51 protein-coding genes (2 of these 51 only partly in view) are annotated in these 57,671 nt (G+C 40.5%); 31 read left to right on the top strand and 20 right to left on the bottom strand.

Going from position 1 to position 57,671, the window contains the following annotated elements; translation table 11 throughout:
• The 4 genes from R2Q78_RS05300 to R2Q78_RS05285 all read left to right on the top strand — a co-directional run.
• On the top strand, positions 1 to 130 hold the 3' portion of the coding sequence (locus tag R2Q78_RS05300; RefSeq protein WP_316789577.1) for a TonB-dependent receptor. It extends 3,038 nt beyond the left edge of the window; 130 of the gene's 3,168 nt are visible here — the last part of the coding sequence; its start codon lies off the left edge, out of view; it ends in the stop codon at positions 128 to 130.
• 17 nt (positions 131 to 147) lie between these two features.
• On the top strand, positions 148 to 2,010 hold the full coding sequence (locus R2Q78_RS05295; protein ID WP_316789575.1) for a RagB/SusD family nutrient uptake outer membrane protein: 1,863 nt from the start codon (positions 148 to 150) through the stop codon (positions 2,008 to 2,010).
• A 36-nt stretch (positions 2,011 to 2,046) separates the two neighbouring features.
• Entirely contained in the window at positions 2,047 to 3,423 is a 1,377-nt protein-coding gene (locus R2Q78_RS05290) for a sulfatase (RefSeq protein ID WP_316789572.1), read from the top strand.
• A 117-nt stretch (positions 3,424 to 3,540) separates the two neighbouring features.
• Complete coding sequence (locus R2Q78_RS05285) at positions 3,541 to 7,575, top strand: two-component regulator propeller domain-containing protein (protein WP_316789571.1); 4,035 nt, start codon at positions 3,541 to 3,543, stop codon at positions 7,573 to 7,575.
• Here R2Q78_RS05285 and R2Q78_RS05280 read toward each other — a convergent pair.
• Positions 7,572 to 8,294: an ATP-binding protein gene (locus R2Q78_RS05280; RefSeq protein WP_316789569.1), complete on the bottom strand. Its 723-nt coding sequence runs from the start codon at positions 8,292 to 8,294 to the stop codon at positions 7,572 to 7,574. The two genes, R2Q78_RS05285 and R2Q78_RS05280, sit on opposite strands and share 4 nt — an antisense overlap.
• 83 nt (positions 8,295 to 8,377) lie before the next feature.
• Here R2Q78_RS05280 and R2Q78_RS05275 point away from each other — a divergent pair, with 83 nt between their 5' ends.
• Positions 8,378 to 8,959: a PhnA domain-containing protein gene (locus R2Q78_RS05275; RefSeq protein WP_316789567.1), complete on the top strand. Its 582-nt coding sequence runs from the start codon at positions 8,378 to 8,380 to the stop codon at positions 8,957 to 8,959.
• 1 nt (position 8,960) lies between these two features.
• On the opposite strand, the gene R2Q78_RS05270 is transcribed toward R2Q78_RS05275, so the two are convergent.
• Genes R2Q78_RS05270 through sufB form a run of 8 tightly spaced genes read right to left on the bottom strand, consistent with a single transcriptional unit; the run spans position 8,961 to position 15,151 of the window.
• Positions 8,961 to 9,218 (bottom strand): hypothetical protein, encoded by a 258-nt coding sequence (locus R2Q78_RS05270; protein ID WP_316789566.1) that lies wholly within the window; start codon positions 9,216 to 9,218, stop codon positions 8,961 to 8,963.
• Positions 9,208 to 9,675 (bottom strand): Rrf2 family transcriptional regulator, encoded by a 468-nt coding sequence (locus R2Q78_RS05265; RefSeq protein WP_316789563.1) that lies wholly within the window; start codon positions 9,673 to 9,675, stop codon positions 9,208 to 9,210. Before R2Q78_RS05265 ends, R2Q78_RS05270 begins: the two co-directional genes overlap by 11 nt.
• Positions 9,676 to 9,693: 18 nt before the next feature.
• Complete coding sequence (locus R2Q78_RS05260) at positions 9,694 to 10,011, bottom strand: iron-sulfur cluster assembly protein (RefSeq protein ID WP_316789561.1); 318 nt, start codon at positions 10,009 to 10,011, stop codon at positions 9,694 to 9,696.
• 1 nt (position 10,012) lies between these two features.
• Positions 10,013 to 10,453 carry a SufE family protein gene (locus tag R2Q78_RS05255; protein WP_316789559.1) on the bottom strand — a complete coding sequence of 147 codons (441 nt, stop codon included), beginning with the start codon at positions 10,451 to 10,453 and terminating at the stop codon, positions 10,013 to 10,015.
• Entirely contained in the window at positions 10,453 to 11,712 is a 1,260-nt protein-coding gene (locus R2Q78_RS05250; RefSeq protein WP_316789557.1) for a cysteine desulfurase, read from the bottom strand. Before R2Q78_RS05250 ends, R2Q78_RS05255 begins: the two co-directional genes overlap by 1 nt.
• 5 nt (positions 11,713 to 11,717) lie before the next feature.
• Positions 11,718 to 12,905: a Fe-S cluster assembly protein SufD gene (sufD, locus tag R2Q78_RS05245; RefSeq protein ID WP_316789554.1), complete on the bottom strand. Its 1,188-nt coding sequence runs from the start codon at positions 12,903 to 12,905 to the stop codon at positions 11,718 to 11,720.
• 11 nt (positions 12,906 to 12,916) lie between these two features.
• Entirely contained in the window at positions 12,917 to 13,690 is a 774-nt protein-coding gene (sufC, locus tag R2Q78_RS05240; protein WP_316789553.1) for a Fe-S cluster assembly ATPase SufC, read from the bottom strand.
• Positions 13,691 to 13,705: 15 nt separating this feature from the next.
• Entirely contained in the window at positions 13,706 to 15,151 is a 1,446-nt protein-coding gene (sufB, locus tag R2Q78_RS05235; protein WP_316789552.1) for a Fe-S cluster assembly protein SufB, read from the bottom strand.
• A 107-nt stretch (positions 15,152 to 15,258) separates the two neighbouring features.
• Between sufB and R2Q78_RS05230 the strand changes: the two genes are divergently transcribed.
• Positions 15,259 to 15,447 (top strand): hypothetical protein, encoded by a 189-nt coding sequence (locus R2Q78_RS05230; RefSeq protein WP_316789550.1) that lies wholly within the window; start codon positions 15,259 to 15,261, stop codon positions 15,445 to 15,447.
• Positions 15,448 to 15,549: 102 nt separating this feature from the next.
• On the opposite strand, the gene R2Q78_RS05225 is transcribed toward R2Q78_RS05230, so the two are convergent.
• Positions 15,550 to 17,088, bottom strand: coding sequence for a choice-of-anchor I family protein (locus R2Q78_RS05225; RefSeq protein WP_316789548.1), 1,539 nt, complete (start codon positions 17,086 to 17,088; stop codon positions 15,550 to 15,552).
• A 122-nt stretch (positions 17,089 to 17,210) separates the two neighbouring features.
• Positions 17,211 to 18,035, bottom strand: a complete 825-nt coding sequence (locus R2Q78_RS05220; RefSeq protein ID WP_316789546.1) for a metallophosphoesterase family protein — start codon at positions 18,033 to 18,035, stop codon at positions 17,211 to 17,213.
• 161 nt (positions 18,036 to 18,196) lie between these two features.
• Here R2Q78_RS05220 and R2Q78_RS05215 point away from each other — a divergent pair, with 161 nt between their 5' ends.
• A complete protein-coding gene (locus tag R2Q78_RS05215) occupies positions 18,197 to 20,920 on the top strand; it encodes a TonB-dependent receptor (RefSeq protein WP_316789544.1) in 2,724 nt (907 codons plus the stop codon).
• Here the strand turns inward: R2Q78_RS05215 and R2Q78_RS05210 are convergent.
• Entirely contained in the window at positions 20,913 to 21,662 is a 750-nt protein-coding gene (locus tag R2Q78_RS05210) for a DeoR/GlpR family DNA-binding transcription regulator (protein WP_316789542.1), read from the bottom strand. The genes R2Q78_RS05215 and R2Q78_RS05210 overlap by 8 nt on opposite strands.
• 144 nt (positions 21,663 to 21,806) lie before the next feature.
• Here R2Q78_RS05210 and R2Q78_RS05205 point away from each other — a divergent pair, with 144 nt between their 5' ends.
• The 3 genes from R2Q78_RS05205 to uxaC all read left to right on the top strand — a co-directional run bounded on the left by R2Q78_RS05205 (position 21,807) and on the right by uxaC (position 25,084).
• Positions 21,807 to 22,346 (top strand): 5' nucleotidase, NT5C type, encoded by a 540-nt coding sequence (locus R2Q78_RS05205; protein WP_316789540.1) that lies wholly within the window; start codon positions 21,807 to 21,809, stop codon positions 22,344 to 22,346.
• 133 nt (positions 22,347 to 22,479) lie between these two features.
• A complete protein-coding gene (gene uxuA, locus R2Q78_RS05200) occupies positions 22,480 to 23,673 on the top strand; it encodes a mannonate dehydratase (protein ID WP_316789538.1) in 1,194 nt (397 codons plus the stop codon).
• 1 nt (position 23,674) lies between these two features.
• Positions 23,675 to 25,084 carry a glucuronate isomerase gene (gene uxaC, locus R2Q78_RS05195; protein WP_316789536.1) on the top strand — a complete coding sequence of 470 codons (1,410 nt, stop codon included), beginning with the start codon at positions 23,675 to 23,677 and terminating at the stop codon, positions 25,082 to 25,084.
• Between the two features lie 6 nt (positions 25,085 to 25,090).
• Here uxaC and R2Q78_RS05190 read toward each other — a convergent pair whose 3' ends face one another.
• From R2Q78_RS05190 to R2Q78_RS05180, 3 genes are read right to left on the bottom strand one after another with little or no spacing between them, the layout of a single operon-like run.
• On the bottom strand, positions 25,091 to 25,675 hold the full coding sequence (locus R2Q78_RS05190) for a lactate utilization protein C (RefSeq protein ID WP_316789534.1): 585 nt from the start codon (positions 25,673 to 25,675) through the stop codon (positions 25,091 to 25,093).
• Positions 25,668 to 27,047 carry a lactate utilization protein B gene (locus R2Q78_RS05185; RefSeq protein ID WP_316789531.1) on the bottom strand — a complete coding sequence of 460 codons (1,380 nt, stop codon included), beginning with the start codon at positions 27,045 to 27,047 and terminating at the stop codon, positions 25,668 to 25,670. The genes R2Q78_RS05190 and R2Q78_RS05185 overlap by 8 nt, the downstream gene beginning before the upstream one ends.
• A gap of 14 nt (positions 27,048 to 27,061) precedes the next feature.
• Positions 27,062 to 27,808 (bottom strand): (Fe-S)-binding protein, encoded by a 747-nt coding sequence (locus R2Q78_RS05180; RefSeq protein ID WP_316789529.1) that lies wholly within the window; start codon positions 27,806 to 27,808, stop codon positions 27,062 to 27,064.
• Positions 27,809 to 28,264: 456 nt separating this feature from the next.
• Between R2Q78_RS05180 and R2Q78_RS05175 the strand changes: the two genes are divergently transcribed.
• The 6 genes from R2Q78_RS05175 (at position 28,265) to R2Q78_RS05150 (ending at position 35,580) form a co-directional block, all read left to right on the top strand.
• Positions 28,265 to 29,293, top strand: coding sequence for a LacI family DNA-binding transcriptional regulator (locus R2Q78_RS05175; protein WP_316789527.1), 1,029 nt, complete (start codon positions 28,265 to 28,267; stop codon positions 29,291 to 29,293).
• 146 nt (positions 29,294 to 29,439) lie between these two features.
• Complete coding sequence (kduI, locus tag R2Q78_RS05170) at positions 29,440 to 30,282, top strand: 5-dehydro-4-deoxy-D-glucuronate isomerase (protein WP_316789524.1); 843 nt, start codon at positions 29,440 to 29,442, stop codon at positions 30,280 to 30,282.
• Positions 30,283 to 30,302: 20 nt separating this feature from the next.
• On the top strand, positions 30,303 to 31,442 hold the full coding sequence (locus tag R2Q78_RS05165; RefSeq protein WP_316789522.1) for a DUF4861 family protein: 1,140 nt from the start codon (positions 30,303 to 30,305) through the stop codon (positions 31,440 to 31,442).
• Between the two features lie 143 nt (positions 31,443 to 31,585).
• Positions 31,586 to 32,356: an SDR family oxidoreductase gene (locus R2Q78_RS05160; protein ID WP_316789520.1), complete on the top strand. Its 771-nt coding sequence runs from the start codon at positions 31,586 to 31,588 to the stop codon at positions 32,354 to 32,356.
• Between the two features lie 34 nt (positions 32,357 to 32,390).
• A complete protein-coding gene (locus R2Q78_RS05155; protein ID WP_316789518.1) occupies positions 32,391 to 34,007 on the top strand; it encodes a beta-N-acetylhexosaminidase in 1,617 nt (538 codons plus the stop codon).
• A 139-nt stretch (positions 34,008 to 34,146) separates the two neighbouring features.
• Complete coding sequence (locus R2Q78_RS05150; RefSeq protein WP_316789516.1) at positions 34,147 to 35,580, top strand: Gfo/Idh/MocA family protein; 1,434 nt, start codon at positions 34,147 to 34,149, stop codon at positions 35,578 to 35,580.
• A 56-nt stretch (positions 35,581 to 35,636) separates the two neighbouring features.
• Here the strand turns inward: R2Q78_RS05150 and R2Q78_RS05145 are convergent, their stop codons facing one another.
• The gene (locus R2Q78_RS05145; protein ID WP_316789514.1) at positions 35,637 to 37,487 is read right to left on the bottom strand and encodes an alpha-L-fucosidase; all 1,851 of its coding nucleotides are present in this window, start codon (positions 37,485 to 37,487) and stop codon (positions 35,637 to 35,639) included.
• Positions 37,488 to 37,493: 6 nt separating this feature from the next.
• Positions 37,494 to 38,363 carry an AraC family transcriptional regulator gene (locus tag R2Q78_RS05140; protein WP_316789512.1) on the bottom strand — a complete coding sequence of 290 codons (870 nt, stop codon included), beginning with the start codon at positions 38,361 to 38,363 and terminating at the stop codon, positions 37,494 to 37,496.
• Positions 38,364 to 38,643: 280 nt separating this feature from the next.
• Between R2Q78_RS05140 and R2Q78_RS05135 the strand changes: the two genes are divergently transcribed.
• The 10 genes from R2Q78_RS05135 to R2Q78_RS05090 all read left to right on the top strand — a co-directional run bounded on the left by R2Q78_RS05135 (position 38,644) and on the right by R2Q78_RS05090 (position 50,015).
• A complete protein-coding gene (locus R2Q78_RS05135) occupies positions 38,644 to 39,087 on the top strand; it encodes a response regulator (RefSeq protein ID WP_316789510.1) in 444 nt (147 codons plus the stop codon).
• Positions 39,088 to 39,116: 29 nt separating this feature from the next.
• On the top strand, positions 39,117 to 39,428 hold the full coding sequence (locus R2Q78_RS05130; protein WP_316789508.1) for a hypothetical protein: 312 nt from the start codon (positions 39,117 to 39,119) through the stop codon (positions 39,426 to 39,428).
• A 273-nt stretch (positions 39,429 to 39,701) separates the two neighbouring features.
• Positions 39,702 to 39,977: a hypothetical protein gene (locus R2Q78_RS05125; protein ID WP_316789505.1), complete on the top strand. Its 276-nt coding sequence runs from the start codon at positions 39,702 to 39,704 to the stop codon at positions 39,975 to 39,977.
• A gap of 435 nt (positions 39,978 to 40,412) precedes the next feature.
• Positions 40,413 to 41,996, top strand: coding sequence for a cysteine peptidase family C39 domain-containing protein (locus R2Q78_RS05120; RefSeq protein WP_316789503.1), 1,584 nt, complete (start codon positions 40,413 to 40,415; stop codon positions 41,994 to 41,996).
• 142 nt (positions 41,997 to 42,138) lie between these two features.
• Positions 42,139 to 42,414, top strand: a complete 276-nt coding sequence (locus tag R2Q78_RS05115; RefSeq protein ID WP_410478470.1) for a hypothetical protein — start codon at positions 42,139 to 42,141, stop codon at positions 42,412 to 42,414.
• 201 nt (positions 42,415 to 42,615) lie between these two features.
• A complete protein-coding gene (locus R2Q78_RS05110; RefSeq protein WP_316789500.1) occupies positions 42,616 to 43,773 on the top strand; it encodes a TlpA disulfide reductase family protein in 1,158 nt (385 codons plus the stop codon).
• Positions 43,774 to 43,840: 67 nt separating this feature from the next.
• Positions 43,841 to 45,565: a galactosyltransferase-related protein gene (locus tag R2Q78_RS05105; protein ID WP_316789498.1), complete on the top strand. Its 1,725-nt coding sequence runs from the start codon at positions 43,841 to 43,843 to the stop codon at positions 45,563 to 45,565.
• A gap of 1 nt (position 45,566) precedes the next feature.
• Positions 45,567 to 46,511, top strand: coding sequence for a hypothetical protein (locus R2Q78_RS05100; protein WP_316789497.1), 945 nt, complete (start codon positions 45,567 to 45,569; stop codon positions 46,509 to 46,511).
• Positions 46,496 to 48,706, top strand: coding sequence for a peptidase domain-containing ABC transporter (locus R2Q78_RS05095; RefSeq protein ID WP_316789495.1), 2,211 nt, complete (start codon positions 46,496 to 46,498; stop codon positions 48,704 to 48,706). Before R2Q78_RS05100 ends, R2Q78_RS05095 begins: the two co-directional genes overlap by 16 nt.
• A gap of 1 nt (position 48,707) precedes the next feature.
• Positions 48,708 to 50,015, top strand: coding sequence for an HlyD family secretion protein (locus R2Q78_RS05090; protein WP_316789494.1), 1,308 nt, complete (start codon positions 48,708 to 48,710; stop codon positions 50,013 to 50,015).
• Positions 50,016 to 50,059: 44 nt separating this feature from the next.
• On the opposite strand, the gene R2Q78_RS05085 is transcribed toward R2Q78_RS05090, so the two are convergent.
• Positions 50,060 to 50,302 (bottom strand): hypothetical protein, encoded by a 243-nt coding sequence (locus R2Q78_RS05085; protein WP_316789493.1) that lies wholly within the window; start codon positions 50,300 to 50,302, stop codon positions 50,060 to 50,062.
• 147 nt (positions 50,303 to 50,449) lie between these two features.
• Between R2Q78_RS05085 and R2Q78_RS05080 the strand changes: the two genes are divergently transcribed.
• From R2Q78_RS05080 to R2Q78_RS05060, 5 genes are all read left to right on the top strand, one after another.
• On the top strand, positions 50,450 to 52,477 hold the full coding sequence (locus R2Q78_RS05080; RefSeq protein WP_316789492.1) for a sulfatase-like hydrolase/transferase: 2,028 nt from the start codon (positions 50,450 to 50,452) through the stop codon (positions 52,475 to 52,477).
• 198 nt (positions 52,478 to 52,675) lie between these two features.
• Positions 52,676 to 53,239, top strand: coding sequence for a UbiX family flavin prenyltransferase (locus R2Q78_RS05075; protein ID WP_316789491.1), 564 nt, complete (start codon positions 52,676 to 52,678; stop codon positions 53,237 to 53,239).
• 33 nt (positions 53,240 to 53,272) lie between these two features.
• A complete protein-coding gene (gene mtaB, locus R2Q78_RS05070) occupies positions 53,273 to 54,592 on the top strand; it encodes a tRNA (N(6)-L-threonylcarbamoyladenosine(37)-C(2))-methylthiotransferase MtaB (RefSeq protein WP_316789488.1) in 1,320 nt (439 codons plus the stop codon).
• Between the two features lie 31 nt (positions 54,593 to 54,623).
• Positions 54,624 to 55,778 carry a prolipoprotein diacylglyceryl transferase gene (locus R2Q78_RS05065; RefSeq protein WP_316789486.1) on the top strand — a complete coding sequence of 385 codons (1,155 nt, stop codon included), beginning with the start codon at positions 54,624 to 54,626 and terminating at the stop codon, positions 55,776 to 55,778.
• A 12-nt stretch (positions 55,779 to 55,790) separates the two neighbouring features.
• On the top strand, positions 55,791 to 56,585 hold the full coding sequence (locus R2Q78_RS05060; protein WP_316789484.1) for an inositol monophosphatase family protein: 795 nt from the start codon (positions 55,791 to 55,793) through the stop codon (positions 56,583 to 56,585).
• Between the two features lie 270 nt (positions 56,586 to 56,855).
• Here R2Q78_RS05060 and R2Q78_RS05055 read toward each other — a convergent pair whose 3' ends face one another.
• Together R2Q78_RS05055 and purB are read right to left on the bottom strand one after the other, a co-directional pair.
• A complete protein-coding gene (locus R2Q78_RS05055; RefSeq protein ID WP_316789482.1) occupies positions 56,856 to 57,407 on the bottom strand; it encodes a NifU family protein in 552 nt (183 codons plus the stop codon).
• Positions 57,408 to 57,503: 96 nt separating this feature from the next.
• Positions 57,504 to 57,671, bottom strand: the 3' end of a protein-coding gene (gene purB, locus R2Q78_RS05050; protein ID WP_316789481.1) for an adenylosuccinate lyase. The gene runs 1,179 nt beyond the window's last position; the window shows 168 of its 1,347 coding nt (coding positions 1,180–1,347); its start codon lies beyond the right edge, outside the window — the gene reads right to left on this strand; it ends in the stop codon at positions 57,504 to 57,506.

The following is a 57,671-nucleotide window of genomic DNA, read 5'->3' as shown; positions in this document are numbered from 1 at the left end:
CACATTTACCAACTATTCCGGTTATGATCCGGAGGTCAGTGTAATCCGTACAGCATTAACGCCTGGCGTTGATTATAGCGCATACCCACGGGCCAGGTCTTTCGTGGCAGGAATTAACTTATCGCTTTAACCAAAATTGATTGAAAAATGAAAAACAAGATATTTTACCTAAAAGGATTTATGGCTGTCAGTCTGATAACCGGGCTCATGTTTATTAGTTCCTGTAAAAAGGTGTTAGATGCCGAACCATATTCCACATTTACATCTGCTAATTTTTTTAATGATACCAATGAAGCATACATGGCTACCTTAGGTGTCTACGAGGTCATGTCGTCATTAGATACCTACGGATGGTATATCCCGCAGGTTTTTGACAATGACACCGATATAGGACAAGTCTCGGGAGATACTTCCGACGAATGGAGAATGATTCCGCATTATAAAGGAGGGACAACTACCAGTATATTTTATGTTGTTTGGAGCGCCTTATACAGGGGTATTGACAGGGCCAATGTGGTGATAGAAAAAATACCTCAGATGAGTCAATTTAATAATGGTACCACGGCTGAGAAGGCCGATTTAAATAGAATGTTAGGCGAAGCCAAATTCTTGAGGGGGTTTTATTATGCTGAGCTGGTGCGACTATGGGGTGATGTTCCTTTTAAAACAAAAAGTTCTCAGACCGGAGATAACCTTAAGATTGGTCTTAGCGACAGGTATGAAATTTATGCGCAAGTAATCAAGGATATGACCGAAGCCGCTGAATTATTGCCAGAGACGTTACCTACCAATGAACGTATTAACAAATGGGCGGCTAAAGCCATGCTTGCGAGGGTTGCATTGTTTGCAGGAGGTTATTCTTTAAGGGCTGACGGGACAATGAAACGCCCGGACAACTACAAAGATTATTATATTTTAGCGCAAAAGCAGATCAATGATGTGATCGGAAGGGATCTATATAAATTAAATACCGATTATACCCAGGTATTTAAAAACCAATGCCAGCATAAATTTGAGCCGACAGAGAATTTGTTTGAGGTTGCTTTTTTCAATCCGGCAGGAAGTAAGGGAAATGCCTCTTTTATTGGCATATGGAATGGTGTGCAGACGGCAAATGGCGTTTACGGAAGCGTTGCTGCAAGGTGTCTGGCTACAAGAACATTTTACAATAGTTTTCAAACCGGCGATATCAGAAGGGATTTTTCTATAGCCACCTATAACTTAAATGCCGCAGGGGTAAGAACACCACTAACCGGAAATCAGGACCAGAACTGGACTGCCGCGAAGTGGAGCCGGGAATATCAAGTGAACACCACTACAACAGAACGGCAATATACAAACATCAATTACGTGGTTTTGCGTTATTCAGATGTATTACTCATGAGGGCGGAAGTAGAAAATGAGTTGAATAACGGACCAAACCTATTGGCTTATGAAGCCATAAATGCCGTTAGAAGAAGGGCATTTGGTAAGGATCTTTATAGCAATAGAGTAACGATAACACTCGGCGCTGCGGGCAGTGGATACACTACCGTGCCTACAGTTACCATTACAGGTGGCGGAGGTACAGGAGCGACGGCGACAGCAACCATCTCTTCCAATAGGGTAACTTCCATCGTAATGACCAATTTCGGAGCGAACTATACTACTGCACCTACAGTAACCATTACAGGCGGTGGCGGTACTGGCGCCACGGCAACTGCGGCTATTATAAATCCAGATCTTACACCAGCACTCAATAAAGACGCCTTTTTTACAGCGGTCTTTAATGAACGGGCTTTCGAGCTTGCTTTCGAAGGTATGCGCCGCGCGGATCTGATCAGGTGGAACAAACTGTCCACAGTAATCAAAGACACCAACGACAACCTGAAGGCTATAAGAAGTACTTATTTTTATGTGGCATTTGCTAATTTTATACCTGGCAGGCATGAACTTTATCCTTTGCCACAAAATGAACTCGATGTAAATAAAAGTATAACCAGGCAAAACCCAGGCTATGGCGCCAATTAATAGTACCATTGCAGGAGTGAAACAAATAAGCAGCTAATGAAGGTTTCCACAGTAAAAATATCCCTTTGCTTTTTCTTGTTCAGCTTGGCTATGAATGTCCGAGGGCAAGAGCAGAACAGGCCGAATATTCTCATTATCATGACAGATCAGCAAACTGCTGATGCAATGAGTAATGCGGGGAATAAGGACTTGCATACGCCGGCTATGGATAAACTGGCTGCTAATGGCGTGCGCTTCAGTAAGGCTTATTGTGCCCAGCCGCTTTGTACGCCATCGCGGACCGCAATTTTTAGCGGTAAGATGCCTTACGAAACAGGTTTCACAGGGAATGCCCCGGAAAAAGACGGGCAATGGCCGGACAGCCTGCTGATGATGGGTAAGATCTTTCAGGATGGAGGTTATAAGACCGGTTATGTAGGCAAATGGCATTTGCCCGTACCCACTACTAAGGTGAATCAGCATGGCTTCGGATTTATTCAAAACACTAATTTTTTAGATTACAATGATGCGGGTACACCTGCTTATTGTGCACGGTTCATTAAGGAGAATAAAGACAATCCTTTTTTGCTGGTAGCCTCATTTTTAAATCCACATGATATTTGCGAATGGGCCAGGGGAGAATCCCTTAAGATGGACGTATTGGAAGACGCGCCACCTCCGCATGAATGTCCTGCCCTGCCTGCCAACTGGCGGAAACCAGCGCACGAACCGGAAATAATAAGGGAACAGCAGAAAGTGAGCTTTCGTACCTATCCGACCGTAGACTGGACTGAAAATCAATGGCGTCAGTACCGCTGGGCATATAACCGTTTGGTAGAGAAAGTAGATAATTATATAGAAATGGTACTTGCATCACTAAAAAAATATGGTGTGGAAAAGAACACCATTATTATTTTTACTGCCGATCATGGAGATGGTTACGCCGCCCACAGTTGGAACCAGAAGCAAGTTCTTTACGAGGAATCTGTTAAAGTCCCTTTTATCATTTCGAGAATAGGGCAGTGGCAGCCGCGTGTCGATGATATGCTGGTATGTAACGGGACGGACATCTTACCTACCATTTGTGGATTTGCAGGAATAAAAAAGCCAGCTGCACTAAAGGGCGTGGATATTGGGATGAAGATCGTAAACCCCTCTAAAAACCTGCGTGACACCCTGGTGGTTGAAACCGATTTTGCAGATAATGATCAGCTACTGGGCATTAGCGGCAGGGCAGTGATCACCAAAGATTTCAAGTACATAGTTTACAGCAAGGGTATCGTGCGGGAACAGCTGTTCAATTTGAATACCGATCCCGGTGAAACAATCAACCTTGCTGTGAACACGCAATACAAGAAGAAACTAACAGATATACGCCGTTATCTGAAGAATTGGTGCAAGGCGAATGGTGACGGTTTTATTAGCGGCTTATAGGAAATGAGATCATGCATCATTATATCATAAAAAATGAGAGATTTGTAAATAGCTAGTCGTCACGAATTTAATTAACTGAGGTCAATGAAAATTTCTCCAAATATTAGTCATAAACTAATGTTTATAGCTCTACTGAGCTGGGGGATCTTATTATCCGGTAAACTGTGCGCGCAGAACAAAAACTTCAGGAACATTTCAGTCGAAGAAGGGCTTTCCCAAAGCACTGGTTTTACCATCATTCAGGACACTTTAGGTTTTATATGGATCGGTACTCAGGATGGTCTCAACCGTTATAGTGGCAGGGATTTTAAGGTTTATTCTCCCGTTAAAGACGACGCCAACAGTTTGCAGTCTTATTACATACGCAGCTTGTTCCTTGATGTGAAGGGTACATTATGGGTCGGAGGAAACCAGGGAGTTAGCAGGTATGATTATAAACGTGATGATTTTGTAAATTATAAGCTCCCAAAAAGCATAGGAGAATGGTACATCTCTTCCATTACGGAGGACGCGCAGCATAACATCTGGGCGGTATCTATTTCCGGTGATGTGTTTAAGTTGCCGGCAGGCGGAAAGCAATTCATTTCCATTAATTTTAATACGCTGGACAATGGCATCAAAAAGATCTCCTATGCAGGTGCATGGAAAAACAACATACTGTTGGGTACAGATGTGGGACTGTTTATGTTGCAGGGTAAAAACAATACCCTTTCCAAAATAGATATCGGTATAGCGAAGCCTTTCGTAAGCAGTGTTTATATAGATCAGCACTATTTATGGATTGCAACAGAAGGAAATGGCTTGCTTCGACGCGATCAGAAAACGGGGCAGCTTAGCTCGTTCACTCATGCTACAGTAAATAACAGTGTTTCTGATAATAACATCAGGTCAATCACTAAAGATGTGGATGGCAATATCTGGCTGGGTACATTCAATGGCTTGTCTATACTCAATACGGAAAACTCAACTTTTGAAAACTATTACCACCAGATTTCCCATCCCTATACCATCGCGCAAAACTCAGTACGGTATATCTATCGCGATAGACAAAATGGAATGTGGCTCGGTACTTTTTATGGCGGCCTGAGTTATTACCATAAAAACGATATAAAATTTAACTCCCTTGGTCAGAATTCCGGGAAACTGTCACTCAGCGATGAGGTAATCAGCGTGATCAGGCAAGATAAACCAGGTAACTTTTGGATAGGAACGAATGATAAGGGATTAAATTATTGGAACAGGACGACCAATACCATCAGCTATTATTCATTCAAAGAAAATAATCCTAATAGTCTAAGCTCTAATAACATTAAGGCAATAGCCTTTGATAATGAAGACAATTTGCTGATCGGAACGCATAACGGGGGTTTAAACATACTCAATCCCAAAACAGGTGGGGTAAAGCGCTTCAGACACGACCCCAATAATCCCAATAGTATTGCCGGAGATCTGGTGTACAGTATACTAAAGGACGCGCGGGGAAGAATCTGGGTGGGTACAAGATCAGGTTTAGACCAGTTCATTCCGGAAACCCAGAAGTTTGTCCATATTCACCTGGATAAGGCTGGAAAACGTCTTACCTCCGATGACATTACCTATCTTTTCGAAGACAGCCGGCATAGGATTTGGATTGGTACAACAAACGGAGTGTCACAGTTTTATCCCGATAATCTGCTATTTGGAAACATCGCAGACAATGCGCTGAAAGAAGATGTTGTAAATTGTATAGCTGAAGACAACAAGCAAAGGATTTGGATTGGTACAAGGGGGGGATTAGGACTGTATGATGAAACAAAGCGTTCTTTTGTGACCTTTAAAAACAGAAAGGATTTTATAAAAGGAACCATCTACGGGATTTTGCCGGATGATGAAGGCAACCTTTGGGTTTCTACCAACAGTGGACTGATGAAGTTCAATCCGGATACCAGGTACAGTCAGTCTTTTTACGAAACTGACGGACTGCAAAACAACCAGTTCAATGAGTATTCTTTTTGTAAAGCCAGAGATGGGATGATGCTTTTTGGCGGAATAAAAGGGATTTCCTATTTCTATCCCGAAGCCATTAAACAACAATCATTGCCATTGAAACTCAGTTTCACCGGTCTGGAAGTGTTTAATAAAAAAGTAACCGCAGGAGATGGAACGGATGTTTTGGACAATCACATTGATCAGGTCAATACGCTTAGGTTTGCGTCCGACTATAAACAGTTTAGTATTTTCATCAACTCCTTTAACCACATTGCCGCAAATCGTACGCGCTATTACTATAAACTGGTAGGGTTCGACAAAGAATGGCAACGTACCGAGGAGCTTAAAATAAGCTATAGTAATCTGCCTTCGGGAAAATATGTATTGATGGTGAAAGCGGAGGGACCCAATGGCGAGGTCAGCGCCGAAAGACAATTGAATATTTCGATCCTTCCTCCCTGGTATAATACGCTTTGGTTTTACTTACTGGTTATCATAAGTTTGGCCATTGCAGGTTATTTTGCCTATAAAATTATAAAGGAAAGAATAAGAACACTACATCAGCTAAAACTGGAACGTGTAGACAAAGAAAAGGTAAGTTATATAAATCAGGTAAAGACAGATTTCTTCACCAACGTATCTCATGAACTCAGAACGCCGCTAACACTAATTCTGGCACCTTTAGAAGAGCTGATTAAAAATGCAGACTTAGATAAAACTATCCGTAAAAAACATGAGTTGATGCTCAGTAATGCAAAGAGGTTATATAACCTGGTTGATCAGCTCTTTGAGTTTAGAAAAACAGAAATGGGTACGCGCCAGCTTAAGGTTAGTAAAGCTGATCTGATCAGTTTTGTACATGAAGTATATGCGTCATTCAGGCCTCTTGCGGAGAAAAACAACATTAAATATACTTACCACTCTACCGAAGCAAAACTTTCGTTCAATTTCGATAGTGATGCTATGGAAAAGATATTGTTCAATCTTTTATCTAACGCATTTAAGTATACCGGGAATGGACAGCACATCAGCGTTGAGCTTTTTGTGAAAAACGATCATGTGGTCATTAAGATTGCCGATACCGGAATAGGGATCAGCGAAGCTGACTTGCCTAAAGTATTCGACCGTTTTTACCAGGTGAGCGGTAAGGAAATGAACTTGGGATCGGGTGTTGGACTGGCTTTTACAAAAAGTCTGGTAGTGCTGCATCATGGTCATATCACTGTGGAAAGTGAACCTCAAAATGGAAGTATCTTTACCGTTGAGTTGCCCCTTGCAGATTCATATTATACCAACGACCAGCACGCTGATCGTAAGGTTTACGAGCTTTCTATTACGCCAGATCAAGACGAAGTGTTGCCTGTCGGCCATTCGGACTTAGAAACGGAAGCGCCCATGGCCATCGACACTGAAAACCTGAAACTACTCATTGTTGATGATAATGCTGAAATCCTAAGCTATCTGCAAGATTATTTTAGTAAAACCTATCAGGTCAATGTGGCCCAGGATGGTAAAATAGCACTTGAAATGTTGGAAGTAACGCCATTTGATCTTATCATCAGCGACGTTATGATGCCTGAGCTCGATGGTCTCCATTTTTGTAAGCGTGTAAAACAAAATATAAATACCTCGCACATCCCTTTTATATTACTAACCGCCAAAACAGAAACAAACCAGCAGATCAGGGGACTGGAAATGGGAGCAGATGATTACATTACCAAGCCTTTTTCGACAGACCTGCTTGCTGTAAAAGTAAACAACCTGCTGCGTTCCCGTAAGCGGTTAAAGGATTATTACCAGGCCAATAAAGAGATTGTCCCGGAAAATATTGCGTTCAATGCACTTGATGAGGAGTTTTTGAAAGAAGCCATCTCGATTATTGAACTGCACCTTTCGGATTCTGATTTTTCGGTAGATAAGTTTAGCCGGGAAATAGGGATGAGCAGATCTAATCTTTACCTGAAATTAAAAGCAATTACCGGAGAGTCAGCCACCGACTTCTTAAAGCGGATCAGGTTTAATAAAGCAGTGGAACTGATGAAGTCAAAACGCTACACAGTTGCCCAGATTGCCTATATGTGCGGTTTCAATTCTCCATCGTATTTCTCAACGGCGTTCAAACAATATTATGGATGTATGCCTACAGAATATTTAAACAGACTATCATCTCATCCAGACGCTTAGTTAGGAGTTAGACTAACTTGTTTTTCTAACTCATCTATCAATAATGATTTCACTATGGTATAGGCATAGTCTTTGGCTTCGGCAAAGGAAATGTCGTATTTACGTTCAATGTTTTGCATATGCTCCGGAAAATGGGCCAGTAATTTGTCGTAATACGAATCTAATACATCTGAAGTCGGCATTTCAAAACTAATCCTTAACTGGAATCTCCTTGTTAAGGCAACGTCGATAATATCCGGGTGGTTGGTTGCGCAGATCAGCAAAGCGTCTTTGGGGTAATAATCAATGAGCTGAATAATGGTATTGACCAGTCTCCTCATTTCTCCAACATCACCGTCCTCATTGTCCCTTTCTTTACCGATCTGGTCAAATTCGTCTAAGAATAGTATCGCTTTTTCTTTTCCCGCTTTATCAAAAACCATCTTCACATTCTGCGATGTTTCTCCTATCCTGGAGCATACTACATTGCTTAGGTTCAGGATGATGATCTTTTTGTCGAGCGCATTTGCAATCGCCTTTGCAGTAGTAGTTTTGCCACAGCCGGAATTGCCATACAACAGGATCTTATTGTTTACGGGCAGTCCATATTTATGGAGCTCATTCACATATTTATGTTCCTTAATAAGCTGTTCGATGCCATTCTGGTTGTCGCTACTCAGAAAAACATCTGCCAAGGTCACAACTTCCTTGTCGTTGATGATTAGATCGTATATATTCATTTTGAAACAAAGCTCTTTTGATCCATCAAAGATAGTAAGTAAATTAACTACCTTTGACGCCATTATCAATTAAGAACACCAACATGTCAGAACAGCAATTACTAGAGAGAAGCGGAAATAAATGTGAATTATGTGAGGCGTCGGTAGCGATATCTCTTTACGAAGTGCAGCCTCAGACTAGTAATACTGACGACAATTGTTTCATGATTTGTGACAAATGTCGTGCGCAGGTAGAAAAGACGGAAGAGCTGGATAATAAACACCTGGGCTGTCTACGCACCAGCATCTGGAGTGCTGTTCCAGGAGTACAGGTTGTAACCTGGCGTTTGTTGAACCGTCTGAAAAGTGAAAGCTGGGCTGTAGATAGCTTAGATTCCATGTACCTTGACGAGGAAACCCTTGCATGGGCACAAGCAGGTGCAGATGAGAACAGTGACACTGTGGAAGATATTCATAAAGATTGTAACGGAGCACCTTTGCAGGCTGGAGATACTGTAGTCTTGATCAAATCGCTGGATGTAAAAGGGTCCCAGCTGAATGCCAAAATGGGAACTGTGGTGAAGAATATCCGCCTGGTACATAACAATACCGATCAGATTGAAGGAAAGATTGAAGGACAAACCATTGTGATCTTAACCAAATACGTAAGAAAACAAGGCGCATAAGTTAATCTTCTTCCAGATAGATTTCATGAACCAAGAACCGCGCATGTTTCATAGGCTCCAGAAGCTCAGTAATGTCTTCAGAGTCTATGTGGTAGATGGTTTCACCTGCATCGGGGATTTCGGAATCCGGTACCAGTTCAAAGAACTTGATGTCCAGATCTGATTCTAGTTCTACGAGTTTAATATATTTTACGCCGTTATCCTTCCAGTCTTTGTGGATTTGCGCATTGAATAAAACGTAAGGATTATCATTTGCCATACAGCAAAGCTAAGGTATTTTGGATATTGAGGTTAGATTCTTTTTCATTGCCGATCAGGTCCTGCAGACTGATCTTATCCAATAGCTGATCCACGGAAAACTGGATCATCTGCCATAGCGAGCGTACAGAACAGTCTATGCTGTTGGTGCACAGTCTGCTAATCCCGGAGTAATCCTCACAGAATTCCTTGCTGTATAAAGATCCGCCCAAAGCCTTCATCACCTGGTTGATGTTGATCTCCGAAGCGGGTTTCGACAATACATAGCCGCCTTTGTAGCCCGGAGTACTGTTGATATAACCAGCCATGCGTAATGTGCGGGTTAATTTTCCGGCATATGCAGCAGATAAACCTTCTGTCTCACTGATCATCGGAATGCTGACACCTCCTTCATTACCAAACCGGGCAATGCGCAGCAGTATTCTCAATCCATATTCTTCCTGTGCGGTAATCTTCATCTCTTTGTTTTTAAACCATTACATCATGCCCAGTTCCAGCCTGGCAGCTTCGCTCATCATATCTCTGTTCCAGCTTGGTTCCCAAACTATTTCTACGGATACCTCATTTACACCACCCAAAGCTTTCAGTTTGCTTTCCACTTCTGATGGCAGTGATTGTGCTGCCGGACAATTCGGCGCAGTCAGTGTCATAATGATCTCCACATTATTCAGTGGCGGGAATATGTTTACTTCAAAAATCAACCCCAGTTCATAAATACTCACCGGGATCTCCGGATCGTAAATGGTTTGCAGGGTATCTATTACCCGCTGTCTCAATACTTCTTTGTCCATCATACTAATCCTTTCTTGCGCCTATAGCCTGATAGGCCAGTGCATAATTTTTCATCTGTTTGATCATAGACAACAAACCATTAGAGCGTGTCTGCGCGAGGTGTGTCATCATCCCGATTTCTCCTATGAAATCCATTTTTGCAGCCAGTATTTCTTCTGGGGTATGATGAGAAAGCACTTTGATCAGCATACTGATCAGGCCTTTTACAATCACCGCATCACTGTCTGCTTTAAAAATTACCAATCCATTCTCGTAAGCAGCATTCAGCCATACTGTAGACTGGCAACCCTTGATCTTGTTCTCATCTATCTTATACTGCTCTTCCAAAGGAGCCAGTTTCTTTCCCAGATCAATGATGTACTCATACTTATCCTCCCAGCTGTCAAACAGCGCAAAGTCTTCAATAATTTCTTTTTCTATTTCCAGTATCGGCTTATTAATCATTAGGCTAACATTTTTATAGTTTTATGAAGTGCTGCAATCAGCACATCAATCTCCGTTTTCTCATTATACAATGCAAACGAGGCCCTTACCGTCCCCGGAATCCCAAATCGCTTCATCAGCGGTTGTGTACAATGATGACCAGTACGCACCGCAATGCCCATATTGTCCAGCAGCACACCAATATCCTGTGGATGAATTCCTTCAATCACAAAAGAAACCAAACTCACTTTATCTGCGGCTTCGCCGATGATCTGTAAACCCGGAATCGCTTTCAATTCAGCAGTAGCATAAGCAAGCAGCTCATCCTCATGCGCTCTGATCCGCGCCTTCCCAATACCGCTAATAAAATCCAAAGCCGCCTTTAAAGCGATCGTATCCGCAATATTTGGTGTGCCTGCCTCGTATTTATAAGGAAGGTCCGCATAAGTCGTACCCTCAAAACTCACCTCTTTGATCATCTCGCCGCCGCCCTGAAATACTGGCATACTTTCCAATAATTCTTTTTTGCCATACAATGCGCCAACGCCCGTCGGGCCATATACCTTATGTCCCGAAAATGCAAAAAAATCACAGTCAATATCCTGAACATCAATATCCAGATGTACGGCCGACTGTGCGCCATCTACTAATACTCTCGCACCAACACGATGCGCAGCATCAACAATCTCCTTCACAGGATTTACTGTGCCCAATGCATTCGAAACATGTACTATAGACACTAGTTTTGTGCGAAAATTTAATAGTTCATGAAAGGAAGTCATTGATAAAGACCCATCATCTTCTACAGGAATCACCTTCAATACTGCGCCTTTCTCTGCACATAAAATCTGCCAGGGCACAATATTTGAATGATGCTCCATGCCAGAAATCAGGATTTCATCGCCCTCCGCGATATGTTGTCTGCCCCAGGTATAGGCCACCAAATTAATAGCTTCAGTAGTTCCGCGAGTGAATATAATCTCCTCACGCTCAGCAGCACACACAAAATCCCGTACCGCATCGCGTGTAGCTTCGTAAGCCATAGTAGCCTCCTCAGCAAGCGTATGTATGCCCCTGTGGATGTTGGCGTTATAATGAGCATAATAATGACTAAGCGCATCTATTACCACCTGCGGTTTCTGTGAAGTAGCCGCATTGTCGAAATAAACCAATGGCTTGCCTTTTACTTCCCTCGACAGTATCGGGAACTGCTGCCTGATCGCCGACCAGTCGCTCAATGTCCCCGATTTATTCAACGATAACGAATCTGCTCCTTCCATAATAATTATCCTATTGATAAATGTTCTAAAATCAACCGCTCGGCATAAGCACGGATAGTCATCGGTTTAATCTGTGCTATTATATCTGCAGCATATGCCTGCAACAGCAATACTTCTGCTTTTTCCTTAGGAATGCCCCTTGCACGCAAATAAAACAATGCTTCTTCATCAAGCTGACCAACAGTACAGCCATGCGAACACTTTACGTCATCGGCAAAAATCTCCAGCTGAGGTTTAGCGTTTATAGTCGCATTGTAGGACAACAATATATTCTTGTTAGACTGATACGCATTGGTTTTCTGTGCATCCGGCTGAACCATGATGCGCCCATTGAAAACCCCTGTCGAGGAGTCGTCTGCAATGCCCTTGTACAGTTGGTTACTGAAACAGCCAGGCTGTTTATTATCTATCAGCGTGTGATTATCCACATGCGTTTTGCCCTTCAACAGGTACAAACCATACATATGTGCTTCGTTATTTGCTGCGTCCAATACCAGGTTCATGTTGTTGCGTACAATACCACCGCCCAGACTAATAACAACCGTATGAACATAACTGCGGCCGATCTGGCTGATGTGCGTCGTATTCACCTGACTTGCATGCGCCACGTCATTCTGCAGTTTATAGTACTCCACGTAGGCATCCTGCGCCACTACGATCTCCAGCACCTCATTGCAGAAGCTGTCCGAAGTACCTAAAGTCGCATAAGTTTCCGTCAACTGCAAACGGCTACCCTCAGCTACATAAACCAAGTTTCGCGGCTGAGCCATTACCGGGGCTTGTCTGCCATCCAATACATGGTACACATAAATCGGATGTTGAGGCGTTACACCTTTATGTACATGGATAAACATGCCTTCTTCCATGTCCGAAGTATTCAGCGCATGTACTCCGTCTTTTATATAATCAGCACTCTTGTTCAGGTGACTGCTTACCAATTCTCGAAAAGAACCATTCATTGCCTCTTTTAAAGGCAGGATCACCAATTCCGTTTCCGGAGAAAATACCTGAGAGAGGGCAGGAGTATACCTTCCGTTTACAAACACGAGTTCGTTTGCCTTATGATGTCCCGGCATGCGAAGTGGGGCAATATCCTCAGCACTAACCTCCGAAGGCGCCGTTACATAAGCCTTTTCCAGCACGCTGCTGATGTTGGTGTACTTCCACTCTTCCTTAAAATTCGTCAAGTCCATACTCATCTCGCTTATTGTAAACCACTTAGTGCAGCCAGATCTATCTGTTCGGTGATGAAGTCGTAACCTTTTTCTTCCAGTTCCAGTGCAAGCTCCTTGGTGCCCGATTTTACGATCCTGCCTTTGTACAACACATGCACAAAATCGGGCTGTATATAATCCAGCAAACGCTGATAGTGAGTGATCACTAAAAATGCCCGGTTTGGCCTTCTCAGCTCATTGATGCCGTTTGCTACGATGCGCAATGCATCAATGTCAAGTCCAGAATCCGTCTCGTCCAGTATCGCCAGTTTAGGCTCAAGCATCGCCATCTGAAACACCTCGTTGCGTTTCTTTTCGCCACCGGAGAATCCCTCATTGATGGAACGGCTCAGTAGCGACTGGTCTATCTCGACCATCGCCATCTTTTCTTTCATCAGCTTTAAAAAAGAAACCGCGTCTAATGGCTCCTCGCCATTATATTTACGCTTTTCATTTACTGCTGCCTTGATGAAATTGGTGGTGCTCACACCGGGTATTTCTACCGGATATTGAAAGGCCAAAAACAAACCCTCACGAGCGCGGTCTTCAGGTGCCAGATCCAGCAGATCCTTACCCAAAAACGCTACTGAACCTTCAGTTACTTCATATTCTTCGCGGCCTGCAAGTACAGATGAAAGCGTACTTTTGCCCGAACCATTTGGACCCATAATGGCATGTACCTCACCGGCTTTTATTTCCAGGTTGATGCCCCTAAGGATTTCTTTGTCTTCTACTTTTGCGTGTATATTTTTTATTGATAACATGTGCTTATAAATTATTTATCCTACACTACCTTCCATGCTGATGGCCAGTAGTTTCTGTGCTTCTATGGCGAATTCCATAGGTAATTGGTTCATTACTTCTTTTGCAAATCCGTTGACAATCAGTGCTACTGCAGCCTCAGGATCTATTCCGCGCTGTCTGCAATAAAACAACTGGTCTTCACCAATTTTAGAGGTGGTAGCCTCATGCTCTATGATCGCGGTTTTGTTCTTTACCTCTATATATGGGAAAGTATGCGCTCCGCATTTATCGCCCAGCAATAAAGAATCACATTGCGAATAATTACGTGCATTTACAGCTTGTTTACTCGCCCTCACGAGTCCGCGGTAGCTATTCTGACTATGTCCGGCCGATATCCCTTTGGCTACAATCCTGCTCCTCGTGTTTTTCCCCAGGTGGATCATTTTCGTACCCGTATCGGCCTGCTGATAGTTGTTTGTAAAAGCAACAGAATAAAACTCTCCAATCGAATAATCGCCTTTCAGGATCACACTAGGGTATTTCCAGGTGATGGCCGAACCGGTTTCTACCTGTGTCCAGGATATTTTTGAATGGTTGCCCTTACAAATACCCCGCTTGGTTACGAAGTTATAAATGCCACCTTTTCCATCTTTATCGCCCGGGTACCAGTTTTGTACAGTAGAATATTTGATCTCCGACTTTTCCATCGCTACCAGCTCTACTACGGCCGCGTGCAACTGGTTCTCATCGCGCATAGGCGCAGTACAGCCCTCCAGATAACTCACATAACTTTCATCCTCAGCTACGATTAGTGTACGCTCAAATTGTCCTGTATTTTCTGTGTTGATGCGGAAATAAGTCGACAATTCCATCGGGCACCTCACTCCTTTAGGAATATAACAAAAAGACCCGTCGGTAAACACCGCAGAATTTAGTGCAGAAAAGTAATTGTCGGTCATAGGCACTACCGATCCCATGTATTTTTTCACCAGTTCAGGATGCAGCTGTATCGCTTCGCTGATGGAGCAAAAGATCACGCCGATTTCAGAAAGCTGCTCTTTAAAGGAAGTGGCAACTGAAACGCTGTCCATCACCACATCCACGGCCACGCCGGTGAGGCGTTTTTGCTCTGCGAGCGATATGCCCAGTTTTTCAAAAGTGCTGAGTAATTCAGGGTCTACTTCATCCAGGCTGTTCAACTGTTTTTTAGGCTTTGGAGCTGCGTAGTATATGATGTCCTGGTAGTTAATTTTCGGGTAATGGAGGTTGGCCCATTCCGGTTCTTCCAGTTTCAGCCAGTATTGGTAGGCTTTCAGCCTCCATTCCAGCATCCATTCCGGTTCGTTTTTTTTGCTGGAAATCAAGCGGATCACGTCCTCACTCAATCCTTTAGGAATAGCATCTGTATCTATATCTGTGACGAAACCGTACTTGTATTCAGAAGGTGTGGTTAGGTCCAGCGTATCTTGGTTTTCTTTCATGATGTGTTGATTTTTGAAAGATTAGAATCTTACACAAAGATACTTTGTTGAGTTTGTTTATACAAAAAAGTATAAACAGACAAATGTCAAGATTAAGGGGGTTTTAATTGGTTTGCTGGGATAAGAATGCAGCCAATTATGCAGGAGGGCGTAGGGAGGGAACTAAGGAAGGTATTCAGCAGGGTCTTGAGCAGGCCAGAATAGAGGTGGCCTTAGAAATGAAACAAAAGGGCGTCAATATTGAAAGCATCATGATGTTCACTAAACTCTCAAGGGAACAAGTTGATGCGCTATAATAGGATGGGAGAGCGGGATTTTCAATTAGTTTTATCAAAAAAAGTCCGGCGCTTGGGCCGGACTTTGGGTAGTTTTTAGTTTTAGTTCTGACAAAGTGTAGCTTATATACTCTTAGGTGTAAATACCTTAATTACACCGTCATTCTCACTGCTCACGACAAGTAAACTTTTCTTGGTTGGGCTATCTTTAGCAGGAATGAACAGCACACCTTCAGGCGCGTCACCACATTTGAACAGCTGAAGGAAGACAGGAGAGGTCGGCGTGGTTACATCATATACCGCCACGGCATCTACACGTTCCATGCCTACAAAAGCGACTTTCTTGTGTCCTACATTACCAATAGTAATGCCTTCAGGCTCAACGCTTTTATCATCGCTTCTGCCATCATCGTATGCACTGGCTTCGTTGACTTTTATGTCAAGCTCGTTTTTGCTATCGAACACCTGCACGCCTGTGTTACCGTTCCATACACTAAAAGAACGTGAACCAAGAGAATATAAGGCGTCAAATATACCGTCACCATTGGCATCACCTAAGGTTGTAGTGATGTTTAAGCGGCCCAGTTGACCGTCCTTTTTGAGGTCCGTAGCGTTAGGGAATACAGCAGGATCGAGCGTGATGGTTTTGTCTTTCACTCGCTTCATTTCTACAAAAGCATCATATTCTCTTGAGTCGCCTTCATTGGCTGTAAAGAGGTATGGCGTGCCGTTAGATTCCAGAACAGCGACAGCATCTGGCATATAAATGCCTTTTACAGGCCATTTAGCTGCTAAGTATTTCTTGTCGTCGTCAGATGGGTCGATCTCATTGCCGGCAAGGTTATAATCTTTAAACCCTAAAGGAAATATGTTGGTAATGGTTTTGCTGGCGATGTCTATTTTGGCGATGGCGTTATTTTCCTGAAGCGTCACCCATGCAGTCTTTGAATCTGCTGAGATGGTGATGTATTCCGGTTCGATGTCTTTCACGAAGTTTAGTCCGGGCCCGAAAATACGGAAGCCTTTTTGCATCAAAGCAGCTTGCTGATTAGCCATCGATGAGAAATCGATGGTAGTTACCGCATAGTTGTTATCTACAGAGATGATAGATACCGTGCCAGAAGGGTCATTGGTGTAGTCGGCACTTGGCTCACCTTCGTTGGCTGTCATGATGTACTTGCCATCCGGAGAGAAGGTCACCATGTCAGGCAATGCGCCTACAGTGATCTCGGCAATCTTGCTCTGATCGCTGGTTTTGAACACAGCTACCTTACCATTAGCCTGTTTGTTGTCAGATTGTATGGCGGCAGCCAGTTTGCCTCCGTGAACAGCTACACTGTTTACTGCCCCACCGAAAGATTTCATGGCGATAGAGCCGATAGATTTCATGGCGGTTGGGTTGCTAAAGTCGATGACTTCTATTTGGTTTAGTTGATTTGCCAATCCTTCATTTTCATTTTTCACAACGAAAAGTTTATTGGTCGCAGGATCGAAAGCTGAAATTTCAGCGGCACCTATCTCTCCAACATCATAAGATCCGATCTCACTGAACGTTGCGGCATCTTCATTTACAAAAAACTCCGGTTCGGATTCCTTCGGAGTGTCTTTTTTGCAGCTGTATAAGCTGGTCAATAATAAACTAAATAGTAGAATTTTTTTCATAACTTATTTTGTAAGTCACGAAAGTATCGGTGCCAAATTAGGCGTAGATGACGTAAACGTTATGTTATTGTTAAAACAGGTTATGATATTGTTAAGCGCTGGCTGCTTAGCCAGCAAGCTGTTTATTTTGTCTGCAGTTCATTTATCTTTTCCGTAGGGTTCATGATGTAAGTAAGCATGGAATTGTCTTTTAGCAGTTCTACTACACGGAATCCTTTGTATTTGGTACCCCAATTGCCACCGATATGGGAATCAAAGAGGTAGGGGATGTCGTTCAGCATCTTCACGCCGTCCTGGTCATGCTCATGTCCGTGGAAAACGGCTTTAACCTTAGGATATTTCTTCAGTAACTCAGCAAATGCAGGGGTATCTATAGCATTTGGTGTCCATTTGGTCTGCGGAATATGAATGAAGATGAAGGTATTGTCGAGTTTCTTATATTGGATCAGTTTGCTTTCCAGCCATTTGAGGTCGGGCGACAAATACTCGCCTTTTTCGTTGGAGGTATCTCCCAGTAATATTGCATTCTTTTTGACCACTACATCATGGTTGATGGGCATTTTCCATACCCCTAGCCATTCTTCCGGAGTCACCATGTCATGGTTTCCGCGGGTTACATAATAGGGCATAGTCAACAGGTCAATTTTTTGTTTCACAAGCGGCATCAGGTGTTTTTCGTTGTGAATGAGATCGCCATTGAGTACACAAAAATCAAGGGGTGCATTTTTATGAAAAGCGTTGATCTGATCTGTTATGGTTTGGAAAGCCTTATCGAACTCCGTGCCTTTTTGGCCGTAGTGGCTATCAGAAGCTACTGCAAATCTCAGTTTAACATTGCGTTGCAGTGCTTCGGTTTCTGCGGCAGATAAAAATCTGAAACCTCCGCTAATGAATAGGACAGATGCAAATGATGCTTTTTTTAGAAATTCCCTTCTGGATGAACTCATGGACTTTAGGATTATTGGTCAATATTATAATACCAAGATAATTAAATCTTTAACAGGATATTATATTATTAAAGCAATAGTGAATTTTGTCTTGTTATTTTATACTTTTATAATTAAGGCTTTTTGTAGTCCTGAAACTGATATCACCTAACAACCTAACCATGAAATTGAAACGCACTCTACATCGTAGCCTGCTAATGACCTTTTCTTTACTATCAGCCTTGGGTATTCTGGCTTTTACATCAAAAGGAGAAGATCCGATAGAAAAGATTGTAGCTGCATTGCAGCGCTGGACTGACAATAGTCCGGTTGAAAAAGTTTACCTGCATACTGACAAGCCCAATTATGTTGTTGGGGATACCATTTGGTTTAAAGCTTATGTAACTACAGGGGCTCACCAGCTCTCAGCTTTAAGTGGTGCTGTATACGTTGATTTGATTACTGAGTCAGATTCATTAGCTCAATCGATTAAGCTGCCTATTACGGCTGGTATGGCAATGGGAGAATTCGTATTGCCGGACAGCAGCATGCGTGAGGGTAATTACCGCATCAGGGCCTATACGCAATGGATGAGGAACGCTGGTCCGGAGTATTTTTATGATAAGATTTTCACAGTAGGAAATTCTGTGGTGACGGCCGTGAACAGCAGGATAGACTTTGAATATAGTGGCAAAGGGAAAGAAACCGTTGTAACTGCGGTTTTGGGTTATGATGACGAGAACGGAAAGCCATATGTGGGGAAGCCGGTTAAGTATGCTGTTTTGAATAAGGGTAAGGTACTAAATGAAGGAAAGGGCACAACAGATCCAAAAGGAGAACTGAGGGTTGTCCTGCGCAATGATAAAAATGCAGAACTCAGAAATGCATATGTCAATACCACGATAGAGCTGGACAAAAAGGAAATGGTGGTTAAAACCTTTCCGGTAAAGGTAGCGTCAGTAAATACGGATGTACAGTTTTTTCCGGAGGGAGGTGAACTTGTAAATGGCATCAGGTCTAAGGTTAGTTTTAAGGCTACAGGTACGAATGGATTTGGTGTTCCGGTAAAGGGAATCATAGTAGACGAGAAAAACACCCAGGTTTCTGAATTTGAAACTGAACATGCTGGGATGGGTTTTTTCTTGCTCGCACCGGAAAGTGGAAAGAGTTACAGCGCTAAGGTTACTTATCCGGACGGCACAGAAAATCTGATTACCCTGCCTGTAGCAAAAGACGCCGGTTATGTGCTTTCCGTTTACAATAATCCGGATACCATCCTGGTGAGGATTAACGCACATCCATCCATGTTTAAGAATGGAGCGCAGCAGCTGAGTTTACTGGTACAATCTGGTGGCGCTGTCATGTTTGCTTCAGACCTGGCGATCAGCAGGGCCACTACTTCAGTTCGGATTCCTGCCAAAGAGATCCTTACTGGGATAGCTCAGTTTACTTTGTTTTCTGCTGTTAACATGCCCCTCAATGAAAGGATCGCTTTCATACAGAACGACGACCAGGCTAAGCTGAAATTAAATTCAGTTAAAAAGGTCTATGCGAAGCGGGAGAAAATAGAAATAGACCTGGATGCTGCAGATAGTGAAGGGAAGCCCATTGTGGGTAATTACTCTGCTGCGGTCATCAATGAAGATGTAGTGCCTGTAGACGAGGTTAAGGAACATACGATCATGTCACATTTATTGTTAAGTTCAGACATCAATGGTTATATTGAAAATCCCAACCATTACTTTTTAAATCCTTCGGAAGAAACCAAGGCCAGACTGGACTTGTTGATGCTTACCCAGGGGTATAGGAGGTTCATTTGGAAAGATCTCCTGGCAAATAAGCCGATTACCAATGAGTTTAAAAAAGAGGGACTGATTACTGAAGTAACGGGCAGGTTGATGACTTTGGCTAATAAGCCTTTGGCAGGTGGAAAAGTAAAGCTTTTTAATGTAAAACTAGGACTGATGATGGATACGGTTACCGATGCAAACGGGAGGTTTAAGTTTAGTAATCTGCTGGTGACTACGGGAGTGTCTCTGACTTTGCAGGGCAGGACTGCTACTGATGGCAAAAAGGTGGAGGTGTTGGTAGACCGGGTGTCCGGACAATCCTTGACGCCTGGTTTTAATATCGGTGACCTAAACGTAAACATCAGTAAAAGTCTGGCCTCGGTACTGGAGAACAACAGGAAGCAGGATAAGGAGCTGGAAAGGTTTGGCAGGTTGAGCCGTGTTCAGGAGCTTAGGGAAGTGGTGATCCGTTCTAAAAAGAAGGTCGCGCCATCTTATGGTCTGGATGTTCCTGAGGGACATTCCGATCAGACAGTCAAGTTTGATAAACCTGAAAATTGTCCGACGTTGCTGGACTGCATGAGAAACAACATTGCCAATGTGAGTTTCAGAATGGACAATTCTAACGACTGCGGACCGGTGAATGTGCCTTACAGCAGGGGGGAGAGAATGCGCATTGTGGTGAATGGCAGATTGATCAGTGACTGCGAGTTTCAGGATGTTTTGGAGATGAGCAGTGATCTTGTGGAGCGTATAGAGGTGGTGCGGACAAACCAAGCTTTGATTTCGAGGATCGGAGGGACGGCCATCATCATCATCACGAAAACCAGGGGTACAAGGAGTATTTACAATCCATCGGTAGTGAGTTTTCAGCCAAGTGGGTTCAGCAATGCGAAACAATTTTATGTGCCTAAATATGATGCTGCAGACGTTAGTCCGGTTACTGATCTCCGTACCACGGTGTACTGGAATCCGTCAATCATTACAGATGTCAACGGAAAAGCAAAACTCAGTTTTTACAACAGCGATGGTGCTGGTCATTACTGTGTGATTGTAGAGGGCATCGATGCATCAGGACTGCTGGGGCGTCAGGTTTATAAATACGAGGTTAAATAATTTCTATACCGGCATCTTTGTAGTGCTGGAGGTCGCTGCGATCGGGATCAATATCTGTAATGATGGTGTTGATCTCGTTGGTGGCACATATATAGTAGTTTTCTGCTGTGTTTAGTTTTTCGAAAGTAGAAAGGGCAATGATGTGCTTAGAGGTTTCTACCATTGTTTTCTTGATCTGACTGTCTTCATAATTTAACCCCGTGACGCCGAGATTGAGGTCTATACTGCAGATCCCCAGAAAGCAAATGTCGGCACGTACATTTTTTATGGTCTGTATAGCTTCGTATCCCATGGTAGAGAAAGAAGATTTGTTGAGGCGCCCACCTACGAATATCACTTCGGCATTAGGATGGTCCTCAAGGATGTTGGCTACAGGAAAACTATTGGTTATCACCGTGATCTTAAGTTCTTTAGGAAGTTTAGTGGCTACGGCAAGCGCTGAAGTACCTGCATCAAAAATGATGACCTGCCCACTCTTGATGAACTTAAGTGCTTTTTCTGCGATGATTTCTTTGTGGCCTACGTCGTAATGCTCGCGTTCACGGTAATGCAGGGGGATCGGCGAGTGCAAAATTGCGCCGCCCCTTACCGCTTTGAGCAATCCTTCATCAGACAGTTCTTTGATATCCCTTCTTACTGTGTCTTCTGAAACGTTCAGAAGTTTACTAAGGTCGCCGAGCAATACCTTGCCTTCTTTGCCGATGTGATCGATGATCTGTTGCTTTCTCTCTTCTTTAATCATAATGTATTTGCAATATTATGCAATAATAGAAAATATAATTTGCAATATATTGCAATATTTATGTATTTTTGTTGCATATTATTTCACGGATGTATAAAGTTATTACATTTTGTGGGTTTTTAAACAGATAAAAAATAAAGTAAAATGAAGAAAACAATAGCAATAGACATGGATGGGGTGCTTGCAGACATCGAGACCCATTTCATAGATTGGTACGAAAGAGATTATGGCGTAAAAGTGAATCGGGAGGATATGCTCGGTGTATTGGAGCCTGATGGCTTTCCGGATAAAACGGCGGTGAAAAGATTCGTGTATACCCCTGGTTTTTTCAGGACGATACCGGTAATGCCCGGAGCGGTAGAAGCGGTAAAGAAACTGATGGAAACTTACGAGGTTTATGTGGTTTCGGCAGCAATGGAATTTCCTCAGTGTTTATCAGAGAAACAGGAATGGTTGCAGGAGCATTTCCCATTCATCAGCTGGAGAAACATCGTTTTTTGCGGAGATAAGAGCATCATCGCTACAGATTATATGATAGATGACCATTGTAAAAACCTTGATTTCTGTAAAGGAAAGGCGATTATGTTTACTGCAGCACATAATGTGTACCAGAATCATCACCAAAGGGTAGACAACTGGAATGATGTATTGGCGTTTTTGACTGCAGAAGAAGTGCCTGCGTAAACTAATTGCGCAAACGTTTTCGATAATAAATGCCCATAGTGCTGCTTTTTATATGATAAACATGATATATATTTAGTTTTTCTATCTGGTCTGCCTGAGTTAGCTATGGGTGCCGGAGGAACTAAATATAATTATGAACGTAGATAAGAGCATATATAAAATGACCCAAACCATGCGCTGGTTTGGTCCCAATGATCCTGTTAGCTTGTCGGATATCAGACAGGCGGGTTGTTCTGGTGTAGTAAGTGCGCTGCATCATATCCCTAACGGGGAAATCTGGACTGTAGCGGAAATCACTAAACACAAGAATTTGATTGAGCAAGCTGGCTTAGACTGGCATGTGGTGGAAAGTGTGCCTGTACATGAGTCGATCAAGACACAATCTCCCGGATTTGAGCAGTATATTGCAAATTATAGGCTTTCCTTGCAAAATCTTGCAACTTGTGGTATTCAGATAGTCACCTATAACTTTATGCCGGTGCTGGACTGGACCAGGACTAACCTTGCTTTTGAACTGGAGAATGGTGCGAAGGCGCTGAAGTTTGAAAAAGCAGCGCTGGTTGCTTTTGATGTGCACATGTTGGGAAGACCAAATGCTGTTGCGGACTATTCTTCTGAGGAGCTAAAGGTGGGTCAATTGCGCTTTGAGCAGATGTCTGAAGTGGAACGTCTGGTTTTGCAAAGAAATATCATTGCCGGTTTGCCGGGAAGTGAAGAAAGCTTCACCCTGGCGCAGTTTCAGGAGGCATTGGATACGTATAAAGGCATCGACGAAGATCGTTTATCAGCACACCTGACTCATTTTCTTTCGGAAATTATTCCGGTGGCTGATGCTGCGGGAATAAAGATGGCCATCCATCCGGATGATCCTCCTTATGCAATCTTTGGTTTGCCAAGAGTGGTAAGTACTGCTGAGCTGGTGCAAAAGCTTTTTACGGCTGTTCCTTCTTTAAGTAATGGTTTGTGTTTTTGTACGGGCTCATTTGGGGTAAGGGCAGATAATGATTTAGTGGAGATGGTCAGGTTATTTGCTGACAGGATTCATTTCATCCATTTGAGAAGTACAAAAAGGAATGAGGATGGTGATTTTTATGAAGACAATCACCTGGAAGGGGATGTGGATATGTATGGGGTGGTGAAGGAGATTTTGAAGGTTCAACAGGAACGCCAGATCAGTATTCCGATGCGCCCTGACCATGGTCACCAGATGCTGGATGATCTCCGTAAAAAAACAAACCCGGGTTATTCTGCGATTGGCCGTTTGAAAGGACTGGCAGAGCTGCGTGGACTGGAGTTTGGTATCGTAAATGAATTAGTGAATAGATAGAATGAAAGAAGGAAATGTAATATCAGAAAGGTTTTTACTCAACAATGAGAAGGCAGTACGTCTTTTCAATGGTTATGCAAAAGACCTTCCCATCATAGATTATCACAATCATTTGCCTCCGCAGGAAATTGCAGAGTATAAAAAGTTTGCCAATCTGACGGAGATCTGGTTGAAAGGTGATCATTATAAGTGGCGCGGCATGCGCACCCTTGGGGTAGATGAAAATCTGATCACGGGAACGGCGTCTGATGAAGATAAGTTTATGGCCTGGGCAGAGGTTGTGCCCTCAACGATAAGAAACCCTTTGTTCCACTGGACGCACATGGAATTGAAAGACCCCTTTGGCATAAATTCTTTTTTGAATAAGGATTCTGCAATGTCTGTTTATAAGCATTGCAATGAGTTGTTGAGCCAGGATGAATTTTCTACACAGGGATTACTAAACCACTATAAAGTTAAAATGGTGGGTACGACTGATGACCCTTGTGATGATTTGAAATGGCATAAACAATTGCTGGACAGTAGCTTTTCTACGAAGGTAAAGCCTTCATTCAGGCCGGATAAGGCTCTGACCATTGATAAAACCCAACAATTTAAACAATATGTTCAGGGGCTTTCTGAAGTGTCAGGTATTCATATTAAGGATATAGAAAGTCTGGTAGCTGCGCTTAAGAGCAGGGTTGAGTTTTTCGCTGCACACGGTTGCAGTATTTCGGATCATGGACTTGCAGCATTGCCTTATAGTTACGTGCTGACTGACGCGGAGAAGCGTGAATTTGAAAGTTTCCTGAAAACGGATGGTTCGGTGTTTTCTAACCCCGATGCATTTGCCGGTTATGTGCTGACTGAGCTGTCTAAATTATATCATGAAAAAGGCTGGGTGCAACAGTTTCACCTTGGTGCGATCAGAAATAATAACCTGGGTATGTTTGCTAAATTAGGAGCTGATGCGGGTTATGACTCTATAGGTGATTTCAAGCATGCAGAACGTATGTCGGCCTTTTTCGGAAACCTGAGCCTTACTGATCAACTAACCAAAACCATTATATATAACCTTAATCCGGCAGACAATGAGGTTTTTGCAGCCATGACGGGGAATTTTGCGGATGGACGAATGAAAGGGAAGATGCAGTTTGGGTCAGGATGGTGGTTTCTGGATCAAAAGGATGGCATTGAGAAGCAACTGAACGCCTTATCAAATCTGGGGATGGTGAGCAATTTTGTAGGAATGCTAACAGACTCGCGCAGCTTTTTATCTTATTCCCGCCATGAATATTTCAGAAGGATACTTTGTAACCTGTTTGGAACGGAAATGGAAAACGGTCAGTTGCCGGATGATGAGGAGTGGATGGGTAAAATCATCAGCGATATCTGTTATTATAACGCTGAAGCGTATTTCAATTTGAAGTAAAGCACATTATCCCAATATAAATACAGTCATTCCCTTAGGACCATGCGCGCCCAGTACCAAAGACTGCTCTATGTCGGCAGTTTTTGATGGGCCAGCGATAAATGCTCCGAATCCGTATTCTGCATTGCCTATCCTGCTGTAAGCATCATGCATGGTAGGCAATATATCTGCCTTGTTGACCACCACTGCCAGTTGCTGACAAATAAACGGAATGACTCTTTGTTCCATGAGTTCTTCGGTGATCCATAGTGCGGCATTTTCAGCAACCCCAAAATGGGCTTTAATGATTGCAAGATCTACATTCTCATAACTGTGAGGATCGTTGTGCTGCCAGTTTAATTCTGTGATCTCCTGAAGTTCGGGTAAAGTGGAAATGATGCGTTTCTTGTCTTGATGTTCTTTTAACAAGTAATCTTTGATCTCATCGAAATTGGCTACGCGTATAACCGCTCCGCCAATAGTAGTGAGTACATTGGTAAATGCAGCTATCTTATCGAAATCTGTATTTAAAGTGCTGAGATCAGCTGGGATTGGTCTTGTGGCTGGCTGGTTATTTTTAACTTTAGCCAATATTGCGTCTCTGTTAGTCATGTTTTACGTTCTCCTTATACCATTCACCAAATGATTGTTTAGGAACAGCCGGCATTTCCCTATGGTTGTACCAAAGATTTAATTTATTATTTACTGCAAATGGAATGTGTTTTAATACCCATCTTCCGGCTTTTCCAGCGGTTTTGTAGACTGCCGGCTTACTTAAAGTAAACTCCATTGCTTTCATCGCCATTGCTTTTTTAGGATCAGCATAGCCTTCCTTAACGATTACTTGTCGCCATTTATACAATTGCTCATGGATGTTGATTTTTACAGGGCAAACATTGGTGCAAGAACCGCATAGGGTAGAGGCAAAAGGAAGGTCGGCATACTCCTTCATGTCCAGATTAGGGGCAAGTATCGACCCTATGGGGCCAGCTATTGCAGTATGGTAGCTGTGTCCGCCGCTTCTGCGGTAAACAGGGCAGGTGTTCATGCAGGCGCCACAGCGGATACATTTTAATGAATTACGGAAATCCGGTCGGCCCAATTGGGTAGTTCTGCCATTGTCGACCAAGATGATGTGCATGGTCTGACCTTTTCGGGGTCTCTTAAAATGGCTGGAATAAGTGGTGATCGGTTGCCCGGTTGCGCTTCTGGCCAGCAGTCTCAAGAAAACAGAAAGGTGCTTACGCTCAGGGACAAGCTTCTCTATGCCCATACATGCAATGTGTACATCGGCCAGGTGAGCTCCCATATCGGCATTACCCTCATTTGTACAGACAACGAATTCTCCGGTTTCAGCTACGGCGAAGTTTACTCCTGTTATGGCAGCCTTCCTGGTAATGAATTTCTCCCTTAGATGTTCGCGGGCAGCTGCAGTAAGAAATACCGGATCGGCCATTCCTTCCGGTGTGCCAAGGTGCTCATGAAACAAATCGCCGATTTCTTCTTTCTTTTTATGGATACAAGGAAGTACGATATGGCTTGGCGGTTCATTGGCCAATTGTACGATACGTTCTCCCAGATCCGTATCGATAACTTCTATCCCATTATGCTGCAGATAATCATTCAGATGACATTCCTCAGTGAGCATAGATTTACTTTTTACTATGCGGTCTACGCCGCTATCCTTCAAAATAGAGTGAACAATCTGGTTGTGCTCTTCTCCATTCGAAGCCCAGTGTACTTTGATGCCATTTTCCTGGGCCATGGATTCAAACTGCACCAAATAATCGTGCAGGTTGGAAAGCACGTTATCTTTGATCTGTGAGGCGGTTTCACGCAGCATTTCCCATTCAGGAAGGTTGTGAGCTGCTTTGTCTCTCTTTGCACGCACGAACCATAGAGTTTCATCGTGCCAGTTTACACGAGCCTCATCAGCATTAAATACATCAGATAATTGGGCGTGGTCTTTTGTTCCTTTACTCATGATATTGATGCTGATTAAAATTCCTGTGCGTTTAAGATTTCGGCGATGTGAATGACTTTGACATTGCTTTTTTGTCTGCGTAAGATTCCTTCCATATGCATCAAACAAGACATATCTGCGGCTGTGATATATTCGGCGCCATTATGAACGTGATCTGCGACCCTGTCTTTGCCCATTTTTGCAGAAACAGCTTCTTCGGCTACGCAAAATGTTCCACCGAACCCGCAACATTCATCAGGACGATTAAGTGTGATGATCTCCAAACCTTGAACCATATTCAATAAATGCATCGGTTTTGAATATGCAGGAGCAACTAACTCGGTCATTTGCGCAAGCATGAGGCCGCGCTGACCGTGACAGCTTTGGTGCATTCCTACTTTGTGAGGGAAACTTGCAGTTAAATTTTCTACTTTTAACACATCAGTAAGAAACTCCGTAAGTTCATAGATCTTTTTACGGATCCCTATTGCCTGAGCCTCATTCTCACTTGATTCGGCGTGGAGGTGATCTTTAAGATGCAGTACACAGCTTCCCGAAGGAGATACGATATAGTCAAACTCAGCGAAATTCTCTATGAAAAGGTTGTTACATCCCTGAGTCAGGTGTTCGAATCCGGAATTTGCCATAGGCTGGCCACAACAGGTTTGTTTGGTCGGATAGACCACATCAACCCCAAGTTTTTTCAATAGGCTCAATGTAGCTGTAGCAGCATTCGGATAGAACTGATCTATGTAGCAAGGGATAAAGAGTCCGACAGTCATATTTAAAAATATAGTTCTGAAAAGATGGTATTCGTCATTATAGTTGGATTGTAAATATAGTACTTGTATTAAAAAAGCTGCTTAAGTTTTTTTGGCTAAGGATTAAGCAATTTAAGCATCATTTTAGGCTATTTTGCTTAGGATGTATAATATGTATGAATCTTTTTAGCGCTAAGTTATAATGTATTGTGATTATTGCAGTTTTAAATGTAAGTGTTTCAGGTTGATTAAAGCCACTCATAAATAGTATTATCGTATTGATTGATAGGTTTATGTGTAATATTGGATATTATTTATGAAAACGTTTTCATATAATTAAAAATAATTATTAGCTTGCAGTTCATTTAGCAATAGTGGTAATTCCGCTATTTGCCATGTTTACAATTCTATAGGATATTTTCATAAAAATGAAATTCTTATTATAGTTCTGTAGATTTGACGATGTAATTTTTTAAAATGGCTAACGAAAAAAAAGTACAACAAAATACAATACTTGATATTGCAGAGGCACTCAAGCTTTCACCCGCTACAATTTCAAGGGCATTAAATAATCATCCTCATGTAAAGGAAAAGACCAAGAGTGATGTTTTGAAAATGGCCGCCCAGTTGGGGTATAGAAGGAACAATATGGCTTCTGGTCTTCGTAGTAATAAAACTTATACTGTAGGACTTATAGTTCCCAGAATATCCATGTTTTTTCATGCCGAGGTAATTACCACCATTCAAAATGGTTTACATAAACATGGCTATAACCTGATCATCTGTCAGTCCAATGATTCTGTCACCATGGAAAAAGAACTTACTGAAATTCTTTTTTCTTCAAGAGTGGATGCATTAATTGCGGCTTGTACTTTATTTACCACAGATTTTAGCCATTTTGATAAGTTACTGGAAAACGGTACACCAGTTTATTTTTATGACAGGGTTCCCTTACATGATCTGGGAGCTACCATTATAAAAGGCGATGATTTTAGAGGAGGGTATATGGCTACTTCTCACCTGATTGAAACTGGCTGTAGAAAAATAGCACACATTTCCGGACCGCTTACTTCTAATCTTTACCAAAACCGTTCGTCCGGATTTATAAAAGCAATGGAACAGCATCAGATTCCTGTGAATGAAGATTGGATCTTCCATCAGGAACTGACTCAGAACAATGCAAGAGAGGCTATGAGGAAGCTCTTCGAAGGAGATATCGTTCCTGATGGAATTTTTACAGATAATGACTCAAGTGCTATCGCCGCTTTGGAATATGCGAAAGAAATTGGTCTGAATGTTCCCGTTGACCTTAAGATTGTTGGTTATTCGAATGATCCGAGAACATCGATCATCAATCCATCCATTACTACCGTAGAGCAATTTCCTGCCGATTTTGGTAAAAAGATTGTCGAAGTTCTGATTGATTCATTGAAAAACCCAAATGAAATCACTAAGACAGCACCAATTATTATTCCGATACAATTGATTAGAAGGATGTCTACGTAAATAAAATAACAGGCTCAAAGTGATCATGCTTTTTGATTACTCTGAAAACGTTATCATATCAACATAGTAAAATAAGATACCCGTAAACGATGGTATCCACGATATAAACAATACATACTTAAGAAAACCCCAAATTAAAATAAAGAATGCAAACAACTTTTGAAAGCCGCTATGCGATCAGTCCTAACGAAGCAAAGTCTATGGATACTGACGGATTACGCAAGAACTTTTTGATCAATAAAATTTTTGAAGCAGACTCTATACACCTCGTTCTTTCACACTTTGATCGTTATATCACAGGCGGTGTAATGCCGGTTAATGAAACCGTACAATTGTCAAATCCCGATTATTTAAAAGCCGGATACTTTCTGGAAAGACGGGAACTTGGAATCATAAATGTTGGTAATAAAGGTACAGTAACAGCCGATGGTGTTACTTACGAACTGGAATACAAGGAAGCCTTATATATTGGAAAAGGAACAAAGTCAGTAAGTTTTGCTTCCGCGGATCAAAATAGTCCCGCAAAGTTTTATGTTAATTCTACTCCAGCTCATTGTACTTATCCTACAACTAAGATATCTAAAAATGAAGCGGATATTGTAGAGTTAGGAAGTCCGGAGACAGCAAATCACCGTGTCATCAATAAATTACTGGTAAATAGTGTTTTGTCTACTTGCCAGCTACAAATGGGGATGACAGAACTGAAAACAGGAAGTGTATGGAATACAATGCCTGCTCATACCCATGATCGAAGAATGGAAGTTTACTTCTATTTTGAAGTTCCGGAAGGTCAAAGCGTTTGTCATTTTATGGGCGAACCACAGGAAACAAGGCATATCTGGATGCAAAACGAACAATGTGTAATTTCTCCAAACTGGTCTATTCATTCTGGTGCAGGAACCAGTAACTATACGTTTATCTGGGGAATGGCTGGCGAGAATCTTGATTATGGAGATATGGACCATTGTGCAATTAATGAATTAAGATAAATTGATTTAATTTTATAAACATGAAAAAATCTCTGATTTTATTGGTGTTTTTTGCCGGTTTGTCTGGTGCTGTGATCGGACAGGGCATTGGTGCTAAAGCAACAATTACGATTACGAATCCAATGAATGTCGGCAGAACTGATGAGGTGATTGCCGTTAACTGGTCAGCCGTTAAAGCCAAATATCCTAATATTGATACGGCTAATTTTAAGGTAATCATCGCTTCTTCTAAAAAAGAAGTGCCTTTTCAATTGGAACGTAAAGGCGGGTCAGACGTTCAGAATTTGCTGATTCAACTGAGCCTTAAGTCTAAAGAAACAACCAAACTTAGTATTGTTGCTGGCAAGCCGGTGCGATCTGTTGCTAAAACTTTTGGAAGGTTTGTACCTGAACGTTATGATGATTTTGCATGGGAAAATGATAAAGTAGCTTTCCGTATGTATGGTAAGGCTTTGGAAACAAGAAAGGACAACGCCTTTGGAACAGATGTGTGGGTAAAGAGAAGTACAAAACTAGTAATTAATGACTGGTATAAAAGCGGTGACTATCACGCTGATCATGGCGATGGAATGGATTATTATAGTGTGGGATTTACTTTGGGGGCTGGAGATATAGCGCCCTACCTTAAAGATTCGATCATTTTTTCTAAAAATTATCATCATTGGAAAGTATTGGACAATGGCCCGTTGCGTACTACATTCGAACTGGGATATGATGAGTGGGATGTAGCAGGAAAGGCAGTTAAGGTAACTAAAACAATCTCGTTAGATGCCGGATCTCATATGAATAGGGTAGAAGCAAGGTATTCCTATAGTGGCGATCAGACTTTGCCCGTTGTTATCGGCATAGTGAAAAGAAAAGAGGCAGGTACAATCTTAATGGATGAACAGCAGGCTATATCGGGGTATTGGGAGCCTAAGCACGGTGTAGATGGCATAACGGGAGTAGGAGTAATTGTTGATGGAGGAAATGTAAAGATGAGTATCGATAAAACGCATTTACTTGCGCAGACTATTGCCAGGAATAATCAGGCTATTGTGTATTACAATGGAGCTGCGTGGGATAAGGCCAATGAAATTACTAACGCACAGCAATGGTTCAATTACTTGGATGCCTTTAAAAGAAAGCTTTCGCAGCCTTTAAAGGTGAGTGTAGAGTAGGGGATTATATATTAGGGTTTTTTACGACTCGTCATCCTGAATTTATTTCAGGATCCCGGAAAAGAAAGATAAATATCCAGTTTGGGATCCTGAAATAAATTCAGGATGACAACAGTTTAATAAAATGTTTAAGAGAAATAACAATGGCAATACTTGATTTATTTAATTTAAAAGGAAAAGTAGCTTTAGTAACAGGTTGTAAGAGGGGGATCGGCAAGGCAATGGCTGAGGCACTGGCAGAAGCCGGAGCTGATATTATCGGCGTATCTGCAAACTTAGAGCTTAGTGGCAGCGATGTAGAAAAATCAGTAAAGGCTTTAGGTAGAAGTTTTTATGCTTATCAGTGTGATTTTGGAAATAGAGGAGCATTGACCACATTTTGCGAGCAGGTAAAAAAGGATCATCCTGTAATAGATATTCTGATCAATAATGCGGGAACTATTTTAAGAAAGCCGATATCAGAACATCCTGATGAGTACTGGGACGAAGTAATTGCAGTAAATCAAACTGCTCCATTTATTTTGACAAGGGAAATAGGCAGAGACATGGTGTCAAGAGGAAGTGGGAAAATCATTTTTACGGCCTCTCTGCTAACTTTTCAGGGAGGTATTACAGTTCCGGGATATGCAGCAAGCAAAGGGGCTGTTGGACAGCTGACCAAGGCTTTTGCTAATGAATGGGCAGCTAAAGGTGTAAATGTAAATGCGATTGCTCCAGGCTATATTTCTACTGATAATACTACCGCATTGAGAGCTGATGAAAACCGAAGCCGTTCCATCATGGAAAGAATTCCGGCGGGAAGGTGGGGTGAACCTGAAGATTTTAAAGGACCTGTTGTATTTTTAGCATCTGACGCCTCTAACTATATGCATGGAACAGTGATTACTGTTGATGGTGGCTGGATGGGAAGGTAGTTCTGATAAACGACACACAATAAACCTACATAGAATGACTAAACTAAGAATCGTTTGCCTATCAGTGATAATGGCTGTGACAGTGCAATTTGCTGTTGCACAGGATGTCTGTCCAATTATTCCTCAGCCCTCGGTAGCAAAAAAATCTGGTGACCAGTTTACGCTGAACAATAACACACCAATACTTGTGGCATCTGAATCATTAAGGCCTATCGCCAGCTACCTACAGCAAGAGTTGTTGAAAAATCAGAACATTCCTTTGAGTGTTCAGGCTAGCTCAGTTAAACCTTCAATAAAAATAGTTCTTTCGGCTAAAATTAAATCAGCATATGAGCTGAATATGAATAGTAAAGGCATAACTATAACTGCTAAAGATGCATCAGGAGCGTTTTATGGCGTGGTTTCTTTATTGCAAATTGCCAGACAGACTAAAAATCAAAAGGGCACACTTGTCTTGCAGGGCTGGAATATTTCCGATAGCCCATTATATGGTTGGAGAGGCTTTATGCTGGATGAATCGAGACATTTCTTTGGTATGGAGAAAGTGAAATCTGTTTTGGATTGGATGGCTTTTTATAAGCTCAACCGTTTTCATTGGCACCTCACAGATGAACCTGCCTGGCGTATTGAAATTAAGAAATATCCTGGTTTAGCATTGATAGGTGGTGTAGGAGATTATTTCAATGAAATGCTACCTTCACAATATTATACCCAGGAGCAGGTGAAAGAAATTGTTGCTTATGCCGCTCAACGGTTCATTACGGTGATTCCTGAAATTGATATGCCGGGGCATGCTACGGCTGCAAATAGAGCTTATCCTGAATTTTCAGGGGGTGGTGGTCCGGGGCATCCTGAGTTTACATTTAACCCCGGTAAAGAAGTTACTTATTCCTACTTGTCGAACATCTTAAGGGAAACAAACTCCTTATTTCCGTCGGGCATGATTCATTTGGGTGGTGATGAGGTAAGTTATGGAAATCATAAATGGCCGACTAATCCTGATATCATTTCTTTAATGCAGAAGCAGAAACTGGCGAATTCAAAAGAAGTAGAAAAATATTTCATGAAACGAATGGCTGATTCTGTTTACAGTATGAATGCTAAATTGCTGGTATGGGATGAAATGGCTGAAGTTGATCTTCCGGTGGATAAAACCATCATCTTTTGGTGGAGGCATGATAAACCTGATGTGCTAAAACTCTCTTTAGATAAAGGATTTCAAACCGTACTTTGTCCAAGGTTGCCATTTTACTTTGATTTTGTACAGGATAGTACACATACGAATGGTCGTAAGTGGAATAAGTTATACAATCCCCTAAAGAATGTTTACGAGTTTACACAAGATAAATATGTGAAGCAAACGCCAAAGAAAGATCAGATTTTGGGTGTGCAGGCCGACTTGTGGTCTGAGACTATTCAAAGTGAACAGCGCCTGGATTACCTGCTGTTCCCCAGGATAACTGCATTAGCCGAGGCAGCGTGGACATCACAGGAGAATAAGGATTTTACTAGGTATATGGAACGTCTGAAAGGGCATTTGAATTTGTTTCAGGAGCAGGGTCTGTATTATTACAATCCATTTTTGCCAGCTAAAAGTCCCGAGCCAATAAAAATTGGCACTGGTATAAAACGGTTTGATACGGGAGAATAAAGTATTGTAATATGAAATTTACACAACCGTTTGTGTGAAAATAAGTCTTTAAGCCATTGGAATAGCTTTGTATATTGGATAATAATCGAAGTATTTGGCTTGAGTCAAATTACTTTTAAACTAAATAATCCGACACAAAATGAAACCTAACCGTAGAAAGTTTTTACAGCAGCTTGCATTGGGCACAGGGGCGATGGCCGTAGGCCTCCCGTCTTTTGCAAAAGAAAGTATTTCAGAGAACGATGACCTTTTAACTTCTTTTACTGGAAGTAGCAGTGCTCAAAGATTTAACATGAGTGGCTATGCAGCACCAAAAATTGATAAAGTAAAAATTGGCTTTATTGGTTTAGGGATGAGAGGCCCTGGTGCAGTAAGTAGAATGTCTTTCATTGAGGGAGTAGAAATTAAAGCACTTTGCGACAAACTGCCTGAAAGAGCAGCTGCAGCACAAAAAAATTTAGTGAGTAAAGGTTTGCCGAAGGCAAAGGAATATTCAGGTGAAAACGGCTGGAAAGAGATGATCGATAAAGAGGATCTGGATCTGATCTATATCTGTACGCCATGGCATTTACATACTCCTATGGCTGTATATGCAATGGAACATGGCAAACATGCGGCTACTGAAGTTCCTGCAGCGCTGACACTTGAAGATTGCTGGAAACTTGTAGAAACTTCTGAAAGAACACGTAAGCATTGTATGATGCTGGAAAACTGCTGTTATGATTTCTTTGAGATGTTGACTTTAAACATGGCCAGGAATGGTATGTTTGGTGAACTGATCCATGCTGAAGGTGCCTATAATCATGATCTATTGGGATTAAATTTCGATAAAAACGGTTATCAGGATATGTGGAGATTAAAGCAGAATATAGACTTTAATGGTAATTTATATCCTACCCATGGATTAGGTCCAATCGCCCAGTGTTTAAACATCAATAGAGGCGATAAAATGGATTACCTGGTTTCTGTATCTACCAATGATTTTATGATGGGTGAAGAGGCCAAAAAAAGAGCGGCGAAAGACAGTTTCTATGAGCAATTTGTAGGTAAGAACTACCGCGGTAACATGAATGTAACCACCATCAGAACCACCAATGGCAAAACGATGATGCTGCAACATGATGTAACTTCGCCAAGACCATATTCAAGATTGCACGTACTGAGTGGAACTAAAGGTTCAGCGGCAAAGTGGCCTGAACCAGAACGTATCGCAATAGGAGAGGAATGGTTAAGCAAAGAAGAACTTAAAAAACTTTACGATACTTATAGCCCACCGATCATCAAGCATGTTGGTGAGGTGGCAAAAAAAGTTGGAGGACATGGAGGTATGGACTTTATAATGGACTGGAGATTGATTGATTGTCTGCGCAACGGACTTCCTCTTGATCAGGATGTTTATGATGCAGCAGCATGGAGTTGCATCGTTCCTTTGAGCAAGAAGTCTGTTTCTAAAAGATCATCTAGCGTAGATATCCCTGATTTTACAAAGGGATCATGGAAAACAAATAAGCCTGTGAATTTGACACTTGATGGCGGGGGTAATACTACCGTGAGAGAAGTTAAAAAAGGTTAATCATACAAAAGATGTAAAAGCTCCCTGTAATTATTGCAGGGAGCTTTTTTATGGAATTACATATTACTCTCAATAGCACCGACTTTTTCTCTGTAAAGATCTGCAGGACCGTCAAGTAACACTGCGATTATGGTGAAATCTTTATCAAGTCTATCTGCTGGGATGGGGATGTAAATTATACCTGGAATTGCACTCCAATATAGCTTATTGTAGATCTGAGGCTCTATCATAGTTCCTTCCCCAACGATTCTTATTCTGGCGATTTTATTTTTAATGCCTTTTAATGCAATTGGGCCAGTAGGTTTTCCTTCAACAAAAAGATAGACTGTTTGCTTGTCGGCTGATAGGGCGCTTTTACCCTGATAATGTCCTTCAGGTAATCCTTTGCCTGTTTTGTAAAGTCCCTCGGAATTTTTAGTTACCCAATCGTATAACCGTGGTTGAAGCGCAGATTTACCTTCGTTAAAATTCAGGCCATCTTGAGACAGGGAAGTTTTTTCAAAAGGATTATTGCCCTGATGTATTGAACTGGCAATATTTTTCAGTTGAAGTCTGAAATCAGTTTTCTTATCGGCCAGTTGTTCAAAACTAACGGTTTCATTGAAGCCTTCAGTTAATTGAATTGCTTCATTGAATTTTAAAGCAATGACAGTTGCATCCTGATCCCAGGCTACCGAAGGCACCTTGAGAACAACCTCATCCTGAACCTGATTTACAGTAGCTTGATGGTTGGTGCCAACAATTTGAGCACTGATTACTTTCGATTTAAGGCCCTTAAGAAGGAGTTGATCCTGATTATTCAAAGACCAGTCGGCATATAAATAGAGTGTTTTTTTATCTTTCGATAAAGCTGTTTTTCCGGTAAAATGTTTAGCAGGAATGCCAGCGCGTGTTCCGTAAATAGCTTCGGCATGTTTTTTAGTCCATCTTCCCAATCCTTTCAGGATATCTACTTGTTCCTGGGCGATGGTTCCGTCTGCTTTTGGTCCAATATCCAACAGTAGATTTCCTCCCATACTAATGCAATCTATCAGAGTTCTGATAATCATGTTGGGAGATTTGTATTTAAAATCATAAGGCTGATAACCCCATGAATCGTTCATGGTATAGCAGAGTTCCCAATAGTCATTTCCAGGTTTTACGACTGGAATTCCCTGTTCCGGAGTTTCGTAATCACCATTGTGATTTAAGCGGGAATTGATAATGATATTTGGGTTGTATTTTTTTAGGTTTGCCAGTATTTTATCCGCTTGCCACTCAGCAGCAGAATGTTCCCAGTCACCATCAAACCAAAGTAAATCAGGGTTGTATTTAGATGAAAGCTCGTTGAGCTGTCCCTGGAAATAATTGGTAAATTTGTTCCATCTGGCTGGTTCTTCATTAAGTTTGTACCTTTTTCTATCCCTTGTAAAACCGTCATAATCCGGATAACTCCAGTCTGGCAATGAATAGTAAAGACCTGTTTTTAATCCTGCTTTTTTTAGTTCCGATACAAAAGGGCTGATTACATCTTTTTTAGCCGCACTGTTCTTAAGTGTGGTGGTCGCATTTTCTCCATTTGTATTCCAGAGAGAGACCCCGTCATGGTGTTTGGTGGTGATTACAGAATATTTAGCTCCGCTTTCTTTAATAAGACTGACCCATGCTGCAGGATTGTATTTTGAAGCATTGAAACCATCAAGTTGCTTCATGTAATTGTCATGGTTGATGTAATTATTGAAAAAAGACCAGGATTCTGATATTCCATTAACGGAGTAGATTCCCCAGTGAATGAAAATTCCAAGTTTTGCATCGGTAAACCATTCCATCTTTTGTTGTTTATTAAGGGCCGGTTTTGCGGATTGCTGCGCTTTTAAAGAAGGGGCTAGATAGGTTAGAAATAATAAGGCAAATATTTTAGTTTTCATTCAGAGTTATTTATGTAAGTATGATTTTTGGTAGGATAGCGGACTTTTTCCCGTTATCATTTTGAAGTGTTTATGGAAACTCGCAAAGTTGTGAAATCCGCTTTCATAACAGATTTGTTTAACATTCATGCTGTCCTCTATCAGTAATTTACAGGCATGGCCCACCCTGATTTCACTTATGAATTGTGTGTAAGTTTTTCTGGTCCTTGATTTAAAATATCGGCAAAAGGAGTTGGGACTAATATTGGCCACGGCGGCCATTTCTTCCATTTGTATTTTTCTCTTGAAATTCGTCAGAGAATAATTGTAAATGGCATTAATCCTGTCATTTTCTGTTTCTTCAAAGTCATGACGAAAGCCCATGGAAGATAATACGGTATTATTACTGCAATTGTCTATAGCCAGTAATGCATCCATCAATGTAATGATCCTTTTGGACCCTTCGGACAGTAGAATGGTTTCAATTAGTTCTCCAATCTGCTTCCTGCTTTTATCCTGTATCTGGATTCCTCGTTGCGCCTTTTCTAAAAGCAGTTTTAATGATTTGTTTTCAGGTAAGTTTAAAAAGGAACTTCCCCAAAAATTCTCACAGAAATGTACAACGACGACATCGGCATTGCTTTTTTCATCGTCGTTAAAATAGCTTTCGTCAAATTTCCAGTAATGGGGCAGGTGTGCACCTACCAATACTACATCACCAGATCGGAACCGCTTGATGCTGTCACCAATAAATTGAGTGCCATTGCCCTTTTTGAAATAAATGAGTTCGACTTCTGGATGATAGTGCCATCGGTTGTTGATGTAGGGCACATTGTCCCGCCGGACACTGAAAGAATTGACGGGGTTGTTTGAAACTTTTAATAATTGTGGTTTCATTGTTTAGGTGTTGTGTGTTAACCTAAAAACGCAAATTTTTATTTACGTCATCAGGATTTAATTTGGTTAGATATCAATTCATAAAAATACAAAAATCTTTTATAAATACATATATTTTGAAAATAGTATCTATGTGTAGCCAATATTGCATAATAATTAAGGTTTAAACAATAATATTATATCAGCTTATATAGATTTATGAACTGTCCGAACTCATTCAATAAAATAAAACCGAAAGCTTAGTCGTTTGTTATAATAGGCCACTAATAAAGTGAATGAAATGCTGCCAAATAAAGAATACGATACTTCAAAGAGTATATTGATCATTGAAAATGATGAAGGGTTGGTTGAGATGCTGACTGAATTGTTTGAATATGAGGGGTTTATTGTTAGATCTTATAAAGAAGCTGAAGATGTTTTTGAGTTGATACAGGATTTTACTCCTGATATAGTGCTGTTAGATTATTTATTACCTAAGATAAATGGTGGAGAGCTCTGCGCTCAATTAAAGAAGAATCCGTTGACTAAACATATCCCTGTCATTATATGCTCGGCATACCCTCAGGTACTACTTTCTTTGGGGAGTTATGGTTGTAATGCATTTATTTCAAAGCCATTTGAGTTAAGTGAATTATTGTTGAAAATAAATGCCTGCCTTAAAAACCCTTCTGAGATCTTTACTACGGATACGAGAAAAAAGTCTTTGCATGGTTTAAGGTCTTAATGATATTAATTAACATTAATCGTTTCATCATGAATGCGATTGGATATATTAGAATTTCACCCCATTTACAGACTATTGGAGATCAGGAGATCGCCATTAAAAAATTCTGCACAGAAAAAGGGTTGAATCTTTTAATGCTTTTCAAGGATTCAGGGGAGTACAATGAAGATAGAGAGAGAGAAAGCTGGCTTGCTGTAGAGGAGTATGTGCAATATAGCGGTGAAGTGAATTTTTTATTGTTCGTATTGCCTGAGAAAATTACAAGGTACAATAAATTGATTGACGACGTACAGGATCACTTCAGAAGAAAATATAATGTACTGCTGGTTGCAGTTGTTTAGGAAAAGGACGGATAATTCCCATGCTTTCTTATATTTTGATTCAGCTAAAGCTTCCAATCGAGATAAAATATTTCACAAATGTATTAATAAAGTTACGATTCAGATTTTAACGGTAATTACCCCTTTTTTATTATCAATAGGTCGGTAATGGATACACACTTTGTAAGTGTGTATATTACAATAAGATGACTGTTTGTAGGATTGCGTGCTGATAATTTGATTTTTCATATTATATTAGTGTATAGATGTTTAACAAATAAATAGGTTATTGCTATGAAAAAACTAAACTTAAAAAAATCAAATGATGTTAATGGAGAAATCCTATGTAGAAGTCAATTAAAAAAAGTTTTAGGAGGTAACAATTCAGTAACAACAAACTCATGGTTTTGTTGGAGTCATTCTAGTTGTACATTTGAAATTACTGAATCGACTGGAGGTGCGCCAATTGAACTCATGGGAACTTGTCAGTATGAAGATTTTTCAGGATTATGTCTATGTCATGCTGAATATCATGGATTCCTCTACAAAGACAACGTCTGTCAGTCGTAGCCAATTTACAAGTATTGATAAAAGTGTGAAGTTGACAAAGTTTCAATTATAAATTTGCTTAATTGGATTCTGTTGTAAACGACTTCAGTCAGTACCATAAAACAGTATTATTCCTGACTAAGGATTTCTATAAAGCTGGAATGGAACCCGGATGGAAAGCCTACTGTCAATAACTAATTGATTATCGACAACTTAAAAAAACTTCACGGTTCCTCGGTTGATTCTTGTTTTTCTGAATATCTAATAATGATACATTAATGTTTTTTAAAATAAATTTGTATAATAATTATAAATTTTCTAAATTAGAACTGTCAACTAATAAAATCAATATTATGCGCTCAATCTCCAGTTTCTATTCCGATCCCAATCTTTAAAGTGAAAGACATTTTTGATGTCTCGTTTGCTAGTTATTAATTGTTAACCAAATATTTTTCTATGATACGCTCTATGAAGAGTGCGGGGAATACTGTATTCGTATTGTACTCGCTTATTAAGAAATTAAAAATTCCTGTTAGTTCTTTTACGATCGACAAAGATCTGCATGACCATCCGGATTATCCCAGCATGCTGGCACTTAGTGATTGCCTGACCTCCTGGAATGTACCCAATGAAGCTTTTAAAATCAATAAGGAAACCTGCGATGTCAAAGAATTGCCGTTGCCGTTTGTCGCTCACTTAAAAAGAGAAGGGGGTGAATTCGTTCTGGTTCATGGAATTCAACATGATACGGTTACTCTCAGTAATGAAAAGGAGAAAAAGGGAAGTTTAAGTTTATCCGAATTCTTTAAATTCTGGGATGGGGTGATATTGTATGCAGAAAAGGATGAGATAAGTGGTGAAAAGGAATATAAGCAGTCATTACTCAAAGGTTGGTTAGATGAAGCTCGTTTGCCTTTTCTGGTATTGATCCTATTATGTAGTGTCTTTTATGCCCTTAATATTGAAAGTTCCAATCTCTCTTACATTAGTCTGATCATACTTAAATTAGCAGGTGTAGGGGTAAGCGCCCTTCTCTTGATGCATAGTGTAAATGCCAGCAATCCATTTATACAAAATTTATGCAGCGTGGGCAAGAAGAATGACTGTAACGCTATATTGAAATCTGATGCAGCTAAAATAACCAGTTGGCTTAGTTGGAGTGAAGTAGGCATGTTCTATTTTTCAGGATCTTTAGTTTGCTTACTACTGAACCCATCAAGTATTGTGGCACTAAGCTGGTTGAATATTTTATGTCTGCCTTATACTCTGTATTCAATTGGTTATCAGATAAAAATAAAGAACTGGTGCATATTGTGTTGCTCTGTACAGGCACTATTGTGGATGGAAGCAGCAGCTTTTTTTGCTACTGGAACATCATTTCAATCTTTCAATTTAGAGTTATCGGATATGTTCAGTCTTTTACTTTGTTTTTTGATGCCTGTTGCCACTTGGTCATTTCTAAAACCTTATTTGTTGAAATCTGAACAAGTGAGACCTTTAAATCAACAGTTGAAAAAATTTAAATATAATAGTACGCTGTTTAATCAACTACTGAGCTCGCAGGCTAAGTATTCGGTTCCTGATGATTTAATGCCAGTTATTTTGGGTAACCCGGAAGCCGAAACTACAATTACTATGGTAAGTAATCCGCTTTGTGGTCCTTGCGGTGTAGCACATAATACGTTAGATGAATGGTTAAAGCAGCGCGATGATATTCAAGTAAAAATTGTATTTACAACAGCCAATGAAGATGATACGCGTACCAAAGTAGCTAGGCACATGACCGCATTAAGTTTTTCTAAAGATAACACTATTGTAGTGCAGGCGTTAAACGACTGGTACAACGGGGATGATAAGAATTATAATAATTGGGCCGAAAAATATCCGTTTAATAGAAGTGAAGGGCTTGAAATAGCGACACAAAAACAAAAAGAGTGGTGTGAAATGGCAGAAGTTTCTTTTACACCTACAATTTTTATTAACGGTTATAAACTGGTTGACCCTTATAGATTAGATGATATAAAATATTTACTGGCGTAACAAAGATTTTTTGTACAAAAAAGGGGGCTGCCAGTTGCAACAGAACAGCCCCATAACAAGCATGATGTTATAAAAACATGCCGCTTGAAATAACCCGGCGTAGCAGGGCTATAAAATTTAATCACTAAATTTTAACAAAGTTATGAAAAAATTGAATTTAAAGAGCTTTTCCGTAGATAAAGGGGAAGTTTTAAGCAGGAGTCAATTGAAAAATGTATTAGGTGGAGACGATCCAGTTACTACTGGAGGCGCTGGAAGATGCGTTTTGTGTCAATGTGATGGAGCGGGATCCAGTTGCTGGTATTCAACAAGAAGTGCACTTGAACTTTGCCAGGATGTATGTGGTCCGAATTCAGGAGGAAGCTATACTGATCCTTGGAATTGCTATATTAGTCAATATACTTGTATCATGAATTAAGTAATCGATAGACCATATCTTAAACTTTGAGGAGTTTTAATAAAGATAAAATTGATCATAAGGGCGATTTATTAGGAAAGTCGCCCTTTCAGGTTATCTGTAGCCTTGGATTTTCAAAAAGTTAAACGCTTCTCGTTTTATTAATTTAGCCCCATTGTATTAATTTTTTTTTATAAAATATTTTTAACGTAAATTTTCAAAATGACAAAGATTTGGTCTATAATAATACTTATAATTGTTTTTGTTAATATCATAGATATTAAAGTTCTCTATGCTCAGAGCCATAACTCTAATAATTACTTCATTACCGGTAAAATACATGATCGTCAGGATGGATGGATTTACTTACGTCATGGTGAGGGGAAAGAAAAAGACACTAAAATTGATTCCGCCAAAGTAGTAAATCATGCGTTCAGTTTTTCAGGAAGAGTTTCAGGAATGGAAGTGTTTGCACTAGGCATGCGAGCGAAAGATGGTAAAGGAAAGATTACATCTTGGTTCTCCTACAAAGAGCCTTTTTTCTTGTCACCTGGAAACCTCTATATTGAAGGTGATTTTTCAGGCCAGTCAGAACTTTCCGCGTCGGGAAGTAAGGCGCAGGATGAATATAATATGCTGATTAAAAAGATAGAACCACTTGGGAAAAGAGGATTCGTAATCTCCGATGCCATACATAGACTAAAGAAGTCTGAGACTAAAAAGATTGATAGTCTGGAAGCCATTCGAAAATTGATCAGCAATCAGATTCAGAAGATGACTATAGCGCATATCAGTGAATATCCAAACTCTGTGGTTTCTGCCTACATCGCAAAATCTTCATTGGCTGGTGCCGATATAGATATCCTTAAACCTGTGTATGAAAAGCTGAGCCCTGCTGTAAAAGAATCAGCGTACGGCAAAAAGGTGCTAGAGATGGTACAATCTGCAGAGAGAACTGCATTTAACGGCATTGCGCCGGCCTTTACAATTCCAGATCAAACGGGGAAACCGGTTTCTTTAAAATCTGCTAAGGGAACTTATACCTTAATTGATTTTTGGGCAAGCTGGTGTGGGCCCTGCCGGGAAGAGAATCCACATTTGATAAAAGCTTACAATAGTTACCGAACTAAAGGATTTAAGGTTGTCAGCATTTCCATGGATACCAGCAAAGAGGCATGGTTAAAGGCGGTGAAAGACGATAAGCTAACCTGGCTGCAATTGTCAGATTTGAAGGGAGTGAAAAGTGAAATAGGGAAAGGATATGGCATAACGGTGGTACCCATGAATTTTCTGATCGATAAGGATGATAAAATTATCGGCAGAAATTTACGGGGAAAGGAACTGATTGATAAGCTAAACGAAGTCTTTAATTCAAAATGAAAGATTAAGTGAGAATAATATTTGATCAGATTCACATTACACCGCTTAAAAGAATAAAATTTATAATATGATCTTATTATCCGCTCAACCAGATGACTATTATTTCCTTTGGCAATTACAACTGCAGCTTCATAATTTTTCAAGATTGGGTGTTAAACAAAAAAACATTCATGTTTTGATAGGTTACGATAAAAAAAGAGGGCTGAGGCCCTACTTCAAAGACTTTATCTCTACAAATAAGCAAGCACAGTTTTATACCTATCCGGATGAAAGGAAAAATACCGTATATCTGTCATCTTTAAGGCCATATATTATTGCAAGGCATTTCAATACTCATCAATGGCTGGAAAATGAGACTGTTTTTTATCACGACTCAGATATTATTTTCAATCGTTTGCCAGACTTTAGATTAATGAGTGCTGATGATAAATGGTATGCTTCTGAAACAAGGAGCTATACCGGCGTGGATTACATTAAACGAACCTCTAAGGAACATGTTTTTCATGAAATGTGCGCACTAATGGCCGTAGACAGGACTTTAATTGAAGAAAATGATGTGAATGCCGGCGGAGCTCAATATCTTTTAAAGAATGTTCCCGCTACTTTCTGGGAAAGATTGGAAATAGATTCAGAAAAGGTATTTACTTTATTGAATGATTACAATAGTAACCTAGGTTATTGCAGCAAACAAGAAAAGATACAAGCCTGGTGTACGGATATGTGGTGCTTGTGGTGGGGAGCATTAGCTTTAGGTAAACAAGTTGCTGTTCACCCTGAACTGAACTTTTCGTGGGCACACTCTCCCGTTCAATTGGAACAGCAAAATCCCATAATTCATTATACCGGTAAGGTATCTGATCAAAATAAGCATCTGTTTCGTAAGAATGATTATAGCAACTGCAGCCCTTTTTACGAAGACCTGCGTGCAATAGATCGACATACTTCCAGCTATACAGTAGTAAAAGAAATAAGAGACTATAATGAAAGTCAATTTGCAAACCGCATTGACTTAACTGATGTTAGTTTCCTGATACCTGTTCGTATTGATTCAAAGGAAAGATTGGAAAATGTTTATATTATAACTCAATATCTTCATACGCATTTCAACACAAATATTATCTTGATGGAAGGTGATGATGTGTCTAAAATTGATCTTGAGCTAATCTCGAAACGGGTCAGGTATGTTTTTATTAAAGATGACCATCGAGAATTTCATCGAACGAAGTATAATAATAAACTCATAGGATTAGCAAAGACACCTTACATAGCTCTTTATGATGCTGATGTGGTTTTTCCAATTCCTCAAATTATGGAGTCCATAGCATTATTAAGAGAATGTAATTGCGACATGGTTTACCCCTATGATGGAGGCTTTGTTGGAGTAGGCCTTTTGATGAAAGTGATGTTCTCAAAATTACTTGACGCTTCGCTTTTTGAAAGTAATCAAAATAAATTAAACATAGGGACAAAACGTTCATACGGAGGTTGTGTTTTTTTAAATAAAGAGGCATACCAGAAAGCCGGACTGGAGAACGAAAATCTAACAAGTTGGGGACCGGATGATATCGAACGCTGGAAAAGAATGCTTTTGCTGGGGTATAAAATTAAACGGGTTCCGGGTAACCTTTATCATCTGCCACATCCGCGTTCTTTGAATAGTGGTTACACAAGTATCCAATCCCGCATGAAGCTCACCAATGAATATTTAGATATATGCACGATGCAGAAAGAAGAATTGGAAAAATATGTGGCGTCCTGGGAATGGAATAGTGATATTAATATAAGTAACTAGTATGATGAAGAACTTAATAGAGAATGATATTTACATTTTGCCGAAGAAAATTTCTTCCGATAATTATGGATTATATGAGGGTAAAATGGGAGTATGTATTTCATTGTATGTGAGTGAACAACCAGCGGATAATATTAAAGCTGGAGAGCTTTTGGATGAAATAGGTGAAAATGTTTGCTCAATAGAAAGTTTTAGTTTTAACGATGGATTACTCGGAATTGGATGGGGTATTGAATGGCTTGCTCAAAATCAAATGCTTGAAGTCAATACAAATGAAGTACTGGAAGATTTAGATGATGAAGTATATAAACTCATCATGTATAACAAAGCTGATTCTATTGAATTAAATACAGGAACTTTAGGACGTCTTTTGTATTTGTACAAAAGAGTGACGTCAAAAAATCCTGATACTAATTTCTATAAAGATATCTGCAACAAGGAATGTTTGGTGCTTTTAATAGATGAACTTTATGATCACTTCCTGAATGGAGATTCAGCAATTATAAACCAGGACATGGAAAGCCTGGATTCTAAACGCATAGAAAATATATCACAATCTTTAATTATGTTATGTAAACTAATCCCATTGAGATATAATTATGACCTCGTAAATGAAATGATCTGTAAAATTGTTTCTAAAATAGAACTGTTCTTTTCAAATGAAAGACCGGGGCATTTAATAAATAGTTCCATTTTCTTACTGAATGCCTGGAGGCAGGCCGGTGTAATGCTTGGCGCGAATCAATGGGCAAAAGGTGCTGAGGAAAAATATAAAGAAATTAGTTTAAATATAGATCCTTTGAATCTGGATGACAGAAGTGTATTTATTTTAAGAGAATTTGGTAGTTTATATCCCTTGGTTTTTAGAAATAATAAATCTATTTTCTGCAATCTGTACAATGATAAGAGCAGTAACAATTGGGCTGAAGGATGGCTATTAAGATAAATAAAAAATTTCCTCATTATAAGCAACCGGATCAGATGGATTGCGGCCCTACGTGCTTACGTATGATCGCGAAATATTATGGACGGAATTATGCCCTTCAGCGATTGCGTGAGATCTCGGGAATTAACAGGCAAGGTGTTTCCCTGCTTGGCATTAGTGAGGCAGCGGAGAAAATAGGCTTTCGTACTACCGGAGTAAGATTTGGCGTGGAACAGCTACAGGAAATAGATTTGCCCTGCATCATCCACTGGAAACAGAACCATTTTGTGGTGCTTTACAAAATATCTGGTTCTTCTAAAAAAGTTTATCACATCTCCGATCCGGCTAAAGGTCTGCTCCAATACAACGAGGCTGAGTTTTTAAAGCACTGGCTAAGTACCCAGAATAACGGGCGTTCAGAGGGGATTGCATTGATGATTGCTCCCAGTCCTGATTTTTACAGACAAGGCGGAGACCCTGACAAAGGGTTAAGCCTGACCTATATGCTGGGCTACCTTTTCAAATATAAGCAACTCATCATTCAGTTATTTGTTGGGGTTGGAGTCGGAAGTTTAATGCAGCTCATACTGCCCTTCCTGACGCAGTCTGTTGTAGATATCGGGATCAATACGCGTAACCTGAACTTTGTTTACATCGTGCTGATCGCCCAAACCATGCTATTCCTGGGACGTATGAGTGTTGATTTTATCCGTTCCTGGATACTGCTGCATATGACCACCAGGATCAACATTTCTATTCTTACTGACTTTTTGATCAAGCTGATGAAGCTCCCGATGAGCTTCTTTGAAACCAAGATGACTGGGGACATCATGCAGCGAATGAGTGATCAGAGCAGGATTCAAAGCTTTTTAACAGGATCTTCGCTGAGCACGATCTTTTCGCTTTTTAACATGGTCGTATTTTCATTTGTGCTGGCTTATTATAACCTGAATATTTTTATCATTTTCCTGGTCAGCAGTGTCATCTATAGCTTTTGGGTTGTCTTTTTCCTCAAAAAGAGAAGGGAGCTAGATTTCAAACGTTTCGATATTTCATCAGAAAACCAAAGCAATATTGTACAATTGATTGGCGGTATGCAGGAGATTAAGCTCAACAACTGCGAACAGCAGAAACGCTGGGAGTGGGAGCGCATCCAGGCGGGGCTTTTTAAGTTTAGCATGAAAAGCCTGGCACTAGGGCAATACCAGCAGTTCGGGACTTTCTTTATCAACGAAGGTAAAAACATACTGATCACCTTTATGGTCGCGAAGGCGGTAATTGACGGGCAACTCACATTGGGAGCCATGATGGCCATCCAATACATTGTAGGGCAATTGAACAGCCCTATAGAGCAGTTGTTGGGTTTCTTACAATCTTTTCAGGATGCGAAAATCAGTTTGGAGCGCTTAAATGAGATCCATGAACTGGAGGACGAAGAACCAGTAGATAAAAGCTTTTTGTACGAACTGCCATTGAATAAAAGCATCAGTCTGCAAAACATATCATTTACCTATCCGGGTGCGGGTAATGAACCCGTTTTACAAGATATCACTTTGGAGATCCCTGAAGGTAAAACTACCGCCATAGTTGGGATGAGTGGTAGTGGTAAGACGACCATTCTAAAACTGTTGCTCAGGTTCTATGAACCCCAAAAAGGAGAGATCAAGGTCGGAAATACACATATGCAGCAAATCGGATACCGTTACTGGCGGGGCAAATGCGGTATTGTGATGCAGGATGGGTTTATCTTCTCTGATACTATTGCACGCAATATTGCCGTAGGTGATGAGTATCCTGATATGACTAAATTGCTCCATGCGATAAAAGTGGCCAATATCAGCGAGTTTATAGAAGAACTGCCTTTAGGTCTAAATACCAAGATCGGTGCTGCCGGAAACGGGATCAGCCAGGGGCAGCGCCAGCGGATGCTGATTGCCCGAGCGGTCTACAAAGATCCTGAATATATCTTTTTCGATGAAGCAACCAATGCGCTAGATGCGAATAATGAAAAAGTCATTATGGAAAACCTGGAAACCTTTTTCAAAGGGCGTACTGTAGTTGTAGTGGCCCACCGATTGAGTACAGTAAAGAACGCAGATAACATCATCGTATTGGATAAAGGGATCATTATAGAGCAAGGTACCCACCAGGAACTGGTGAACGGTAACGGGGAATACTATCAACTGATAAAAAATCAATTGGAACTGGGGGTATAAGATGGAAATAGAAGAAGAAAAACTGGTAGATGCTAAGCTGAATAGCCTGGAAGTAAATAGCGAAGAGGTACAAGAAATCATTGCAGCGGTGCCATCATGGATACTAAGAAGAGGAATCACTCTGATCTTTGCAATTCTACTTGCTATATTGGGTGTTTCAGCCTTTATACAATACCCCGATGTCGTAAAAACGACATTAAAGGTAAATTCATTAAATGCACCAAAAGCTGTGCTTGTCAGGCAAACTGGGAAAATCATCGCTTTGCTTGCCAAAGAAGGGAAGACAGTGAAACAAAACCAGTCCCTGGCCTTTATGGAGAGTACGGCAAACCATAGCGATGTGTTAAAGCTTCATGAAATGCTGGACCAGATTAACCTGGAGCTAAATAGCTCAGGCATTGTGGAATCCCCGTTGCTTAAAGGACTGAATCTTGGTGAACTGCAGGGTGCTTATCAGAATTTCTACCAGCAATACCTTCAGTTTAATTCTGCTCAAAAGGATGGATATTACCTGAGTAAAAAGAAGTACCTGGAGCAGGATTTGAAAGAGATAGGTAAATTAAAAGACCAGATCATTTCTCAGCGTAGGATACAGGAAAAAGAATATGCAAATGTGGAGCATGAGTTTGAATCCTACAAGAAGCTTTATCAAAAAGGGATTGTTTCTACCAGTGAATACAAACAGCAGGAGAACAAGTACTTATCGGGACAGTATCCCTTGCAGCAGACCTCGACTTCTTTACTAAATAACAATGCTAGCTATGCTGCCAAGCAGAAAGAGATATTGGATCTGGAGCATACTATACAGGATGAAAAGGCAAAGTTTGTGCAGTCGTTAAGTAATATGATCACGGAAACAGATGCTTGGATCAATCAGTATATAATGCGTGCTCCTGTTGGAGGAAAAGTAAGCTATGCGGGAATTGTACAGGAAAACCAGACGGTAAATAGTGGACAGGAATTGTTTATGATCAATCCGGCAAATACTGATTTCTTTGGAGAAATACATATCCCTCAATACAATATGGGCAAGGTAAAAATAGGACAGCGCACTTTGGTAAAGATGCGAAGTTTTCCATTTGAACAGTACGGGCTGATCAGGGGTAGGTTGAACTACATTTCAGATGTAGCATTTAAAGATAGCGTGTTTATTGCTAAAATCGGTTTCGAACGGTATGAGAATAAAGATCCTGAGCATAAGATTGTTTTAAAGAATGGGATGCAGGCTGATGCTGAGATTATCACAGAGGAGAGTTCTCTGTTGAAAAGATTTATGAGAAGTATTACCAAAATGTTGAATAGTAATTGATGTATGTTGGTATTTCAAAATGCAATATGTTGCAAGTTTCACTGTTATTGTGAATCGATATGTTTGGAAATTTCGTTTCCTAAATAATCTACCTGATCTGAAGTCAGATCTCCCCATATCTGTTCCCATTTGCCTTCATGACGCAACTGGACTTCCTTATCATTAACTTCACAGACGTAATACGGTTGTCCATCTGTAGTTTCAGATTGCTGAACGGTAACATGTCCATTTTTAAATTTGCCTCCTGGAGTAGAAACACTGAATTTTTGATTTTCTGAAGCTTTCATAATTTGATAATCAGATTAATAATTTAACAATAAAATAGAGAAAAGGTTTTATATAGTTATTTTTGGCTAAGCTTATAACCCGATAACAGAAATCATTTGACAATGCATAAAATAACTTTACGGACGCTTTTACTCATTTTATGTGGAATGACGGCTTTACCTATAGTCAAAGCTCAATCTTTGAACAAGAAGTCTATCAAACCGAATATTATTTTCATATTAACAGATGACCTTGGATATGGTGATCTGGGTGCATTTTTTCAGAATGAACGTAAACAGCAAGCGGCCAATCAGTTGCCTTATCAGCTTACGCCAAATTTGGATAGAATGGCGGAAAATGGTGCACGGTTTACTCACCAATATAGTAATGCACCGGTTTGCGCACCTTCCAGAGCCTCTTTATTAACTGGGGTCAATCAGGGAAACGCCAGTATCAGGGATAACCAGTTTGATAAACAAATTGAAAATAACCACAATATGGCCACACTGCTCAAAGGAGCTGGGTATGCTACTGCCGCAGTTGGCAAATGGGGTTTACAAGGCGAAACTAAAGTCATACCCAATTGGCCGGCGCACCCCCTTAAAAGAGGATTTGATGATTTTTTTGGCTACATGCGTCATGCCGACGGGCATGAACACTACCCATTTGAAGGATTGTATAGAGGAAAAAAAGAAGTTTGGGAAAACTATAAAGACATAGCGCCGGGGCTAAGTAAATGCTATACAACAGATTTGTGGACAGCCTATGCAAAAAAATGGATCATTGAGCATGAACATACGAAAGGCGCGGATAAGCCTTTTTTTATGTTCCTGGCATATGACGCACCACACGCCGTTCTAGAATTGCCGACGCAGGAATACCCGGCAGGAGGAGGATTAAATGGGGGTGTTCAATGGACAGGAAAATCCGGCTATATGATCAATACTGCTTCCGGAAATATAGATTCTTATATACATCCGGACTATGAAAATTCTGGATGGCCAGACGTATATAAAAGATATGCAACAGCAAACAGGAGAATTGATGACGGTGTAGGCGACCTGTTAAAATTACTTCAGGACCTTAAAATTTCAGACAATACTATTGTTATATTTACTTCTGATAATGGACCGTCAATAGAGTCATATTTGCCTTCTGCACCCTATAGTCCCCAGTTTTTTGGTAGTTATGGCCCATTTGATGGCATTAAAAGGGATGTTTGGGAGGGTGGTTTAAGAATGCCTACTCTAGCATTATGGCCCGGTCATATTTCCTCAGGAAAGGTCATTGCTGAGCCGAGTATGCTGTCCGACTGGATGGCAACTTTTGCTGACGCCGCACAGGCAAACCGGCCTGCAAGAAGTAATGGTGTATCTTTGCTACCTGTTTTAACTGGTAAAGGAAAACAGGAAAAGAGCCTGATTTATTCAGAATATTTCGAAGGCGGAAAAACTCCGGCATTCAAAGAATTCGAAGCTAGCAGACGTGGCCGCAAAAGAGCTCAGATGCAGATGATCAGGATAGGCGACATGGTAGGTGTGCGGTACGAGATCAAATCATATACTGATGATTTTGAGATATATGATGTAGTTAAAGATCCTAAACAGACTACCAATCTAGCCTTAAATGATGGTTATAGGGAAATACAGGAACAGATGAAGGCCAAAGTTCTGCAGGTCAGAAAAGCAGATAACGAAGCACCCCGTCCATATGATAAAGCTTTAATTCCGGCTGTGACAATTACAAAGCAGGATAAATTATTGTCAGGTCTGACCTGGAAATTTTTTAAAGGAAGCTTCAGTTCTGTTGTTTCAGAGACAAATTTATCTGAATCTGGTAAAGGCATAGTAAGTAACATAACCCCAATGGGCAAATCTGTTGATAAAGGCATGACCGTGTATGAGGGGCTGATAAAAATATCCACTGATGGCGAATATCATTTTGCATTAGCAGCAACAGGTAAAGCTTACATGAGGATTCATGAAGCAGAGCTCATTGATGCTGATTTTGGCTACCAATCTGGCAGTCAGGAAACAGGTAGTGTATATTTAAAGGCAGGTTATCACCCTATTAAGCTATATTATCTCAAGGAAAATCTTAAAGTCCCATTGATATCTCTTAAGAGTAAATATGGAAATGCTGATTGGCAGGAGCTTAAAATCAGTGATTTATATCACATAAGTCCTTCAAAATGAACATTTAAAAAATCAAGCAAAGAATTTTATTAATTAGCAGGATAAAAAAGTGTGTTTAAACTTTCATTTATTGAAAAAGATAATTACATTTGAGCTTACCCTTTCGGGGGTATGTTTTTCATAGGTAGATGTAGGGTCGAAAATTAATTTTTCGGCCCTTTTTTCTTGTCTGGGGTTCCGTATCTTTATCGCATAGCTATGAAGAAAAAAAAGATCATTATCGCAATTACAGGTGCCAGTGGGTCAGTTTATGCTAAGCTGCTGCTAGATAATTTGTTAACATTAAATGAGCAGATTGAGAAGGTCGGTGTGGTGATGTCTGACAATGCGAAGGAGGTCTGGCGCTTCGAATTAGGCAACGAAGATTACGACAATTATCCATTTGATTTTTATCACAAAATGGATTTCAATGCTCCATTTGCTTCTGGTTCTGCAAAATTTGACACTATGATTATTATTCCTTGTTCTATGGGAACACTGGGAAGAATTGCACATGGAATCTCAAATGACCTCATTTCAAGAGCTGCCGACGTAATCCTTAAGGAACGTAGAAAGCTGATTACAGTAGTTCGAGATACCCCTTTCAGTTTAATCCATATCAATAATATGAAGGCTGTGACTGAAGCGGGCGGGATAATTTGTCCCGCTAACCCATCCTTTTATTCAATTCCGAAAACAATAGAAGAAGTAGCTCAGACCGTAGTAAGCCGGGTAATTGATCTCGCTGGATTGGAACAGGAGAGTTATCGATGGAATGAATAGTTTTTTCTTATCTTTGCAGGCTTATTAATACTGATGAAGAAGGTTGCATTTTATACATTGGGCTGTAAGTTGAATTTTTCCGAAACTTCAACTATCGGCAGATTATTTACAGATGCCGGTTATGCTGTAGTGGATTTTACAGAGGGAGCTGATGTATATGTCATCAACACCTGTTCTGTAACTGAGCATGCCGATAAGAAATGCCGTAAGGTAGTTAAAGAAGCACTTAAATATTCTCCCAATGCATATGTGACTATTGTTGGTTGTTATGCGCAGCTAAAGCCTGTGGAGATTGCTGAAATAGAAGGTGTGGATATGGTACTTGGAGCGGCTGAGAAGTTTCGTATAGTAGAATATATTTCAGACCTAACCAAGCAGCCAAAAGCGGTTATTCATCAGCAAAATATTGAAAAAGTAAATCATAATTTCATCGCAGCTTATTCCATAGGCGACAGGACTCGTACCTTTTTGAAGGTTCAGGATGGTTGTGATTATCCTTGTACTTATTGCACGATTCCTTTAGCCAGGGGAGGTAGCAGAAGTGATACCATAGAAAATGTAATCAACCGTGCAAAACAAATTGCTGAAAGCGGAGTAAAAGAAATTGTACTGACAGGTGTCAACCTTGGCGATTTTGGGATTAGAAATGGACAACGTGAAGATAAATTCTTTGATCTTGTTAAGGCACTTGACGAGGTAGAAGGAATAGAAAGAATCCGTATATCATCTATAGAACCAAATCTCCTGAGCAACGAGATCATAGAATTTGTGTCTGGCTCTAAAAGATTTGTACCACACTTCCATATACCATTGCAGTCAGGATCCAATAAGATATTAGGTTTAATGCGCAGACGTTATCAGCGTGAATTGTATACAGAACGTGTTGCGACTATCAAGGCATTGATCCCCAATTGTTGTATAGGTGTTGATGTAATCGTTGGTTTCCCTGGTGAGACTCATGAGGATTTTCTCGATACTTATCAATTTCTAAATGAACTTGATGTTTCATATCTTCATGTATTTACTTATTCCGAACGCGAACAAACTCCGGCAGCCGAGATGCAAGGTCGGGTAGCGGGTAGCACACGTGCGGACAGGAGCAAAATGCTCCATATTCTTTCCGATAAAAAAAGAAGGGCATTCTATGAATCACAGATTGGGTCTGTAGGAGAAGTGCTTTTCGAGGATGATCAAAAGAATGGTTATATGCATGGGTTTACTAAGAACTACGTGAAAGTAAAAGCCAAGTATGATCCCGTAATGGTCAATGAAATCAAAACCGTAAAATTAACTGCAATAACTGCAGATGGAGAAGTAGAAGTTACAGAAACCGAAGAAGTTTTAGCGCATTAATCCTATATTCGCATAAAACTTTTTTATACGTATGTTTCCTACAGTATCTCATTTTTTAGAATATCTTTTTGGCGTACAGGTTCCGCTTCCATTTAACACATTTGGAGTTTTTGTCGCATTGGCATTTATCGCCGGTTATTGGGCCTTTACTAAGGAGTTCAAACGAAAAGAAGCTCTTGGATTAATTCATCCAATAAAAAAGATAGTTACCGTGGGTAAACCAGCTACTACTACGGAATTGGTTTCTAATGCGGTATTTGGTTTCGTTATCGGCTATAAGTTAATTTATGCTTTATCGAATTATAAATTATTTGTAAATGATGCGCAAACCGTCCTGTTATCCTTACATGGGAGTATATTGGGAGGTTTATTTTTCGCCGGTTTGTTTGCTTATTGGGATTACAAAGAGAAGAACGCTCATAAGTTACCTAAGCCAAAGACTGTAGAAGTTACCCAACATCCTTATGAATTAATGGGTACTTTGATTGTCTGGGCTGCTGTATGGGGGTTTTTAGGGGCTAAAATATTTGACAACCTGGAGCATTGGGATACTTTTGTGAAAGATCCTATTGGTAGTTTATTGTCGTTTAGCGGACTTACATTTTATGGCGGACTAATTTGTGGAGGAGCTGCTGTATTAATTATTGCGCGTAAAAATGGCATCAAACCATTACATATGTTAGATATTGGGGGACCAGGTATGATGCTTGCTTATAGTGTCGGACGGATTGGCTGTCATATGTCGGGAGATGGCGACTGGGGGATTCCTAATCTAAATCCTAAACCTTTTACATGGCTTCCAGATTGGTTATGGGCTTATACCTATCCGAATAATGTTGCGAACGAAGGTGAACCTATAGCAGGTTGCGTAGGAAAATTTTGTAACGAACTGGCTCAGCCAGTTTATCCAACACCTATTTATGAGGTGATTGTTGCCTTCATACTTTTCCTGATTTTATGGCGTATCCGCCATTTGATCAAGTCTCCTGGGATGATGTTTGGAATTTATCTAATGATGAATGGAACAGAACGCTTTTTCGTAGAGCTAATCAGGGTCAATACAAAATATAATCTGGCGGGATTGCATTTCACTCAGGCAGAAATGATATCAAGCATTTTATTCTTGTCGGGCTTGGGACTTGTACTTTATTCTCTGAAGAATAAAGAAAAATTGGCTAATTACTAAGCTTTCTAGGGTTTGGATTACGAATTATTATGTACTAAAGTCATTGCCATCACCAGGTTGACAGGCAATTTTATACGTAAGGAGTCTATGAGCTTCGATGCGGGTGCAATTGAGTTTAAAGGTTTAAATGATCTTGTATCTTATGTGGATAAGAATGCGGAGAAGCAATTAGTAAAGAATTTAGCTAAACTAATTCCTGAGGCCGGCTTTACTACGGAAGAAAAAACTATTAATCGCAGAGGAGAAATATACAATTGGATCATTGATCCCCTTGATGGTACTACCAACTTTATACATGGAATACCAACTTATTCCATTAGTGTTGCACTCTATGAGAATGATCAGCCTGTTGTAGGTGTAGTGTATGAAATCAATCGTGGAGAGATGTTTTCAGCGTATAAAGGTGGAGGAGCATATCTGAACAATAAAGCGATCAACGTTTCATCAAGGATGACGCTATCAGAATGTCTGCTGGCTACAGGCTTTCCTTATTATCAGTTTGAACAACAGGAGCAGTACATGAAACTGTTTGCAGAGATGATGAGAAGTTGCCACGGCTTAAGGCGTATCGGTTCAGCTGCGGTTGACCTTGCTTACGTAGCCTGTGGAAGATTTGACGCTTTTTTTGAATATAACCTAAATTCCTGGGATGTAGCCGCCGGAGCATTTATTGTTCAGCAGGCAGGAGGCGAAATTATGAACTTTGAGGGTGGTTCAGAATTCATTGAGAAACGGCAGATTCTTGCAACTAACGCCAGGATCAATCAGGAGATTCTAAATTTAATGGTAAAGCATTTCAGTTCTTAAATTTTTACACGCTTACTAATGTTTTTTTTACTGTCATTAGTTAACTAATGACAGTAAAGTGCAATAATGGTAATTATTAAGTGTCTGATAGCTGAATGTTGGGTATGTATACGTAAAAGACAGCTAACTAAGACCTAACTGAGAGAATATTGATACCTTACTGTCGTAAGCTAGATGTAAGGTATACAATAAGAATGTCAGACGTTTACTATAAATAAAAAGCCCCACTCCTTATTATGGAAGCGGGGCTTTTTATTTTAAGTCTGAAGACTAAAGTGCTTCAGAAACAACCTCTTTCACTTCAGGAACCATTCTTTGCAATAGGTTCTGAATTCCGGATTTTAGAGTGATAGTAGAGGAAGGACAGCCACTGCAAGAGCCTCTAAGCTCAACGGTTACGACGCCTTCTTCAAATGATTTATAGCTGATTGCTCCTCCGTCCTGTTCAACTGCGGGGCGTACATAATCATGAAGTATCTGTTGAATCTTGATTTCAAGATCAGTTCCTTCAAAAGCAGGTGTTTCTCCTGTTGTGTCTTCTTTAATTTTGTATTCTGACTCAACAGCACCTTTAACAAATTCTTTAAGAATAGGCTCGATATCTGCCCAATCTGTACCTTCTGTTTTGGTGATGGTTACAAAATTGCTGGCAAAAAATACACCATTCACAAAATTAAACTTAAACAATTCCTTCGCGAAAGGAGAGTTTTCCGCGCTTTCCTTAGTAGCAAAATCTTCACTGCCATTGATCAATAACTTATTGACCATGAATTTCATTGTAGCAGGGTTTGGCGTTTGTTCTGTATATACGTTGATAGTCATTGTCTTTTTTTTACAAAAATATATAATTCATTGATGCAATTTCCCTTGCTGTTGTCTGTTTTAGGTCATTATATACTAAAACGGATGCTATGTCAATTAAAATACCCCCGTATAGTTAAAAGGAGTAATCTTTTTCAATTCTTCTTTTACAGTGTTGCTAACATTTAGGCCATCTATAAAATCCGCCATCGTAACCGCAGTTATCTTCTGGTTTGTACGGGTAAGGTCTTTTAAAGCCTCGTATGGATTAGGATAGGCCTCTCT

It is taken from the genome of Pedobacter frigoris (assembly GCF_032678645.1).
Classification (GTDB): domain Bacteria; phylum Bacteroidota; class Bacteroidia; order Sphingobacteriales; family Sphingobacteriaceae; genus Pedobacter; species Pedobacter frigoris_A.
Note: the sequence above shows the minus strand (reverse complement) of the source record. Positions and strands in the feature narration are given on the sequence as shown.

Excerpts from the sequence above, each read along its gene's own strand:
- R2Q78_RS05205 (WP_316789540.1), top strand. The coding sequence starts at position 21,807 with ATGAAGAAAACAATAGCAATAGACATGGATGGGGTGCTTGCAGACATC.
- R2Q78_RS05220 (WP_316789546.1), bottom strand. The coding sequence starts at position 18,035 with ATGAGTTCATCCAGAAGGGAATTTCTAAAAAAAGCATCATTTGCATCT.
- R2Q78_RS05080 (WP_316789492.1), top strand. The coding sequence starts at position 50,450 with ATGACGGCTTTACCTATAGTCAAAGCTCAATCTTTGAACAAGAAGTCT.
- R2Q78_RS05190 (WP_316789534.1), bottom strand. The coding sequence starts at position 25,675 with ATGACTAACAGAGACGCAATATTGGCTAAAGTTAAAAATAACCAGCCA.
- R2Q78_RS05110 (WP_316789500.1), top strand. The coding sequence starts at position 42,616 with ATGACAAAGATTTGGTCTATAATAATACTTATAATTGTTTTTGTTAAT.
- R2Q78_RS05135 (WP_316789510.1), top strand. The coding sequence starts at position 38,644 with ATGCTGCCAAATAAAGAATACGATACTTCAAAGAGTATATTGATCATT.
- R2Q78_RS05055 (WP_316789482.1), bottom strand. The coding sequence starts at position 57,407 with ATGACTATCAACGTATATACAGAACAAACGCCAAACCCTGCTACAATG.
- R2Q78_RS05165 (WP_316789522.1), top strand. The coding sequence starts at position 30,303 with ATGAAAAAATCTCTGATTTTATTGGTGTTTTTTGCCGGTTTGTCTGGT.
- R2Q78_RS05100 (WP_316789497.1), top strand. The coding sequence starts at position 45,567 with ATGATGAAGAACTTAATAGAGAATGATATTTACATTTTGCCGAAGAAA.
- R2Q78_RS05160 (WP_316789520.1), top strand. The coding sequence starts at position 31,586 with ATGGCAATACTTGATTTATTTAATTTAAAAGGAAAAGTAGCTTTAGTA.
- sufB (WP_316789552.1), bottom strand. The coding sequence starts at position 15,151 with ATGAAAGAAAACCAAGATACGCTGGACCTAACCACACCTTCTGAATAC.
- R2Q78_RS05140 (WP_316789512.1), bottom strand. The coding sequence starts at position 38,363 with ATGAAACCACAATTATTAAAAGTTTCAAACAACCCCGTCAATTCTTTC.
- R2Q78_RS05120 (WP_316789503.1), top strand. The coding sequence starts at position 40,413 with ATGATACGCTCTATGAAGAGTGCGGGGAATACTGTATTCGTATTGTAC.
- R2Q78_RS05065 (WP_316789486.1), top strand. The coding sequence starts at position 54,624 with ATGTTTCCTACAGTATCTCATTTTTTAGAATATCTTTTTGGCGTACAG.
- R2Q78_RS05115 (WP_410478470.1), top strand. The coding sequence starts at position 42,139 with ATGAAAAAATTGAATTTAAAGAGCTTTTCCGTAGATAAAGGGGAAGTT.
- R2Q78_RS05255 (WP_316789559.1), bottom strand. The coding sequence starts at position 10,453 with ATGATTAATAAGCCGATACTGGAAATAGAAAAAGAAATTATTGAAGAC.
- R2Q78_RS05125 (WP_316789505.1), top strand. The coding sequence starts at position 39,702 with ATGAAAAAACTAAACTTAAAAAAATCAAATGATGTTAATGGAGAAATC.
- R2Q78_RS05215 (WP_316789544.1), top strand. The coding sequence starts at position 18,197 with ATGAAATTGAAACGCACTCTACATCGTAGCCTGCTAATGACCTTTTCT.
- R2Q78_RS05145 (WP_316789514.1), bottom strand. The coding sequence starts at position 37,487 with ATGAAAACTAAAATATTTGCCTTATTATTTCTAACCTATCTAGCCCCT.
- mtaB (WP_316789488.1), top strand. The coding sequence starts at position 53,273 with ATGAAGAAGGTTGCATTTTATACATTGGGCTGTAAGTTGAATTTTTCC.
- R2Q78_RS05265 (WP_316789563.1), bottom strand. The coding sequence starts at position 9,675 with ATGAAGATTACCGCACAGGAAGAATATGGATTGAGAATACTGCTGCGC.
- R2Q78_RS05250 (WP_316789557.1), bottom strand. The coding sequence starts at position 11,712 with ATGGAAGGAGCAGATTCGTTATCGTTGAATAAATCGGGGACATTGAGC.
- R2Q78_RS05095 (WP_316789495.1), top strand. The coding sequence starts at position 46,496 with ATGGCTATTAAGATAAATAAAAAATTTCCTCATTATAAGCAACCGGAT.
- R2Q78_RS05155 (WP_316789518.1), top strand. The coding sequence starts at position 32,391 with ATGACTAAACTAAGAATCGTTTGCCTATCAGTGATAATGGCTGTGACA.
- R2Q78_RS05290 (WP_316789572.1), top strand. The coding sequence starts at position 2,047 with ATGAAGGTTTCCACAGTAAAAATATCCCTTTGCTTTTTCTTGTTCAGC.
- R2Q78_RS05270 (WP_316789566.1), bottom strand. The coding sequence starts at position 9,218 with ATGGCAAATGATAATCCTTACGTTTTATTCAATGCGCAAATCCACAAA.
- R2Q78_RS05260 (WP_316789561.1), bottom strand. The coding sequence starts at position 10,011 with ATGATGGACAAAGAAGTATTGAGACAGCGGGTAATAGATACCCTGCAA.
- R2Q78_RS05185 (WP_316789531.1), bottom strand. The coding sequence starts at position 27,047 with ATGAGTAAAGGAACAAAAGACCACGCCCAATTATCTGATGTATTTAAT.
- kduI (WP_316789524.1), top strand. The coding sequence starts at position 29,440 with ATGCAAACAACTTTTGAAAGCCGCTATGCGATCAGTCCTAACGAAGCA.
- R2Q78_RS05075 (WP_316789491.1), top strand. The coding sequence starts at position 52,676 with ATGAAGAAAAAAAAGATCATTATCGCAATTACAGGTGCCAGTGGGTCA.
- R2Q78_RS05105 (WP_316789498.1), top strand. The coding sequence starts at position 43,841 with ATGATCTTATTATCCGCTCAACCAGATGACTATTATTTCCTTTGGCAA.
- R2Q78_RS05090 (WP_316789494.1), top strand. The coding sequence starts at position 48,708 with ATGGAAATAGAAGAAGAAAAACTGGTAGATGCTAAGCTGAATAGCCTG.
- R2Q78_RS05130 (WP_316789508.1), top strand. The coding sequence starts at position 39,117 with ATGAATGCGATTGGATATATTAGAATTTCACCCCATTTACAGACTATT.
- R2Q78_RS05150 (WP_316789516.1), top strand. The coding sequence starts at position 34,147 with ATGAAACCTAACCGTAGAAAGTTTTTACAGCAGCTTGCATTGGGCACA.
- R2Q78_RS05285 (WP_316789571.1), top strand. The coding sequence starts at position 3,541 with ATGTTTATAGCTCTACTGAGCTGGGGGATCTTATTATCCGGTAAACTG.
- R2Q78_RS05280 (WP_316789569.1), bottom strand. The coding sequence starts at position 8,294 with ATGAATATATACGATCTAATCATCAACGACAAGGAAGTTGTGACCTTG.
- sufD (WP_316789554.1), bottom strand. The coding sequence starts at position 12,905 with ATGGACTTGACGAATTTTAAGGAAGAGTGGAAGTACACCAACATCAGC.
- R2Q78_RS05295 (WP_316789575.1), top strand. The coding sequence starts at position 148 with ATGAAAAACAAGATATTTTACCTAAAAGGATTTATGGCTGTCAGTCTG.
- R2Q78_RS05085 (WP_316789493.1), bottom strand. The coding sequence starts at position 50,302 with ATGAAAGCTTCAGAAAATCAAAAATTCAGTGTTTCTACTCCAGGAGGC.
- uxaC (WP_316789536.1), top strand. The coding sequence starts at position 23,675 with ATGAAAGAAGGAAATGTAATATCAGAAAGGTTTTTACTCAACAATGAG.
- R2Q78_RS05275 (WP_316789567.1), top strand. The coding sequence starts at position 8,378 with ATGTCAGAACAGCAATTACTAGAGAGAAGCGGAAATAAATGTGAATTA.
- uxuA (WP_316789538.1), top strand. The coding sequence starts at position 22,480 with ATGAACGTAGATAAGAGCATATATAAAATGACCCAAACCATGCGCTGG.
- R2Q78_RS05225 (WP_316789548.1), bottom strand. The coding sequence starts at position 17,088 with ATGAAAAAAATTCTACTATTTAGTTTATTATTGACCAGCTTATACAGC.
- R2Q78_RS05180 (WP_316789529.1), bottom strand. The coding sequence starts at position 27,808 with ATGACTGTCGGACTCTTTATCCCTTGCTACATAGATCAGTTCTATCCG.
- R2Q78_RS05175 (WP_316789527.1), top strand. The coding sequence starts at position 28,265 with ATGGCTAACGAAAAAAAAGTACAACAAAATACAATACTTGATATTGCA.
- R2Q78_RS05210 (WP_316789542.1), bottom strand. The coding sequence starts at position 21,662 with ATGATTAAAGAAGAGAGAAAGCAACAGATCATCGATCACATCGGCAAA.
- sufC (WP_316789553.1), bottom strand. The coding sequence starts at position 13,690 with ATGTTATCAATAAAAAATATACACGCAAAAGTAGAAGACAAAGAAATC.